The organism is Nocardia gamkensis NBRC 108242 (genome assembly GCF_001612985.1).
Lineage (GTDB): Bacteria > Actinomycetota > Actinomycetes > Mycobacteriales > Mycobacteriaceae > Nocardia > Nocardia gamkensis.
In genome coordinates this window covers 114,624-172,294 of the sequence record NZ_BDBM01000011.1, presented here as the reverse complement: position 1 = coordinate 172,294, position 57,671 = coordinate 114,624, and the positions used below count along the sequence as shown (strand labels likewise).

Genomic DNA, 57,671 nt, shown 5'->3' with positions numbered 1-57,671 from the left:
CGTCACCGGCAAGCACGTGCGCGAACTCGACGCGGACGTGGTGCTGGTCGGCGTCGGACGCCGTCCCAACACCGCCGATCTCGGCCTGGACGTCGCGGGAATCGCCACCGACGCTCGCGGTTTCATCCCCGTCGACGAGCAGCTGCGCACCGGCGTCGAGCACGTCTACGCCATCGGAGACGTCACCGGACGCGCCCTGCTCGCGCACGTCGCCTCGCATCAGGGCCTCACCGCCGCGGACGTGATCGCCGGCCACCCGGCGCACATCGACTACACCGCCATCCCGGCCGCCACCTTCACCCACCCGGAGATCGCGAGCGTCGGACTCACCGAGGCGAAGGCCCGCGCCGCCGGGCACGAGGTCGTCACGGCGCGCTTCCCCTTCGCCGCGCTGGGCCGGGCCCAGACCTTCGGCGAGACCGACGGATTCGTCAAAATCGTTGCCGGGCAGCGTCATCGAGAAGTGCTCGGCGTGCACATCATCGGCCCGTCGGCCAGCGACCTGATCACCGAGGGCGCGCTGGCCATCTCCATGGAGGCGACCCTCGACGAACTCGCCGACACCATCCACGCCCACCCCACTCTCGGCGAGATCGGCATGGAGGCTGCCCTGGCCGGCCTCGGACTGCCCGTGCACATCGCGCCCAGGAAGCGTTGAGGAGCCTGCCGTGACCACCAGCACACCCAGTCGCAAGACGACTCGGTCGGCGACACGTCCGTCCGCGTCGATCGCCGAGGATCGCGGCATCGACGATGCCTCCACGCAAACCCGCGCCACCGCCCCGGTCGACGCGCGCGTCACCGCGGAGGATCCCGACACGCTGCGCGGACTGTATCGCGACATGCTGTTCGTGCGCCGGTTCGAGGAGCGCACCGCACAGAGCTACCAGCAGGCCCAGATCGGCGGCTACTGCCACCTCAACCTGGGTGAAGAGGCCACCGTGGTCGGGCTCGGCGCGGCCATGCGCCCGACCGACTACCTGTTCACCAACTATCGCGAGCACGGCTACGCGCTGGCCAAAGGCATCGAGCCCGGCCGGGTCATGGCCGAGCTCTACGGCCGCTCCACCGGCACCTCCAAGGGCTGGGGCGGTTCCATGCACATGTACGACACCGCGACCCGCCTGCTGGGCGGTTACGCCATCGTGGGCGGCCAGGTGCCATTGGCCGTCGGCGCGGCGCTGGCCATCGACTATCGCGGCGAAGACGACGTGGTGGTGTGCCAGATGGGCGAAGGCACCACCAATATCGGCGCGTTCCACGAGTCGTTGAACATCGCGGCGCTGTGGAATCTGCCGGTGGTGTTCCTGGTGATCAACAATCAGACCGGGATGGGCACCACGGTCGAACGCTCCTCCGCCGAACCGGATCTGTGGAAGCGCGCGGCCGCCTACCGCATGCGCGGAGAGCGCGTGGACGGCACCGATGTGCTTGCCGTGCGCGATATGGCCGGTGAGCTGATCGAAACCGCCCGGCGCGAACGCAAACCCGCGCTGCTGGAGGCGGTCAGCTACCGCCTCAAGGGCCATTCGGTGGTCGACCCGGCGAAATACCGCACCGAAGAGGCCGTGTCGATCGCCCGGAGCAACGACCCCGTCGTCCGGTGGCGCGACGCGCTGCTCGCCGCCGGTGTATTGAACGATGGGTCCGTAGCCGCGCTGGAAACCGAGGTGAACGCCGAGGTCGCCGCGGCGGTCGAATTCGCCGCGAGCAGTCCGCACCCGCAGCCGTCGAGCCTGTTCGACTACAACTACGCGACGCCCGTGGCGGGCGACTCGCGCCGCCTGCCCGCCGATCCGCTCTTCACTAATTAAGGACATCACCGTGGCTGTCATGACCTATCGCGAGGCGCTGCGCGAAACCCTCCGCGAGGAGATGCGGCGCGACGACGATGTCTTCCTCATCGGGGAGGAGATCGGCATCTTCGAGGGCTCCTACAAGATCACCGCGGGTTTGCTGGCCGAATTCGGCGAGAAACGGGTGCGCGACACCCCCATCGCCGAAGAGGGTTTCGTCGGCGCCGCCATCGGCGCCGCCATGCTGGGCCTGCGCCCGGTGGTGGAGATCATGACGATCAACTTCTCGCTGCTGGCGCTCGATCAGATCGTCAACCACGCCGCCAAGATCTACGGCATGTTCGGAGGACAGACCAGCGTGCCCATGGTCATCCGCACCCCGGGTGGCGGCGGACAGCAACTGGGCGCGACACATTCGCAGAACATCGAGCTGTACTACGCCTTCGTGCCGGGCCTGAAGGTGGTCGCGCCCAGCACTCCGGCCGATGCGCGAGCGCTGCTCAAAGCCGCCATCGAAGACGACGACCCGGTGCTGTTCCTGGAGAACCTGTCGCTCTACAACACCAAAGGCGACGTGCCGGAGAACCTTCCGGCCGCCCGGATCGGAAAGGCCGCGATCACGAGGACCGGCTCCGATATCACGCTGATCGGCTATTCCCGCATGGCGACGGTCTGCACCGAGGTCGCCGAGCGACTCGCCGCCGACGGTTTCAGCGCCGAGGTCGTCGACCTGCGCAGCCTTCGTCCGCTCGACCGCGACACCCTCGTCGAGTCCGTGCGCAAGACCGGTTGCGCCGTGATCGGCGAGGACGACTGGCTCACCTACGGAATCGGCGCCGAGGTCGCCGCCTCCCTCTCCGACGGCGCCTTCGACTATCTGGACGCCCCGGTTCGCCGGGTGGCCATGGCCGAGGTACCGCTGCCCTACGCCAAGCCGCTCGAACGGCTCGCCCTGCCGTCGGCCGATTCGCTGTACACCGCCGCGATGGAAACCCTCGCGGCAGTCGGCAAACGACGCTGAGACCCGAGGACACATCCCATGCCCGAAATCACCATGCCCCGCCTCTCCGACACCATGGAGGAAGGCGTCATCGTCTCCTGGCTCAAACAGGTGGGCGATCCGGTCGAACGAGGTGAAATCCTCGCCGAGATCGAAACCGACAAAGCCCTCATGGAGCTCGAGGCCTACGACAACGGCGTGCTCGAGCAGATCCTCGCCGCCGAGGGCGCGCGAGTGCCGATCGGGACCCCGATCGGCCTCATCGGCGACGGCAGTGCCACAGCCGCGACGGGCGTGAGCGGCAACGCGCCGGTCCCGGCCGCCGCCGCGCCCGTCGAGCAAGCGCCCGCACCGCGTTCCAGCAACGGCCCCGAGCCGAGCAGCCGCGCGGTTGCGGCCACCACCGACGGCGCCCACACAACGCCGGAACGCAAGAAGACCTCGCCGCTGGCACGCAAGATCGCCGCCGAACTCGGTGTCGACATCTCCACCGTGGCGGGCACCGGCCCGGGCGGACGCGTCGTCCGGCAGGATATCGAATCCGCCCATCGCGCAGCCGAACTCGACCCGCCGACCGAAGTCGTCCCCGCTGCCTCGACCGGAACCTCTGCTGCGGCTCCGGGTGAGTACGAGGAGATCCCGCTGACGACCGTTCAACGGGTCTCGGCCACACGGCTGACGCAGAGCAAACAGCAGGCCCCGCACATCTATCTGACCTCCGCGATCGATGTCACCGAACTGTTCGACTTCCGCGCGCAGATCAACGCCACGCTGGCGCAGACCGGCGCGGGAAAGGTCAGTGTCAACGATCTGCTGGTCAAGGCCGTCGCCGTGACGTTGCGGACGAACCCTGCGGTCAACGTCTCCTTCGCGGGCGACAAGCTGTTGCGGCACCGCGGAGTGCACCTGGGCATCGCCGTCGCCACTCCCGCGGGCCTGCTCGTCCCGGTGCTGCGCGATGCCGATCGCAAGAGCGTGTCGGAGATCGCCGTCGAAAGCCGCGACAAGGCCGAACGCGCCCGCGAGCGCAAGCTGCGCACCGACGAGATGAACGGCGGCACCTTCACCATCTCCAACCTGGGGATGTTCGGAATCGAGCACTTCACCGCCGTGATCAACCCACCCGAGGCCGCCATCCTGGCCGTCGGCGCGGCCACCGACGAGCTGCGGCTGGACGACGATCGAGTGGTGACCAGGAAAATCCTGCGCGTCACCCTGTCCGCCGACCACCGCGCCATCGACGGAGCCGTGGCCGCCCAGTTCCTGCAACAGCTGAAAGGCCTACTCGAACATCCCCTCCGGATAGTGACCTGACGCTACGTCCATCATTCGAGCCCGGCACGACGCCGTCGCAGGAGAACACGTGTGCCCGGCCTGCCACTGTGGCGCGGTGGCAGGCCGGTTGTTCAGCCCACCGCCCTCTTCACCAGGTCACTGATCCGCGCCTCGTCGGCGGCGGTCAGCTTGGTGAGTGCGAAGGCGGTCGGCCACACGGTGCCGTCGTCGAGTGCGGCGACGTCGTTGAAACCGAATGTCGCGTACCGCGCTTTGAACTTCTCGGCGCTCTGGAAGAAGCACAGGACCTTGCCGTCCTTGGCGTAGGCGGGCATGCCGTACCACAGTTTCGGCGACAGCTGCGGAGCACAGGCTTTGACGATGGCGTGCAGTCGTTCGGCGATGACCCGATCGGATTCCTGCATCCCCGCGATCTTCGCGAGGACGTCGTTCTCCCCGTCCGCCTTGGCCGCTCGCGAGCCGCGGCGCGCGGCCGTCTTCAACTCCTGGGCGTGTTCTTTCATCGCGGCCCGTTCCTCGTCGGTGAATCCGACGGAAGCCTTGGTCGCGGTGGTACGGGTAGCGGACTGCTGCGTGGTCATGAGCTGGTTTCCTTCGTGGCGATCGTGGATGAGGGTGGTGTCGGGGGATTCGGCGCTCAGCGGTCCTGGATCAACCCGAGCACGTTGCCGTCGGTGTCGGTGACGGTGGCCACCAGGCGGCCGCCGCCCACGTCGTGCGCGTGCTCCGTCACGGTGGCGCCCGCGGTGGTCAACTCGGCCAGCTTCGCCTCGATGTCGAGCACGTGCCAGTAGGCCACCGGTGCGGTCATGCCCTGCGGGCCGCCGCCGGGCACCAGCCCGATGTGCTGGCCTTCGGCCTCGAAACCGACGTAGTAGGACGTGTCGGTTCGCGGCGCCACCCCGAGCAGGGCGGCATACACCGCCTTGGCCGCCGCCAGGTCGGACACCGGATGCAGCACGGTCTTGATTCCCTGGGTGGAAGAGCTGGTCATGATCACTCCTGAACTCGTCGGTCTGGTTGTTCCCGGTGCCCGCCTGTCGAGGCGAATCGAACGTGCTCACAGCATCTCCTCCGGCGCGGCCTGCGCACATCCGTGGCGACCACGGAACCGACCACGGAACGCGGCACGGATCGCCCACGGTGTGTGTGCTGGGGTGCCGCGCGGAAGTGGTCCGTGGTGAAGGGGTGCGGACAGGCCGGAATCAGCTCCCCACCACCGGAACCGACCGCGGAGTATGCGTACGGCAGAATCGGTGCCATGGCGGCGACGGTGGAGATCTCGGCTCGGGAGGCCGAGGTGCTGGCGCTGGTGGGGGAACATTTCAGCAACGCCGAGATCGGGGCACGGCTGTTCATCTCCGTGCGCACCGTGGAGAGCCATGTCTCCTCGCTCCTGCGCAAGCTGGAGGTGCCGGATCGGCGGGCACTCGCGCAGCGAGCGTCCGATCGGCCTCGCGCCGACCAGCAGCACCCGGCGCCGGTTCTGCCGACACCGCTGACCTCGTTCGTCGGCCGGGCGCGGGAGCGGGCCGAACTGACCGAGATGATCACGAAACATCGGCAGGTGACCGCCGTCGGCCCCGGCGGAGTGGGCAAAACCCGGCTGGCGCTGTCGGTGGCCGCGCAGATCGCAGGCGAGTTCTCCGACGGAGTGTGGTTCGTCGACCTCGTCCCGATCACCAGCGCGGATACCAGCGTGGTCGCCGGCACGGTCGCCCTCGCACTCGGCCTCGGCGAGCAACCCGGCCGTGCTATGGACGAGACCGTGCCCGCCACGCTGGCCGACCGTCGTGCCTTGCTGGTGCTCGACAACTGCGAGCACGTTCGGGATGGGGTGGCTCCGTTCATCGAGCGGCTGCTCGCGACGTGCCCCGGCGTGACGGTGCTCGCGACCAGCCGGGCCCGGCTGATGGTTCCGTTCGAACGGGTGTACGCCGTCCCGCCGATGTCACTGAGCGGCGAGGGTGCCTCGGATGCGGTCGAGTTGTTCATGGATCGCGCGGCCGCGGGCGGCTGGCCGCCGAATCATGCGCTGCGCGACGATGTCGCCGCGTTCTGTGCGCGGCTGGACGGAGTGGCGCTGGCGATCGAACTGGCCGCCGCCCGCTGGACCACCCTTGGGCTCGACGGCCTCGAAGCCGGACTGTCCGACCAGCTGCGGATGCTGGCGGGCGGCCCGCGCACCGAGGACCGGCACCGCTCGGTGCGGGCTGCGCTGGACTGGAGTCACGCCTTGCTCGAGCCGGACGATCGAGTGCTGCTGCGCCGAGTGTCGGTGTTCATGAAGTCGTTCACCGTCGCGGCCGCGGCACAGGTGGCCGCCTCCGAGCGGAGCGTTGTCGCCGACGGCCTGGCCCGGCTCGCCGAGCAGAGCCTGCTCGTGGTGACAGCATCCCCGAGCGGCACCGCATACCGTGCGCTGGAAACCATCCGCCAGTACGGGATGGAGCGGCTCACCGAAGCAGGTGAGCTGGACGACATCCGGTCCCGTCACCTGAGCTGGTGCCTGGCCGCGGCCGCCGAGCTGGCGGTGGTGGGAACGGACTGGCGGCCACGATTCGACGCGGTGGCCGACGACTTCCGCGCCGCGATGGCGTGGGCGGGCGACCGGCCGCAGCAGCGCGCGGATGCCGGCCTCTTCGCTCAGCACCTGGCGCAACTGTGCTTCACCCGCAATCTGATCGGCGAGTCCCAGATGCGCTACGAGCAGGCGGCCGCGCTCGCGGACAACCCGGCCACCGCCACCTCGATGCTGCGCCACGCCGCTTGCGCGGCCGGGTGCCAGATGCGGGGCGACGATATGCACCGCCTGCGCCGCGCGGCCGCCGACGCCGCCCTCCGGTCCGGTGACCGCGCCGGCGCCGCCCGCGACCTGGCGACCGCAGCCGCCGACGCGTACCGGTTCGCGAGCAAGTTCGTCCGGCCCCTGCCGTCGGGGGAGGCGGCCGCCCTCATCACCGAGGCGCAGCAGCTCGCGGGGGACGACCCTGCCGCCCAGGCCGCCGTGGCGCTGGCCGAGACCGGGCGGGCGCTAACCGATGCCCTCACCGGCCTGCACTCCCCCGAAGATGCTGCGGCGCACACCATCGAGCGTGCCGAACAGGCGGTCGAACTCGCCCACCGCACGGGCGACCCGCTGGCCGAGTCCGCCGCTCTCGACACTCTCGCCGGTGCCCACAGCCTGGCCGGTGACACTTTCGCCGCCGCGGACGTCACGCGGCGGCGGATGGCGCTGCTGGAGTCCACCACGAACACCCCAGCCGGCACCCACGAGCTGATCGACGCGCTCGGCGAGGCGGCCGAGGCCGAGCTCGGCACGGGGGACCTGCGCGGCGCGCGCCGATGGGCACGGCAGCTCGCCGATCACGCTCTGCTCGCCGAGGTCGGCCATCGTGCGACGAGCTGGCTACTGGTGACCGACGCGCTGGCGGGCAACGTCGATGAGGTACTCACCCACAGCGTCCGGTTCCTGGACGCGTGGCAGCGGGCCGGCAACCCCGCCAAATCGGTCCTGGGACCGGCGGTAGCCGGTGTGGCGATGATCCACAACCTGCGCGGCGACCACGACGCCTGGAGCGAATGGGACGCTGCGCTGCACCGGTTCGATACGCCGCCGGCACAGACCCACGGATACGGCGCGGTCTTCGACGCACTCGCCATGCTCCACCGCGGGCAGATAAGCGAGGCGCTGGGACGGCTGGCGGCCGAGCCCGGTGAGGTGTGGAGATGGGTCACGTGGATCTGGCTGCACTGGTATGTGGCGCTGCGGGCCGAGGCGGCCGTCCTCGCCGGGGTCACCGATGCCGGTGCCCGCTTGGCCGAGGCCCGGACCATCGTCGCCGGAAACCCCGTCGCAGGCGCCATCGTCGAGCGAGCCGAAGCACTGCACGCCGGTGACCGGCAGCGGTTGCTCGCGACGGCAGCCGCGTTCGACGCGGCCGGTTGCCGCTACCAGTCGGCGCGGACCGAGGTGCTCGCCGGCGGCGATCATGCCGCCCGCGGCGCGGCCGCGCTCGCCGATCTCGGCTTGGCCCCGATGGCTCCGCTCGTTCCGTAGGCCGTTGCGGCGCAGGGGCGGTGGATGCCCCGGCGGGCGGGGGAATCAGAGGTAACCTGTCTCGGAGGGAGGGAGGGCCCAATGCTGATCGACTTCGTTCCCGACGGGGATCTGTACCCCTTCGAGTCGCGGTGGTTCGACTCGTCCGTCGGCAGGGTTCACTACATCGACGAGGGGTCCGGACCGCCGCTGCTGTTCTGTCACGGCGCCCCCACGTGGAGTTTCCTCTACCGCCACATCGTGAAGGACCTGCGCGACCGGTATCGGTGTATCGCCGTCGACTATCCCGGTTTCGGATTATCCGAACGCCCCGCTGGTTTCGGCTACACGATCGGCGAGCACACCGCGGTCCTCGGCGAGCTGATCGATCACCTGCAGCTCGACGGGTTCGTTCTGATGGGACAGGATTGGGGCGGACCCATCGGGCTGGGCGCGGTCACCGCGCGTGCGGATCGGGTGAGAGGGATCGTGCTGGGCAACACCTCGTTCTGGCCCACCGAAGCGATGGCCAATCGGGTTTTCAGCATGATCATGAGCAGCACTCCGATGCAGCGGCGGATACTCGAGCAGAATTTTCTCGTCGAGCGCGTCCTGCTCGCCGAATTGGGGCACAAGCTCACCGCGGCCGAGGCCGACCACTATCGCAGGGTGCAGCCCACCGCGGAAGCCCGGGCCGCACTCGCCGTGACGCCCAGGGAAATTCGCGCCGCGGGCCCGCTGCTGGACCAACTGGCCCGAGACGTGCCCGTCCTGCTCGGCGACAAACCGACCCTGTTGGTCTGGGGCATGCGGGACATGGTGTTCCGCCCGAACGCCTGTATCCCGCGGATGCGCGCCGCCTTCCGCCATCTCGACGTAGTCGAGCTGCCGCGCGCGCGGCACTTCATCCAGGAACACGCACCGGACGTGATCGCGGCCGCGATCGCGCAGCGGTTCCCGTGAATACGATCGATGAGCGCCACATCGATCCGGTGCAGCTCGACTCGTGGCGCCCTAGCCGTCCTGCTCGGACCGGCGACGGAACCATCGTCGGATACGCCCGCCGATGCCGGTGACGCCCCGCGGTTGCGCGGCAGCGGTGCCGACGGTTTCCGGGACCGATGTCGCCTGGGCGAATCGCGCGTGCAGTTGTTCGCGAACCTGGTCGGGGGTATAGGCGCGGCGGCGGCGCTCGGCGCGCACCACCACGACACCGGTGGCAACCACACCGGCCGCACCCGCCAATCCCACTGCCTTCCACCACCTCATACCGCATAGGCTACGACCATGACGGGGACCGGCATCAGTCTCGACCGAGCGGTCGAGGTCACCAGAACGGGCGACATCTGGCTTTTCCGTGGGCATTCCACGGCCGACCGGGTGATCCGGATGACGACGAACAGCCCGGTGAACCATGTCGGGATGTCCGTCGTGATCGACGATCTGCCCGCGCTGATCTGGCACGCGGAACTGGGACGATCCCTGACCGACATGTGGTCGGGTGCCGCCCACCGTGGCGCTCAGCTGCACAACTTGCGTGATGCCGTGCTCGTGTGGGCGCACCGCTACGGTCAGCGGGCCTGGTTGCGCCAGTTGGACCCTTCGGTCAGCCGTGAGATGGAAGACGGCGCGCTGCGCGCCATCGCCCGCCTCGACGGCACCCCGTTCCCGACCACCGCGGGCATGGCGGGGCGCTGGCTACGCGGCCGTGCCCGCCTGCCCCGCCGCGCGCCGAGTCGATCGGCTGCCCGGGAACTGGAGAACGCGTATTGCGCCGAAATCGTCGCCGCCACATATCAAGCGATGGGACTGCTGCCCTCGCACCGTAGCCCCGACTGGTACGACCCGGGCCGATTCTGGAGCGGAGACGGACTGCGCCTGTCCGGCGACTACGCATTGAGCGGCGAGATAGCCGTCCGGACACCGGCTCAGCCGAGTTCCGGAAACACGCGAACGTGAATCGCCCGCCGACCTTCTGGCCTGTTCCCGATCTGGTCGCGCCGCGGACCTATCCGAGCCGAAGTCGCGTGTCGATCCCGATTCGATCGCGGTCGGCAACGCTCCGTTGGCCGGTGGCCGGAATCTGTTGGCGTTCCTACCTCGCACTTCATGACTGCTTCAGGAACTCGGGGGCCGGAAGACGTGGTTCATCGCCGAACTGCGCGAGTTGCATAACCTAATGCCCCTAGGATAGATACTAGGTATCGTAGGTTTCCGGAGGTGTGCACGATGGCTCGCGCAGGGTTGACCGCGGAGCGGATCACGCGCGCCGCAGCCGATCTCGCCGACGAAGTCGGATTGGACAACGTCACGATGTCGGCGGTGGCCAAGCGGTTCGGCGTCCAGGACGCGAGCCTGTATTCCCACGTCAGGAATCTCCGGGATCTCCGCGCGCGAGTAGCTGCCCTGGCGGCTACGGAGAAGACCGAGCTGATCGCCGCGGCGGTGGCCGGACGCGCCGGACGCGACGCACTGGCCGCATACGCCCACGCCTGGCGGGACTACGCCCTGCGCTTCCCCGGGCGCTACGCCGCGACCCAGCTCCCGTTCGATCCCGACGTGGCGCACACCACGACCGGCGCACTGCGCGCCATCGAACTGACCTACGGCATGCTGCGCGCCTACGGTTTGGCCGAACCCGACAGCACCGACGCGGTCCGATTGCTGCGCAGCACCTTTCACGGATACAGCCTTCTGGAGGCGACCGGCGACTTCGGGCACGCACGCTCCACCGCCGACTCCTGGGAACGCATCATCGACGCCCTGCACGTCACCCTCGAGCAGTGGTCGACCGACAACAAGGAGAAACCATGAGATCCGGCACTCTGCAGGTCCCGGGAGCGACGCTGTACTACGAGGTGAGCGGCGCCGGACCGGTGCTGCTGTTGCTGCCGGGCAGCGGAGGCGACGCGGCGGTCTTCGATCCCATTCTCGAGCCTCTCGCCCAGCACTTCACCGTGGTCACCATCGACCCGCGCGGCTACTCGCGCAGCGTGCTCGAGCCCGGCCCACCGGCCGATATCGAGGTCGAGGTGCAGAGCGAGGACGCTCACCTGCTCCTCGAGCACCTCACACCCGTGGGCGAAGACGCCTACGTCTTCGGCGGCAGCGGCGGCGCGGTGGTCGCGCTGGACCTGCTCGCCCGCCATCCTCAGCGATTGCGGCTGGTGATCGCGTACGAGCCGCCGTCTTTCGGCGTGCTGCCCGACGCCGCGGAGCACAAGGCGTTCGTCGACGAAGTGTACGAATTGTTCGAGACCGAGGGCCTCGCCGCCGCGGGCGCGCGTTTTCTCGAGGGGATCGGCGGAGGCGTGCGGATGCCCGATGCCGCCCAGCTCTCACCGCGCGCGGCGGCGATGATCGAACGTCTGCACGCCAACGCGCCGCGCAACATGAGACACGAATTGCGCACGATCACTTCCCACATCCCGGATGTGGCGGCTTTGGAACCGGTCACCGACCGCCTTGTACTGGGGGCGGGCCGGGAAAGCAGAGGCAAACTCCCGTACCGTCCCGCCCAGACCCTCGCCACACAACTGAACATCCCGCTGACCGAGTTCCCCGGCGGGCACAGCGGATTCACCGACGCGCCTGATGAATTCGTCCAGCTCATGCTCGAGTTGCTGCTGGCCGCCCGCGTGAACTGAGCGACAACCGGTCGGGCCCGGATACCCCGGGTCGGGGTGCCGGTAAGAATCGTGTCACCTGGTACATGAAGCTGTCGTAAAAGCGGCCCTGTGCTGGTTGGTGGGGGGTAGCTTGCCGGCCGTGATGAGGGAGCTGGACCAGGGCGAGCTGATCGACATGGTGAAGGAAACGGCGCTGCGGACCGGGTGCCTGCGGGCGGTCACCGCGGTCGCCCATCGCGGCGATCTGCCCGAAGACGTTCTGGCCGAACGGCTTCTGCTGGCGATCGTCGGCCTAACCGTTCAGTGGCCGAATCGCGACGTCGGACACGCCCCCGAGGCGGAGATGCGACCGTCGCAGACTCGAGCTGCTTCCGAACCCGTTGCGGCTGAAGCGGTGAGAGGGACGGCGAGTCGGCGGTCTCGAGACCGTTTGCAGCCGTCACATCGACTGCGCTTTTGCGATTGTCCGCGCGGGCCCTACGGGGCGGTTCCCACCGGTGGGTCAGCGGCTCGGCAGCATGTGGGCGAGAAATGCGGCTGTATCGTGGCGGGCGTGCGGCAAGAGTGTGAAGTGGTCGGCCGCGGGGTAGACAAGAAGGCGGCTGTCGGTGCCGCTTTGTTCGAGTCGTTGCTGGAGCAGGACGGTGGTCGGGATCGGTTGCACAGTGTCGGCTCCGCCCTGCAGAAGCAGCAGCGGCCGGTCGTAGCCGGTCGTGGGCGCGGCCATGTACTCGCGGAGTGCGGCTGTCAGGGCCGGATCGGACAGGGGTTCGGCGAACAGCTGACCGAAGGGACGACCGGTGAGGGCTTGTTCCGCTGACCTCAGGCAGTCTTCCCCGGACTCCGCGATGGCCACCACATGTTTGCCTCGTTCGCTCAGGTGGTCGGCGACGCCCAGCTCCGGATGCGCGTGGTCGAGGCCGGCCAGGATCATCAAGACCCTGAGCTGCAGTCCCGCGGGGAACGGCACAGCCAGGTCCGGTCCGGAGAGCGCGGAGATCAACTGCTCGTAGTTGCTCGTCGGAGCGAATGCGGCGGTGCCGCGCAGATCGAGTTCCGGTGCGTAGCTCGAAGACAACTGTGCCGCGTGCAACACCGCATGCCCGCCGATCGAATGTCCGGCCAGCGCATAGGAATCCGATAGTTCCGGCTCGACGAGGCGGCCGGCGCGGACGATATCGAGCACCGCGTGTCCTTCCGCGCGCCCGGAAAGATACTCGTAGCGCCCGGGTGCCCCGAGCCCGATGTAGTCGGTGGCCACCACGGCGTACCCCTGGGCCAGCAGGTCGGTCAGCTGCGGTGTTTCGTCGTGTGTATCCGCGATCCCGCCGAGGAGATTGGGTGCACACCCCTGTGCCATCCCGCTCGTGCCGTGCGCCCAGGACACCACCCGCCACCCGCCCGGCGGTGCAGCCCCGGCGGGCAGGTAGACGTTTCCGCCGCTGATCGCCGGCTCGCCGTCGCGGCCGGTGGTTCGATAGACGAGCCGATACCCCTCGCCCGCTGCGGGAATGAGTTCGGTCGCCTCCAGCGACCGGGACGACACGATTGTTCCGGGGCCGCTCGAAGCCACCGGGTCCGCCGCTGCCACTCCTGCGACCGGTACCGCGCATCCGGCGACCAACAGCGCCGAAATCGCGCGTCGTACGGCGATCCGCACGCCTGGACCGGTTGTCGTATTTCGCATAGAACGCCTCTCATGTAATGGGTTTAACCAAAGGAAGGTGCCGGGTATGGCCGCTTCGCCGACCGGCCGTATAGCCCTCAACCGGCGGCCGGAGTCGGCACACCGCACTCGCGGGCACGAGCGACTACGGATGTCGGCCCGCTCGCCCGAACGGGAACGGTGCCCTTTCACGAACCGCCGTGAGCCCGCCGGATCGCCGACGGGTTCGGCGACTGAGACGGGCACGTCTGCTCGTCGGGCCGTGCCAGCAGGTGGGCACGGAGGTAACCGAGGATCTCGGCGCGGGCCGGCCGGGCCGCGGGAACCAGTCCGGGCATGGAAAGGAAGGCGTGCACCGCCTCCGGATAGTGCGTCAACGTGGCGTCGACACCCGCCTGCCGCAGGCGGTCGGCGTAGGCCGGGGCCTGGTCCGCCAACGGGTCCAGCCCCGCGGCTTGGATGAGCGCCGGGGCCGTCCCCGCGAGGTCGTCACGCAGCAGGGGGGAGATCGTCGTGCGATCGAACGGTTCGGGAATCGCGAAACGCAGCATGGCACGGCAGAAGGCCGGCGTCGGGCTCGGTGCGTCCGCGTTCTCGGTGAACGAATGATAGTCGAATATACGGTCGGTCCAATCGAGTTGCGGATTTATCAGCACCTGCGCCCGTACCGCCAGCCCGAGTTCGCGGGCGTGGATCGCAGTGAGCGCCGCGAGCGTGGCTCCCGCGCTGGCGCCCAGCAGGGCGATTCGGGCGGGGTCGGCGCAGAACGCCGGGGCTGATTCGGCCAGCTGGGCCGCGGCGTCGTGGGCGTCTTCGACGAAGGCGCCGATCCGATGTTCGGGGGCCAGCCGGTAGTCGACGGAGGTGACCACGGCCGGAAGGTTCGCCGCCAAGTGCCCGAGCAGCCAATCGTCCTGATCCGGTGCACCGCCGAGGAATCCGCCGCCGTGGAACGCGATGATCAAAGGCAGCGCCGAGTCTTCCCGTTCGGGCCGGTAGACCCGCACGTCCACGCGTCGTTGCGGGAGATCGAGTGTGTGCGTGGTGATGCGTGCGCGCTGATCAGGCTTGCCGGTGACCAGTCTGCCCAGTGCCGAGCGGCGCTTGTGGGCCTGAGCCTCACGTACCTCGATGATCTGTTCGGGGGTGATCGAATCCCAGTCCGGCTCGGTGGTAAGCGCGGACAGAATGCGAACTCGCAGTGGAACTTTGCCTCTCACGCCATCGATTCTCGATCCGGTGGGCACGTCCCGCGTCCGTCAGCGGTCGGCACAGTCTACGTCGATCCGCGTACGCAGATCGCAAACGTCTGCGCGGGAGGTCGTAACCGCGCGGACGTCGACGAGGACCGAGCCGCGTGGCGGCTGTGCCGACCTATGCGCACACCGTCAACGGGCGCGGGCATCCCTCGATTCCGGATCAGCTCGTCGCCGAGGGCGATATCGTCGGTCTCACCGTGGTGAACCGGAGCCGCGAGACCCACCCCTGGCACCTGCACGGCCATGCGGTGCTGATCCTGTCGAGAGACAGACAGCCCGCGACGGGCAGCCCGCTGTGGGTCGACACCTTCGATGTTCGCCCCGGAGAAGTCTGGGAAGTCGTGTTTCGAGCCTCGAATCCGGGCACCTAAATGAATCACTGCCACAACCTGCCGCACGCACATCAGGGGATGATGCTGCACGTACGCTACGTACGGTGTCACCACTCCGTTCGGCGGTATGCGGGACGCAGGCTCCCGACGCCACCATTGACGAGCGCACCGGCCCGCAGCCCTGGCGCGGCGAGGTCCTGCTGCGTCCCGGCGTGCTCGCCTTCAGCGGATCGATCGGCCCGACCGGCACCCACGCCCACCACGCCGTCCAGGTGATAGTCGGGGCCGGCCCGATCACCGTTGCCGGCGACCACGCCGAGTACACCGGAACCCACATGATCATCCCCGCCGATGCATCGCATCGCATTCTGCGCGGCGCCCCCGCAGGTATCGCGGTGTTCCTCGATCCGGACAGCAGCGCCGGCCGTGCCGCCACGCACCGCGCCCACACCGCCGGCTGGTCCGGCGGACCGGCGCTGTCCCTGCCCGATCAGGATGCGCCGGTGGCCGCGGCCGTCACCGAACTGATGGCGATCTTGGCGCCGCACAGCACAGCCGTCTCCCACGCCGTCCGCCACCCGGCGGTGGCCTCCGCGCTGCACTGCCTGCCGGTCGTCGTCGCCTCCGGAACCATTCGCACCGCCGATCTCGCCGCTCGCGTCGGCATTTCGGCGAGCAGACTGACACATCTCTTCACCGCTCAGGTCGGGCTGCCGCTGCGCCGCTACGTGCTCTGGTTGCGGCTGATGATCGCGCGCGACGCGGTGGCCGGCGGCGCGGACCTCACCACCGCCGCGCACGCCGCCGGGTTCGCCGACAGCGCCCACCTGACTCGCACCTGCCGGGAGACCTTCGGCCTGCCGCCCTCGGCGCTGAGCCGGAACCTGTCCTGGCACAACGATTCGCGATAGCCGAATCGTTCAAGCCGGATGCGGTGTCGAGCCAGCACGCTCAACACATGCACACGACCATACTGTTGGCGGCACAACGAATCACGCGGTATGCCTATGTACCGTTCATGCTGCTCGGGCTCAACGGGCTCGGTATCGCCCTCTCGGCTGCGGGCGCCCCGAAATACTGGCTCCTCGCGATCCTGGTCTCGGCGATCGCAGCCTCGTTTCTGGCCGAACGGATCATCCCGTACGAGCAGGGCTGGAACCACGACCTCGGCGACAGTCGCCGCGACCGCATCCACGCGACGGTCAACGAAACCCTGATCCTGATCAGTGTCGCCGCCATTCCGCTGCTGGCCGCGATCGTCCCGAGCGCGCGGATCTGGCCCGGCGAGCTGCCCTTCGCCGGACAGGTCCTCCTTGCCGTACTGATCGCCGACTTCGGCATCACCACGGTGCATCTGGCCAGTCACAAGATCGGGCTGCTGTGGCGATTCCACGCCGTGCACCACAGCGTCACCCGGTTCTACGGACTCAACGGCCTGATGAAACATCCCGTCCACCAGACCGTCGAGATGGCCGCCGGCGTCGCGCCGCTGATCCTGCTCGGCCTGCCCGTCGACGTGGCCTCCGTCCTCGCCCTCGCCGTCGCGATCCAGCTGCTGCTACAGCACTCCAATGCCGACTACCGTGTCGGTCCCGCCGGATACGTCCTCGCGCTCAACGCGGGCCACCGCTTCCATCACCTCAAGTGGGCCGGTATCGGCGACGTGAACTTCGGGCTGTTCACCCTGCTCTGGGACCACCTCTACCGCACCTACTCCTACGATCCCGGCCGGCGCTTCACCTCCGAACAGCTCGGCATGGCGGCCGAACCCGATTACCCGGTCGACTACGCCCGCCAGCTGATCCACCCGTTCACCGCCGCGGGCGGCTGCGGGACTACCACCACGAACACATAGACGCAGATACCTCCTGACTTGCCGATCCTTGACCACGCCCAGCGCGCCGTGTCAGCTGTCTGGCAGCCAGCTGCTGGTTCCGGGCGTCCGGCCAGTGTTCCGTTAGACGATCGGTCACCGGAACACCAGGCGGCGCGGGCACGTCCCAGCTCACGGCTGTTCCGTAGAGGTGTTCCGTGAACCGTCCCGGTGAACCCCGCTATCTGGAACACTTTCGACATGGGTGAGCCGTTCCGCGTCGGATACTGCCGCTGCTCCACCGACGAACAAGACGTAGAGATCCAGACCGACCAGCTCCCTCGCGCTCATGTACCTGGTGACAAGGTTCTTACCAGCACCCTCGGTCGGCGGGCCGCAGCGGATTCCGGCGGGCGGTCACCCACCACTCGCCTGGGTCCGCGCTACTGATTCCATTCCAGGCAACTATGTTCTCAGTGAATTCCACCCAGCGGAATCAGCTCTCGCTGCGCGGGCGTTACAGGTGTTTCCGAGCGCCACCTCGACGGCTCACCTTGGCAGGATCATCGATTTCAGGTCCGGCAGGTTGCCGATACGCTGGGATACGGGCCGTTCCGGCGCATCGGTTTGCGGAGAGCCGGTTTCCCGCAGCCGCGTACGCACCTCGGCGGGCGTCTTGCGTCCGGCCGCGGCCGCGCTCATGCCTTGGAAGCTCGTGACGGCGCCGACCACGATCGGGGACGCGCTCGAGGTTCCGCTGAACACATCGGTGTACCAGAGGTCCTCGTCGGGACCGCCTTGCAGATCGCCGTACCCGGTGGTGGTGACCTCCAGACCCCACCCTTGCACGTCGATTCGTTCGCCGTAGTTGGAGAACGACAAGCGGGAGCGGGGCGGGCCGTACTCACGGCCGTGGAAGCCGGGCGGGGGTGCACCGGCTCCGACGATGATCGCCCCCGAGTCGGCCTCGCCACCGCGGAACGGATTGCGCCATGTACTCGGGAACTCCGCGGGACGGGTGTCGTAGAGCGCGGCGTCGAGGTCTTCGCCGCCGTTCCCGCCCGCCTCCACCACGACCACGCCCTTGCCGATCGCGTACCTGATCGCGGCGAAGTCGTCGGGCCACCACTCGATCGCGATGTAGCCGCGCTGGTCCGGCCGGTTGGCATAGGTGAAACGCGGTCCCGGCCGGTGCAGTTCGAGCAGCAGCACGTCGCCGGGGTTCAGTGTGTCCGCGGCCGAGCGGATCGCGGTCGCCGATCCGGTTCCGAAGATCGACACCGCGCGGATGTAGGCCTCGGGCACGATGCCGGTGATGCCGTAGGCATTCACGTCACCGCTGATCACACCGGCGACCGCGGTGCCGTGGTCGCGCCAGCCCTGCTCCGGCGAGGGGCTGCCTCCGATCACACCGCCCTGGTCGACCCGCAAATCCTCGTGGGTGAACCGCCACGCGCCCTCGACATCCACCACCCGCACGCCGGTCCCCCGGCCCCCGGGAACCGTCCAGGCCCACCGCGCGTCGACGCCCTGCGGCGCGGCGTCCAGATACCCCTGCCGCGCGACGAAGTCCGGCGTCACCGCCGGCGCCTCGGCAGCGGAGCGGCCCGTGATCGCTCGAACGCCCTCCGGTGCGATCGGCGGTTCGGCGGGCGGCTTCACATAGGCTGCCGCCACCTCCTCGGCGGCACGCAAACGCGCGGCCAGCTCGTCGAGCTCGCCGGTGACACCGGTGACGTAGAAGTAGTTCAGATATTCCGCACCGGTCTCCAGATGCGGGCCACCGGCGAGCCGGCGCTCCAAGCGGTTGGCCGGTCCGAAGATGCGCACCAGTTCGCCGCCGGGCGGCAGCAATTCCTCCAGACGTGCTTGCGCGCTGTGACTGTCGCGCACAGCGATCGGCGTGATCGCGGTGTCGGCGCCGCGGGTGACCACGATCAGCTCGGCGGGCGACCGGAGCTCGGAATGCTGGGATGCCATGCCGCCCAGTCAACCTGGATACTGCGCGCCTCGCCACCGGATGGGTGCCGGGTCAGCCGTCGAGGCGCATGGTCGCCACCACGCCCGGCATCGCGACACCGCCGCGCCGGGTACCCGCGGCGAACCATGCCTCCATTGTCCCGATCGCGAGCAGGCACGGGCCGGCTACCCAGCCGAGTGCGTCCGGTGAATCGAACGGCACCGCGGCCACCAGCACACCGAGCACCAGCGTGACCAGTCCGAACAGCTCTTGGCGTCCGCGTCCGGGCAGGTCGTCGACCCATACCGCCACGGTGGCGTGACAGATCCCGCGGATCGCCCACGCCAGTCCGATCCAGAACGACAGCAGCAGAGTCGAATTCCCACCCGCGAAGCACAGCATCGCCAGCAGGCCCGACAGCCCGCCGCTGACCAGCACCAGCACTCGCAGCGCGGTGAGGAAGCGGGCGCCGATCGTGACCACCAGCTGTAGGACACCGTTGAGCAGCAGGTAGCCGCCGGACAGCAGTTCCGCTGTCGGCAGCGACTTGTGTGGCCACACCGCCAGGGCCACACCCATGATCATCGAGCAGGCACCGGCCACCAGTACCGTCTGCCGGGCTGTGCCGACCAGTGGTTCCGCACGCCCTCCGATCTCGGTTTCGGGCATAGCTACATGATATGACCGAAGCGGCGGTTAGCGACTCGTTTGCTCCATCACGGCCGCATCGTCTCCCGCGCCGGTAGCACAGCCGAAGGTCGCCGTACCCGAATCACCTGATGAGCGAGAGCAATACGCCGGTGGCATTGGCACCGAGGCGCCATGGCGCACTGCCCCGACCGGCGTTCCCCGCCTCGGCAGGCGCGCCCCCGTCCCGCCAAGAGGCGATAGACCCGTACGACACGGTCATCTACCAGGATGTCCGTGTTGCACGCACCGTCCCGCGCCTGACCGAATACTTCTGCAAGAGATAGTGTTCCAGCGGTGCGCACGGAGCCGGAGGAGTCCGTCCATCAGGCATCGTCGCGTGGCGCAGGTTCGGTCGCGGGCGATTTGCGGCGCGTTTCGGCGAGGAGTTCGTCGAGTTGGGCTTCGGCGCGTTCGGCGCGGGCGAGGGTCTGCGCGCGGGCCTCGTCGAGCGCTTCCAGACGCTGGGCGGCTTCGGCGCGCACCTTGTCCAGAGCCGCGGCGGCTTCGGCCCGGGCGGCGGCGAGTTCGGCCGCCGCGGTGCGTCGGGTTTCGGCGAGCTCGGCGCGGGTGGCATCGAGTTCGGTACGCACTCTGCGCCATTCGGCTCGCGCCTCGTCAGCGGCTTCGGCTCGCTCGGCGGCGGCTCGCTCGGCTCGTTCGGCCGTTCGTTCGGCGTCCGCCGCGCGCTGTACCGCGAGGTCGCGTTCGGAGTGGGCGGCCGCGACCAGCGCCGACGCTTCGCGCCGGGTGTTCTCGATATCGGTCTGCGCACGACGTTCGGCGCGCTGAACTCGTTCTGCGGCTTCTTGTTCGACGCGTTCGGCGTGCGCGGTGGACTCGTGGCGCACGCCGCGGATCTCGGCTTCCGCGGCGCTGCGGGCGGCGAACACGTCGTCGGCCGCCTGCTTGGTGACGCGTTCGACTTCGCGCAGCGCGTCCTCCCGCGCCGCATTCGCCTCGGCGATCAGCGCTTCGGCGTGCTCGGCGGCGCTCGCGGCGTCGTCGGCGGCGGATTCGGCGAGTTCCCGAGCCTCCTGCGCCTCCCGTCGCGCCTGCTCGGCCGCCACGGCCGCGCCCTCCGCCTCGGCGATCCGCCGTGCCGCGTCCACCTGCACCGCCTGTACCTGCGCCTCGGCGATCGCCGGGTCGGCCAGCGTGGACAATTCCGCGACGGCGGCATGCAGCGTGGTGTTCAACTGTTCGGCCAGTCCCCGGAACTGGGTGAGCAGCTCGTCGGCTCGCAACCGCGCGACGGTCACCGGTCCCGGTTTCGTCACCGTGACGGTAGCGGCCGCGGCTTCGGATTCCTGTTGCTGCCGTTGCCGTTCCCGCCACGCGCGCCAGCGCGTGTGATCGGCCCGGTCGCAGTACTCCGAGGGACGACCAGGCCCTGCCGCGCTCGTGATGGGACGAGAACAACCCGGGTAGTTGCACACCTTCGACACCGCAGAATCGTAGCCCCGGTGGCGTCGCAACCCGACCCGCTGCCTGACGCCCCGGCGCTTCCCGTTTGTTCCAGATCCTAGGGCCGGAGTTGTCCTAGGTAGGTCATAGTGTGATTCTCATGAGCACAGAGATCACTCCCTTCCGGATCGACGTCCCCCAAGAGCAGCTCGACGACTTGAATCGGCGGCTGGACGCCACCCGCTGGACCGACGCGGATCCCGAGGCGGGGTGGGCGCAGGGCATCCCGCTCGACTACACCAGGGAACTGGCCGGCTATTGGCGCAACACCTACGATTGGCGCGCCCAAGAGGCCCGGCTCAACTCTTTCCCGCAGTTCCGTACCGAGATCGACGGCCACGACGTGCATTTCCTGCACGTCCGCTCGTCCGAACCCGACGCCCTGCCGCTGGTGCTCACACACGGATGGCCCGGGTCGATCGTGGAATTCCTCGAAGTGATCGGGCCGCTGACCGACCCGGTAGCGCACGGCGGCGACGCGCAGGACGCGTTCCACGTCGTCGTGCCGACCATCCCCGGGTACGGGTTCTCCGGCCCCGCCGTCGGCTGGTCGACCGCGCGCGCCGCGCGGGCATGGGCGGAACTGATGCGCCGCCTCGGCTACGACCGCTACGCCGCGCACGGCGAAGACACCGGTGCCGCGATCTCCCGGCAGCTGGCGGTGATCGACGCCGAGCACCTGGTCGCCGTACACCTGACGATGATCGCCTCCGCCACCGTCACCGCCGAGACCGCCGACCCCGACAACCCCGCCGAACAGCGTGCCGTCGAACTGGCTCGCCGTGCCCAGTACGAACTCGGCGCCTACGCGATGCTGCAGGCCAGTCGCCCTCAAACGCTGTCCTACGCGCTCGCCGATTCACCGGTGGGGCAATTGGCCTGGATCGTCGAACGATTCAAGGACTGGACCGATTCCACCGACGCACCCGAGGACGCCGTCGACCGTGACGCGATGCTGACCAACGTCATGATCTACTGGCTCAACGCCACCGCGGGCTCGTCGGCGCGCTACTACTACGAAGGCGCCGCCACCTGGGGAATGCCCGAACCCGAGACCGATGTGCCGGTCGCCGTGGCAGTGATGCCGCACGACCTGGGCATCCCGGTCCGCCGCATCGCCGAACGAAACCACAACATCGTGCGCTGGACCGAATTCGAGCGTGGCGGGCACTTCGCCGCCATGGAAGAACCGGCCCTCATCATCGACGACTTGCGCGCGACGTTCCGCGCGTACCGCAAATAGGACACCGGCTCTCCGCGATCCGCGGCAGCGCCTGTCTAGGTCGTGCGCGAAATCCTCGACAGATGCTGTCCGGTCGGCCCGATCACTGGCGCGGATGGCTTTGTCAGCGCTCAAGTCTGACCTCCGATAAGTGAACCTTATCGGAGGTCAGATCGCGTGCGTCAATCCGATCACTCTGAATCAAATACGTTTCGTAGCGTTTGTCGCGACCAAACGAAATATCAACGTAATGCACCAAAAACTGTGCACCCCCGGATGGCGCAGATTTCAGCGGATGAGGATTGACCCGGCCGACGAGAGGCTTGGCAAACGGACAAGGCTCGGCATGGGGCCGCGTCGGCCGGAAACGAAAGCGACGCGGTCCCCCGCCGCCCGGGCATCGGAGATGCAGTCGCGGCGAATCTGCGCTAAGCGACGGCGGTGACGGGATCGAGGGACAGTCGCCCGAGATCCGGCGCTGAGCAGAGTTCCGGCGCTCCGTCGAACCGACAGAACCTTGGTGAGAAATTCGTACGGAATTCGGCGCTGAGGAGTTATCGCGGTTCGCGGCCTCGCCAAGTACGCGCGGGTGTCCGATGAAGGTCTCATGCACTTCCAGACCGACACAGACCCCGCCGCGCGTTTCGCCAATGGTCGGGCGAATAGCCGGTGGCCGGGAGGGAACGTGGATGAGTGTTGAGACATCTATCCCATTGCACGGCGCGACATTCCCATGCCCTGCGCTCATGGAGTTGGCCCGCCGCCGACGCTGTGACCTGGGGTGGGACGTCCTCAATGGCAGAACGAGCGTGTGACTTCACCGGTGCGGGTGGTCGGTTCGACTTTCCGTTGCGCGAAGCGGCATTTTATGTCCTCTCCGGCAGGCCAATAGCGTCGGATTTCATGGATTGGAATTTTCAGTCGGCGCAAGAACTCGCGGCTGCGCTGCATGCCGGTGAAGTGACATCGGTGGAACTGACCGATGAGGCGATCGCGCGTATCGAGCGGGACGACAAGGCGATCAACGCGATCTGCGTACCGGATTTCGACCGTGCGCGGGCCGCCGCGCGCCGTGCCGATGAGGCGCGCGCCCGCGGCGAGGATCGGCCGTTGCTCGGTATTCCGGTGACGGTCAAGGAGTGCTACAACATGGCCGGGCTGCCCACGACCTGGGGCATGCCGCACTACGCGAACCATGTGCCTGCCGAGGACGCGGTACAGGTGTCGCGGTTGAAGGCGGCCGGCGCGGTGCTGCTCGGTAAGACCAATGTGCCGGTGATGCTGCGAGATCTCCAGAGCTTCAACGAGATCTACGGCACCACCAACAATCCGTGGGATCGCGGCCGCACGCCGGGTGGGTCGTCCGGCGGTTCGGCGGCGGCCCTGGCGGCCGGGTTCGGCGCGCTGTCCATCGGCTCCGACCTCGCCGGTTCGTTGCGCACCCCCGCGCATTTCTGCGGTGTCTACGGACACAAGCCGACACTCGGGCTGGTGCCGACCCGCGGCATGGTCGCGCCGCCTGCCCCGGCCTTGCCGATCGACCTCGACCTCGCCGTGGTCGGCCCGATGGCGCGCGCCGCTGGCGACCTCGCACTGCTGCTCGACGTGATGGCCGGACCGGACCCGCTGACCCACGGCGTCGCCTACGACGTCGCACTGCCGCCCGCGCGCCACGAGCGGCTGTCGGACTTCCGTGTCCTGATCATCGAGGACCATCCGCTCATCGCGACCGGATCGGCGGTGCGGGCGGGCGTGAACCGGGTCACCGAGGCGCTCGTCGGCGAGGGCGCCCGCGTCGAACGGCGCAGTCCGCTGGTGCCCGATCCGACCGAAGCGGCGACGCTCTACATGCTGTTGATGTTGTCGAACGCCGCCACGAGCCTTCCGGTCGACGTGTACGAACAGCTGCGGACCCGCGCCGCCGCCCTGAGTGCGCACGACCGGAGTCTCGATGCGGCGCGGCTGCGCGGCATGGTGCTCAGCCACCGCGACTGGGTCGAGGCGAACAATCGTCGCGAACTCCACCGCCAGGGCTGGCGGCGGCTCTTCGCCGAGTTCGATGCCGTAGTGTGCCCGATCACGCCCACTCCCGCCTTCCCGCACGACCACAACGGAGATCTGCAGGACCGGCACATCGACATCGACGGCGTCGAGTACCCGTACTTCGACCAGCTCGTCTGGGCCGGGGTGGCCACGATGCCCGGCCTGCCTGCCACCGCCATACCCGCGGGCCGGTCCCCCGAGGGACTGCCGGTGGGAGTGCAGCTCATCGGTCCGATGTTCGAGGACCGCACCCCGCTGCGGCTGGCCGAACTGCTCGAGCAGAAGATCGGCGGCTTCCAGCCACCAGAATAGGGCGCACGACCGGGGCGCCTTTCTGATCGCCGGCGTACGCCCGTGGTGTCGTAGGCTGATTCCTCGCGCCGGACGTTCCGGCGCGGACAGCCGAACACCGAAATGAACGCGGGAGCCGAGCCATGGACGATCGTTCCAGCGTGGTCGCGGTTCCCGAGTCGGTGCGCAGCGAGTTGCGCCGTGGGGTGCGCAGCGTATTGGTGGATGCCGCGGCATTGCGGTTGGTGCGTGATCGCTTCGACGACGGCCAAGCCGGTTCGCTGCGCCGCTATCTGGAAGCGTCCCAATCGGCGAACACGCTGCGCGCCTACCGGTCCGACTGGGTGGCGTGGTCGGCGTGGTGCGCCACCGAGGGCCGCCAGGCATTGCCCGCCGACGCGCTGGATGTCGCCGTCTATCTGGCCGCGGCCGCCGACGCACGCCGCGACACCGGCGAATGGGCCTTCGGTCCGGCGACGCTGGAACGCAAGTCGGCCGCCATCGCGGCGGTGCACGCGGCCAATGGCCTGCCGTCACCGACGCGATCGGATGTGGTGCGCTTGACGCTGCGCGGTATCCGCCGTACCCGCCGCACGCAACCCAAACGCAAACGCCCCGTCCTGCTGCACACCCTCGACCAACTGCTCGGCGGGCTCCCCGAACCGGGCTGGCCCACCGAACCCGCCCGCCGCAGGGACGCGCTCGCACTGCTCGTCGGTTTCGCCGGCGCGTTGCGCCGCAGCGAACTGGCCGGTTTGCGCATCGGGGACGTCGAGGTGGGCCTCGACCACACGACCGGCGAACCGATCCTGCTGATCCGGCTGCCCGCGACGAAGACCGACCCGACCGGCGCCGCGGAACAGCGCGTGGCCCTTCCGCGGGGCCGCCGCCCCGCCACCTGCCCGGTCTGCGCCTTCGCCGATTGGTTGCGGCTGCGCGAAGTGCACGCCGCCGCAAGCACTTCGGGCGTTCGCGCCTGGCTCGCCGATCTTCCGGCGAGATCCGCCGACATCCACCGGTGCCACGGCTTCACCGGCACGACGCTCACCGATGCGGACCTTCCGCTCTTTCCCACCATCACCCGCCACGGCGCGATCGGCGCGCACGCGATGTCCGGGCGCGCGGTCGCCGAACTGGTCAAGCGCTATGCGGCCCGGGCCGGGCTCGACCCCGCCTTGTTCTCCGGCCATTCGCTGCGTGCCGGATTCGCCACCCAGGCCGCGCTCGGCGGCGCCAGCGACCGCGAGATCATGCGCCAAGGCCGCTGGTCCAACCCGCGCACCGTCCACGGCTACATCCGCACCGCCAACCCGCTGGAAGACAACGCGGTCACCAAGCTCGGATTGTGACCGCAGAAAGTTTGCCGCCCGAGAGATCGAGCAGACAATCCTCACGGATATTCCGCTGTAAGTGCAGTTGGATAGCGTGCCGACGGGCAAATTGCGGTGAATCTGAAGATATGCTGGTTGTGTGCTGTCAGCGCCGACGCCGATGCTGGCCGTCTCCGGACGGCCACCGCGGGAACACGGCCGATGGGCATTCGAGATGAAATGGGACGGCATTCGCGCCATCGCGCGCTGCCGCGACGGGGAATGCCGTTTCTACAGTCGCAACAATCGTGATCTGAGTGGGTCGTTTCCCGAGCTCACAGCGGTGCTGGCGGATCTGGGCGAGCTGATCCTGGACGGGGAGATCGTCGCGCCCGACCCGAGGACGGGGGCGCCGTCGTTCGGTCGCCTTCAGCGGCGGATGCATGTGGTCTCGCCCAGCGCGGAGTTGCTGCGCGGATTCCCGGCCCAGTATCTCGCCTTCGATGTGCTGGCCGCCGACGACGAGGTCCTCCTGAATCTGCCCTATACCCAGCGCCGCGAGCGCTTGGCCGGACTCGCGCTCGACCGGCCGCTGGCCCGCACCCCACCGCATTACACCGATGTCGATCCCGACCTGCTGATGGAGGTCGCCCGCGAGCACGGCCTGGAGGGCATCGTCGCCAAGCGTCTGGATTCCGCCTACTACCCCGGCCGCCGCTCCCCGCTGTGGATCAAGACGCCGCTGCGTAGGACGACGGAGGTCGTCGTCGCGGGCTGGCTGCCCGGCACGGGACGTTTCTCCACGACGTTCGGTTCGCTCGCGCTCGGCGCCTACGACGACCACGACCAGTTGGTGCATATCGGCAACGTCGGCACCGGGTGGACCATGCACGATCGTCGCGCCCTGCAAGGGCGTCTGAACGAATTGTCCCGCCCGGACACTCCTTTCGACGTCCCCCCGCCGCGCGTGGTCGCCGCATCCGCGCACTGGGTGGAACCCGTCCTCGTCGCCGACATCGAATATCGCGAAGCCACCCCCGAAGGCCTGCGCCACCCCAGCTGGCGCGGATTGCGCCCGGACAAGACCCCCCATGAGGCGAAAGTGCCGCTACCGCAGTGATCGCACCCGGCTCACTCCCCCAAACCCGGTCCGCTGGCGCGAACGGCGCCGCCGTCCTCGAAGACCAGCCGATAGATCGCGGGCATCGGCATCGAGCTGTGGAATGCCCAGCCCACCTCGCGGCGACCGAACCCGATCAGTGCCCGGGAGATGAAGGTTCCGTGGCTGCCGATGACGACGGTCCGGCCGCGGTGCCGCTGCGCCAATTCCGTCAGGATCGCGGTGGCACGGTCGGTGAGCTGCCGCAAACTCTCACCTCCGGGCCTGGCGAAGGATGGGTCGGCCCAGCTCTGGGCGTAGTAGCGGGCATAGTCGGGAGTCGGACCGATCCCGGAATCCCACTCGCGTAATCGGTTGTGGGTGAGGACCGGAAGGCCGGTGAAACGGGCCAGGGGTTCGACGGTTTGGACGGCTCGCAGGTAGGGGCTGGAGACGATCGCGGCGGGTTGTTCGGTGGCCAGTTCGGTGGCCAGTCGCTCGGCCTGCCCTCTACCCGCGCCGGTCAACGACCGCTCGTGGTCACCCGGTCCGCCCGGTCGCGGGATGAAGGGCTGCGCATGGCGAACCAGGACGAGCAGTGATCGCGTGGCCACTTGCCGCACTACCCGTCGCTCCTTCCGGGTTGTCTCATCAGCACGGGGGTCGATCCGAATCCGGTGCGCCGATGACGAACTCGGCCGGTTCGCCGTGGGCGGCGGTTCCGCTCGCACGCACCGAAGGGAACGCCGACCGGTCGTGGGCGAGGCGCCGCACCAGCTCGGGGAGCAAGGTGTGTTCGGCGTCGAGGACCCGTGCGCCGAGCGTGTCGGCGGTGTCGCCGGGCAGGACCGGCACCTCGGCCTGGGCGAGGACCGCACCGGAGTCGTATTCGCCGGAGACGAGATGAACGGACGCGCCGCTGACGGCGTCTCCGGCGTCGAGGACGGCTCGGTGCACGAGCCTGCCGTACATGCCGGGGCCGCCGTGGCGGGGCAGCAAGCCGGGGTGCACGTTGATGATCCGGTCGGCGAATTCCGCTTCGGTGCGCGGCCCGATCTTCTTCAGGTATCCAGCGGTCACCACGAGGTCGGCCGAGTGCTCGACGAGTGCGGCGCGGATGGCTTCGTCCGGGTCCTGGTGGGTGCGCCCGGACAGGTGCCGGGCGGGTATCCGGTGGTCGCGGGCGTAGCGCAGCGCACCGGAGTCGCTGTTGTTGCTGATGACGAGCACGATCCGGAACTGTGCGCCCGGGTCGAGGGAAGAGCGGTGCAGCGCACGCAGACCGCGGCGGCGTAGTGGTCAGCGGTCGGCGTGCGGCCGGTGGGCGTGGTCTTCGAGGGGAGCGGGCCACTGGTCGATGTGGGTGAGGGGGGTGCGGCGGCGGGCCGGGAGCAGGTCGAGGAAGCCGCGGTCGGCGCGGAGTCTCGAACGGGCTCGGCCGACGTAGTATCCGACGTGCTGGGCGCCGGGATGCCTGCGGCGGGCTTCGGCGAGCCATCCGGTGGCCTGGCGCACGGCGTCGGTGCGGGTGAGGGGTGGGTCGGTGGGCAGCAGCAGGGTGGCGTGATCGGGGTCGGCGACGATCGCGGAGCCGAGGTGTTGCAGGCAGCGGCCGATGCCGGGGTCGTCGTCGAGCGCGCGGTAGCCGGTCAGGGCGAGTTGCCAGCAGCGCAGGGCTCGGCGGGGTTCGCCGCGGGCCCACCACAGAGCGCCCATGGTCTCGTGGGTCTGCGCGCGTCCGTCGGGATCGAGACCCGCGCGGGTGAGGGATTCGGCGAGTTCGAGACGATCCTGCGCGGCGTCGAGGCGTCCTTGCCGGATGTGCACGACGGCGAGGTTGATCAGGGCGCACACCTCACCGGCGACGTCGTCGCGCGGCAGCAACCACCACGCGGTCTCCAACTGGTCGGCCACCTTGTCGAGATCCGGCGCCGCGGTGGCCAGCGCGCCCAGCGCCGTCTGGTGTTCCCAGCGGGCGGCCAGGCTCGTGGACAACCGCCGCGGCCGATAGCCCCGCGGTCGCGCGTTGAGCAGGCCTGCCCGCAGCATCACCAGGTCGCGGTTCAGCTCGTCGACGCCGGGAAGTGAGCGCAGGTCGTCGGCCAGCCCGTTCTCGTTCTCCCCCAAGCCCTTTCGGGCGTACCACACGTCCAAGGCGTGGCCGAGACGGATGAGATGCCCGACCGCTACCCGGGGGAATTCCACGCCCGGCTCGGTTTCGGTGTCCGCTGCCGCCGCGCACGCGGCGACCAGGGCGCGCAGGTAGGGTTCCTCGGTCTCGAACCAGCGGCGAGCGCCTACGGCGAAGCGCCGTGACTCCAGCGCGATCGCCCAGCGGCCTGCTCGATCGGCGTAGTGGTGCAGTAGCGCGGTGAGCGCCGCGGCCCACTGCGGTCCGGCGGTCACCGTCGCGCGATCCGGCAACGACGGCACCAGACGCACGCAGAACCGCTGCGCGCCATCGGGGGCGAGAACCCCGCGGCGGCGCAGCCCCTCCAGCAGTTTCGCCGCGGTGCGCGCCGAGGGTTCCCGGGCCAGCGGCAACCGCCCCGGCGTGTCCCGAATGGCGTTGAGCACCGCCAGCAACGCGACGGTTTCGTAGTCGTGCACCGGCAGGTCCCGCAGCACCGCGGCGATGAGATGCCCGTTCAGCGTCGCGACTTGCCGTGGGGACGGCGCGGCCACCCGCGGTCCGGCGTCGGCCAGCGCGGGGCCCGGTTCGACGAGGCCGGCGATCAGGTCCATTTCACGGGCAGTGCGCACCTTGGTGCGATAACCGCGGGCGAACCGGGACAGCGCATAGGTCGCGGCCGCGGCGATGAACAACACCGACAACCAGCGCAGCGGTCCGTTGAAGAACTGCACGAGGGCGTTCTCACCGAACGAGTTCACCACCAGGGTGCGCACCAGCTCGAACAGCACGGTGTAGGCCACCAGCGACGCGGTGCCCAGAAAACCGATCCAGATGGACGATCGCGGCGTCGCGGTCTGCCCGACCGGTTCGGTGGGTTCGGTCGATGTACTCACCCGGTTCCTCCCTTGCCACACCCGGTGGCGACCGGTGGGTTCCGCTTCATCGCAGCACTCCACCGGTCAGCCCGGGCACGACCCAGCGCCGCCAGGTCACCAGCAACAGCGCCACCGGCAGCACGGCCGATACCAGCGCTCCCGCGGCCAGTTGCGCGATGTTCTCACCGAATTGCCGTGCTTCGCCCCACAGCAGCAGCGACCACGGGCTCGCTCCCGCTCCGCTGACCACGAGGCCGATGAAGAAGTCGTTCCACACCTGGACGAATTCGAGCACCGCCACCGCCCCCAGCGCGGGCCCGGAGGAGGCCAGCACGCGCTGGGCGATGGTGCCCGGACTGGCCAGGCCGTGCAGGGCGTCGGAAGCCGTGCTGCCCGGTGGGGCGAGCATCGCGCCGCGCAGCACGAGGATGGCGACCGGCAGTCCGGCGGCGGCGTGCACGAGGATCAGCGGGATCCGCGTTCCCGACAACTCGTAGGCGTCGACGAGACCGTCGAGCGGCCCGAGGTAGGTCTGCGCCGGGATCACCGCGAGCACCACCAGTGCCACGACCGCCAGCCGGGCGGCGGTGCCGTTGGGTCGCAGTGCGGCCAGCCGGTAGGCCACCGGAACGGCCGCGGTCACCACGACCACCGTCGCGATCCCCGCGACCCAGGCGGTGGTCTGCAGTGAGCGCCACAGTCCGTCGTCGCCCAATACCAGCGCGACGGCGGAGAATCCGAAGCCCTCGTGTCCGCGCACACCGGTGTAGGCGAGTACGCCGATCGGGTACAGCACCAGCAGCGAGACCAGCACGATGCCCGCCGCGCGCCCGGGACCGATGCGCCGCCGTCCCGCCACCGAGATCGCGCGCACCGCCGACCAGCTCGCGCGGTGCCTGCGCACGTCCACTTGCAGCAGCCAGGCGACCGCACCCACCAGCACCGCCAACGGCAGCGTGTAGGCCGCGGCCACGCCGGGGTCGGCATCGGCGGCCAGCCGCCACCAATGCACGGTCGCGCTGTCGACCTGGTACTCGAGCGCCCCGGGCACCCCGATCAGCACCACGTCGAACACGCGCGCGGCCGCGACCCCCACGGCCAGTCCGGCGATCAGCAGCACCGGGCGCAGCAGCTCGTACAGGCGTATCGCCAGCGGCCTGCCGTCGTCGCGGTAGAGGTACCCGGCGCGCGCCGGATCGGCTTCTATCGCATGGATTCCCGCGCGGAACAGCGCGGTGAGGAAGCCCAGCCAGGTCCACAGGAACGCCGACCCGAGCATCGCCGCCAGCCACCACCGGTAGAGCCCGACGTCCTGGATGTCCAGCCATCGGGCGCCGTTGCCGAAGATCACTCGGAACGCCACCCCGGATACGAACGCCGACACGCCGAACGGCACGATCAGCGGCAGCCACAGCCATCGCGCCGCCCGCCCCCACCAGGCGATCGCCAGCGCCAGGATCAGCAGCCCGATCCCGAAGGCCACCCACAGCAGCGTGCGCAGGTAGGCGCCCCGGCCGTCGGCGGTCATCGTGCCGCCCAGCAGCCACAACCCGCCGACGGTGCCGCCGATCGCGAAGACCCACGCCAGGATTCGTCTCCGCGGCGCCTTCAGCCGTCTGCGCAGCGCCGCGGGCAGCAGCGCACTCGCGGCGACGATCGCGCACGCGAGGACCTCCACCGGGCGTGCCCGTGCGGCGATGAGGACGGTCCATCCGGCGGGCAGCGCCAACAGCGCGACCGTCAGTACCGTCGCGGGCAGTCCCGCCAGCCAACCCAGCCACCGCCGTGGCCTGCCGCCGGGAACCAGCGGTCCGCGCATGCGGCGGGTGGCCAGCTCGATGCGCAGACCGTTGATGTCGAACTGCGGGGGCGAGGTCATCGGCGCTCGACGTCGTCCAGCGCGGCGATCGCGCGTTCGGTGGCGTCGGTGACCCGCGTCTGCGCACCGTCACCGATCGCGATGAGGAATTCCGTCAGCACCCGCCACAGCCCTTCCCGGCCGCCGACCGGCCCGATCCGGTCGGACAGATCGAAGGTGCTACGGGCGGCGAGTTCCCGCGCCGAGGGTGCCAGCAGCGGCGAGTAGTCCGCCTCGGTGCGCAGGTTCGGCGCGAGGAAACCGCCGTAGCGCTGTATCCACGGCAGCGGGGCGCGGTCCCCGGCCAGTTTCTCGACCAGCTCGCCCGCACGCGGGTTCGCCTGCTGCGTCACCACGATCACGTCGCCGCCGACGATCTTCGGCCGCGCCGACGCGGCGGTCACCGCTGGGAACGGCACGACCCCTACGGCGTCTTCGACCTTGCGCCCGGAGGCGCGGACCGCGCTGCGCACGATGGGTTCGGCGAAGTCGGGGGCGACGACCGCCGCGGCGCGGCGGTGCTGGAACACATCCCGGACGGCGTCGGAGAATTGCCTGGTCAGTGCGACGCCGACGCCACCGGGGAAGGCGTGGCGTTGCCCCCACAACACCCCCAGATGCCCGAACGCGGCCCGCACCGCCGGGTTGTCCCACTCGCGGCTGTGCTTGGTGGCCAATTCGTCGTAGATGCGCGGGGATTCGGCGAGCAGCACGTTCTCGAAGAAGTCGGTCAGCACCCATCCGTCGGCGGCGGCCAACGCGAGCAGGCGGATCGGTGTCTGGGCGAGCACCTCCATCCGGTCGACCCAGTCCCCGAGCATCCAGGCGGCCGGTTCACCCAGGCCGTGGGTGGTGAACTGCTGCCGGTCGAACCACACCAGCGACTTGTCCGCGGCCTTGAACGGCACACCGTAGAGCCGATCGTCGTAGCGCAGCAACTGCTGCCAGGGCTGGGCGTAGCGGGTGCCGCGTTCGTCGGCCCACACCGTCTCGTCGACAGGCCGCAGTTCGTGGCGTTCGGCGAGTTCACGCACCCGTCCCGCCTGCGGAAGCAACACCACGTCCGGCGCGGACCGGCCGCCCGCGGTGAACGCGGTGTCGGTGTTGTCGCCGAGGGGGATCACTTCGACCGCGAAGCCGAGGTCCAGTCCGGCCAGCACGGTGTGGAAGGCCGCCAGCTCCTGTCCGCTCCAGGACACCCCTACGCGAACCGCGTCGGAGCTGCCCAACAGCAGGTCCGGCGCGCACGCAACGGCCAGCGGGACAACCACTCCCGCTTGCAGCACCGCTCTGCGCGTGCTCATCGACCCCCGATGTCATTGCGTGCCAATCGAACCCGATTATGCGGCAAAGCCGTCACGCCCGGTGGGCACTTCGCGATCTTCGTCCGCCGAGAAACTCCCGTGCGCGTCGACGGCTGCCGCTGCTACCGTCACCGGTGTGAAGCGCGCTGCTGTGACGACGACGCCGGAATCCGTCCCGGCGCGCTGATCCACGTTTGTCCGAGCCCCGGGGCGAGTGCCCTGGGGCTTCGTCTCGTGGTCACTCGCCCCCTGTCGACGAGGAGACCACCATGCCCGACCATCGCACCCTCGGCCGCGCGCTGAATCTGTTCGACACCGACCCGCTGATCGGCGCGGGCCTGCCGTTCTGGCTGCCGGACGGCGCTGCCGTGCGCCAAGCCTTGGAGAACTACATCCGCGCCGCCGAACACCGCGCGGGCTACCGCCACGTGTATTCGCCGGTGCTCGGCAAACGCGAACTCTTCGAGATCTCCGGGCACTGGCGGCATTACCGCGACGACATGTTCCCTCCGATGGACCTCGGCGGCGAAGAAGTGGTGCTGCGCCCGAGCCTGTGCCCGCACCACGCGCTGCTGTTCCGCTCCCGAGCCCACAGCTATCGCGAACTGCCGTTGCGGATCGCCGAACTCGGTGGCATGTACCGCTCCGAACTGTCCGGCGTGCTGGGCGGATTGACCCGGGTACGCGGCATCCAGCTCAACGACGCGCATATCTTCTGCACCCACGAGCAAGCCGCCACCGAGGTCGCCGCGGCGCTGGCGCTGATCGGGAACGCCTACGCCGCGCTGGACATCCGTCCCGCCCGCTACCGGTTGTCGCTGCCCCGGCGCGGCGGGAAATACGTAGCGGCACCGCGGATGTGGGAACGTTCGATCGCGTTGCTCACCGGTGTCCTGGAGGACTCCGGGCTGAGCTACGACGCGGTGGAAGGCGAAGCAGCGTTCTACGGCCCGAAAATCGACATCCAGGTGCGCGACAGCGCGGGACGGGAGTCCACCCTGTCGACCGTGCAGGTCGATTTCCATCAACCCGAGCAGTTCGATCTGCATTACACCGGCGCCGACGGCGCGGCACATCGGCCGGTCATGGTGCACCGCAGCATCATCGGCAGCGTCGAGCGGGCCGTGGCGCATCTGATCGAGTGTCACGGCGGGCGGTTTCCCGCCTGGCTGGCGCCGACCCAGCTGGTGGTGTTGCCGGTGAGCCAGGACCAGCTGGCGGTGGCCGCGCGCTTCGAGCGCCGCTGCCGTGACCGTGGGTTGCGCGTGGTGGTCTCGCCGCCGGATCGCGGCAGTCTCGGGGCTCGCATCCGCGATCACCGCCTCGTGCCGTATCAGGCGATCATCGGCGCCGAGGAGGCCGCCGCGGGTGAGGTGGCGCTGCGCCTGCGCGACGGGCGCCGACTCGCCCGGAGGTCCGCCGCCGAGGCGCTCGGCCGCATCGGTGCCCTGCTCGCGGTGCACAGCGCCGAACTGTGGGATGTGGGGTGAGCGGGCCGCTCGCTGCGATCGTTTCGGTGTAAGCCTTGTCACAGCCTGGTACACGAGCGTACCGTACGACTGGTACATCGGAGTACCACGCGAGGAGGTGGGCGTATGCCCGCTGTGCGACTGCCAGAAGGACCAACTACCCCACCGATCGTGCAGAGCCTGCAAATCCTGACCGGACGCACCCGCACATGGCGGCGCATGCACGAGCGCTACGGGTCGGCCTTCACCATTCAGATGCCCAGGTTCGGGCGATCGGTGGTGCTCGCCGACCCCGCCGAGATCAAAGCGCTGTTCACCGCGAGCACCGACGTCGTCGACAACGTCGACGTCAACCTCGGCGAATTCCTCGGGCCCGGATCGTTGTTCGCGCTGACCGGCACCGAACACCGCAAACAGCGCAAACTGCTGACCCCGCCCTTCCACGGCCGCCGACTCGCCGTGTACGACTCGCTGATCGAAGCCGAAGCCGTCCGCGAGATGCGGTCGTGGCCCGTCGGCCGCGAATTCGCGACGATGGACTCGATGATGCGGATCACGCTGAACGTGATCCTGCGGGCGGTCTTCGGCGCCGAGGGAGCCGAGTTCGAGCAACTACGCCAGTTGCTGCCCAAACTCGTTTTCATCGGATCCGCCCTTGCCGCGTTACCGGTGCCCAAGGGGGCGCTGGGCAGATTCGGCCCCTGGTCCCGGTTCGCGGCCTACCGCCGCCGCTACGACGAAATCGTCGGCCTACTCATCGACCGCGCGCTCCGCGACGGAATCGACGACCGCGACGACGTGCTGGCGATGATGCTGCAAGCGCGCTACGACGACGGCTCCGCCATGTCACGCCGTGAGATCGCCGACGAATTGCTGACCCTGCTCACCGCTGGGCACGAGACGACGGCGACGACCTTGTCGTGGACGATCGAGCGGCTGCGCAGGCACCCGGAGGTCCTGCGCCGCTTGGTCGCCGAAGCCGATGCCGGCGGCTCGCAACTGCGCGAGGCGACACTGCTCGAGGTACAGCGCGTGCGCCCGGTCATCGACGCCACCATTCGCCAGGTCCGGGCCGAGACGTTGCCGCTGGGCCGGTGGACGTTGCCGAAAGGACAGAAGGTCCTGGTCAGCATCCGGCTGATGCACGACAACGAGCAGCTGTTCCCGAATGCCCGCGCCTTCGACCCCGATCGTTTCCTCGGCGTGCGGCCCGGAACATTCAGCTGGATCCCGTTCGGCGGCGGCAGCCGCCGGTGCATCGGCGCCGCGTTCGCCATGATGGAGATGAACGTCGTGCTGCGCACCCTGCTGCGAGATTTCACGCTGGAGCCGACCGACGCCCGCGACGAACGCCCGCACTTCCGCGGCGTCGCCCTCGCCCCGGCCAAGAAGGGCCGCGCCGTGGTGCACCGCCGCACCCCGAGCCCCGGTGTCCCGGCGCTCGACCACGCCGCCGGGGCAACGGCATGAGCGAGCGACTCGCCGACGTCGGCGGCGGCGTCACCCTGGCCTACGAGCAGTACGGCGCGGGCGGGATCCCGCTTGTGCTGGTCGCCGGGCTCGGCCAGCAATTCCACGACTGGCCCGACGGGTTGTGCGAGCTCCTGGTGGCGCGCGGCTACCACGTCATCCGCTTCGACAATCGCGACGCGGGCCACTCCACGCACGGCGACTTCCCGCCACCGGGCCCGGTCGATCTGCTGGCCCGGCGCTGGCACCGCGATCAATACACGCTCGCCGAGCCGGCCGCCGACACCGTGGGCCTGCTCGACGCGCTCGAGCTGCCCCGAGCGCATCTGGTCGGCATGTCGATGGGCGGCATGATCGCCCAGACCGTCGCCGCCCGCCATCGCGCCCGGGTCGGTTCCTTGACCTCGATCATGTCCACCACCGGCGCCGCGCGCGTCGGGCGCCCGGCGTGGTCGACCTGGCGATTGATGCTCGGCAGGCCCGCCCGCACCCGCGACGAGCACATCGACCGGGCCGTGCGCATGTACCGGCACATCCGCTCGGCCGCATACCCGTTCGACGAGTCCGCGGTGCGCGCGACGGCGGCCAGGACCTGGGACCGGGATCCCGCCCCCGCCGCGGGCGTCGGCCGTCAACTGGCGGGCATCCTGAAATCCGGCGACCGGACCGGTGAACTGCGCGCGGTCACCGCCCCGACACTGGTCGTGCACGGTGACCGCGACCTGATGGTCGCACCCACCGGCGCCACCGCCACCGCTCGCGCCATCTCCGGCGCTCGCCTGCGCACCCTGGCGGGCATGGGCCACGACCTGCCCGCCGCGATGTGGCCGACTCTCGCCGACCTCATCCACGAACACATCCGCACCTCCGAAACCAGGAGCATCGATGCCCCGCACCCGTAGGCCACTGTCGGGCCGCCCGGTGATGATCACCGGCGCGGCCTCCGGCATCGGCCGCAGCCTCGCCCGATCGCTGTCGGCCACAGGCTCTCCCGTAGCGATCGCCGATATCGACCGAGCCGGGCTGAAGGAAACCGCCGCCGCGCTCACCGGCCCGGTACTGACCCGCGTCCTGGACGTGCGCGACGCCGCCGACCAGCTCGCCTTCGCCGACGAAGTCCGCGACTGGCTGACCGCGCCGCTCGCCGCGGTGTTCAACAACGCCGGCGTCGCGGTCTCCTCCTCGGTGCTCGACGCCGTCCCCGAGGACGACGAATGGCTGCGGCGGATCAACTTCGACGGAGTCGTCAACGGCACGCGCGCCTTCCTGCCCATCCTCGTCGAGCAGGATCACGGCGTCATCGTCAACACCTCGAGCGTGTTCGGGCTGCTCGGCATGCCCAACCAAAGCGCCTACTGCGCGGCGAAATTCGCGGTGCGCGGGTTCACCGACGCCCTGCGCCAGGAACTGCGCGGCACCGGCGTGTCCGCGGTGAACGTCCACCCCGGCGGCATCAGCACCAACATCGCGCGCAACGCCCGGGTCCGCAAGGACCCCGAGGGCCGCGGCCGCACGCACGAGCAGATGGCGGCGGAATTCGAGGCGCTGACCCTCACCACGCCGGAGAAAGCGGCCGAAATCATCCGCCGCGGCGTCGAACACGGCAAGTCCCGCATCCTCGTCGGACCCGACGCCTATCTGTTCGACCTCTTGGCGCGGGTGACACCCACCCACTACTACGGTGCGGTCGCGTTGCTCGAGCGCCGCCTGCGCACCCGCGACACCACGGGAGCACCGGCATGAGCGAACACCTCGACGTCCTGATCGTCGGCGCGGGCCTGTCCGGCATCGGCGCGGCCCACCACCTGCAGGCGGCGTTCCCCGCCCGCAGCTACGCGATCCTCGAGGCACGCGACGACCTCGGCGGCACCTGGGATCTGTTCCGCTACCCCGGCGTGCGCTCGGACTCCGACATGCACACCCTCGGATACCGATTCCGCCCGTGGACGCAAGCCGAGGCCATCGCCGACGGTCCCGCCATCCTGCGCTACATCCGCGACGCCGCCACCGACGCCGGCATCGACCGATTCATCCGCTACGGGCATCGGGTAACCGAAGCGTCCTGGTCCAGCGCCGAGTCCCGCTGGACCGTGCTGGCCGAACACGACGGCGCCACAAGCGTGATCACCTGCGATTTCCTGCTCGTATGCAGCGGTTACTACCGTTACGACGAGGGCTACACACCGCAGTTCGCCGGCGTCGAGGATTTCGGCGGCCGACTGGTGCATCCGCAGCACTGGCCCGAGGACCTGGACTGTGCGGGCAAGCGGGTGGTCGTCATCGGCAGCGGCGCCACCGCCGTGACCCTGGTCCCGGCCCTGGCCCGGACCGCCGCACAGGTGACGATGCTGCAACGGTCACCGACCTACATCCTGCCCGTCCCCGCCCGCGACACCGTCGCCGACCGGCTGCGGCGACTGCTGGGCCCGCGGCGCGCATACACGGTCGTCCGCTGGAAGAACGTGCTGATCAGCACGCTGATCTACCAGTTCAGCAGGCGGCGGCCGCGGCAGATGCGCAAGTTCATCCGCGATCTGACCATCAAGCAACTGCCCGACGGTTACGACGTCGACACCCACTTCAAACCGTCCTACCAGCCGTGGGATCAGCGGCTGTGCCTGGTGCCGGACGGGGATCTGTTCCGCGCCATCCGCGACGGCCGCGCCACGGTGGTCACCGATCGCATCGACACGTTCACCGCGACCGGACTGCGCCTGGCCTCCGGGCGCGAACTCGACGCCGACGTGGTGGTGACCGCGACCGGCCTGCGACTGCTCGCACTCGGCGGCATCCGGCTCGCGGTGGACGGACACAAGGTCGCGCTGCACCAGACCATGGCCTACAAGGGGATGATGCTCAGCGGAGTGCCGAACTTCGCCTTCACCATCGGCTACACCAACGCGTCCTGGACACTGAAAGCCGATCTGGTCAGCGAGTTCGTCTGCCGGTTGCTGCGCCACATGGACGAGGGCGGCTATCGGCAGACCACCCCGTGGCCGGACCCCGCCGTGGCCCCCGAGCCACTGCTGGACTTCCCGGCCGGCTACGTGCTGCGCGACATCGACCGCTTCCCCAAGGCGGGCTCCCGAGCCCCGTGGCGGCTGGGGATGAGCTACGGCCACGATGTGCTCACCCTGCGCTACGGCCGCATCGACGACGGCACCATCCGCTTCACCGGCGCGGACGCACCGGCCCACGATGCCCATGCCGTGACGCAGGGGCACGATTCCGGGCAGGTGACGGCCTGACCGCGCGCCGGTGCGCGACACCCGCCCGCCGTGCGGCTCGGGCCGGGCGCGGTGACCCGAGCGGAGAAACTAACCTGATTCTCGTGACCCGCGCCGAGCCCGTACCCCGCACCTCCGCCGACAACGGCTCGGATTCCGGGTTTCGCCGCCGCCTGCTCGACGCCATGGCCGTCGCCGTGCGCGAACGCGGGTACCAGGACTCCACCGTCGCCGACGTGGTCCGCCACGCCCGCACCTCGCGCCGCACCTTCTACGAGCACTTCACCAGCAAACAGGACTGTTTCATCACCCTGCTGACCGAGCGCAACAAGGAGACGATCCAGCAGATCGAGGCCGCGGTCGACCCGCACATGCCATGGCGCACGCAGGTGCGCCACGCCATCGAGGCGTGGATACGCACCGCACAGGACGATCCCTCCATCACCCTCAGCTGGATCCGGGTCGTCCCCGCCCTCGGCGAGGACGCCCGTCACCTGCAACGCGAGGTCGGCGAAACGTTCATCGCCCTGATCCAGAAACTCACCGACACACCGGAATTCGCAGCCGCCGGACTGCGGCCGCCGTCCCGGCAGGTGGCGACCATCCTGTTCGGCGGCTTCCGGGAACTCATCGCCACCACCGTGGAAGACGGCGGCGACATCGGCGGCATGGTCGAGGTGGCGGTCGAGACCGCGATCGCGCTGATCGGACCGCACCCCTAACGCTCGGCCGCGGTCACCGCTTCACCGGGCGACGTCGACGAATGCTCCGCCGGTCGGCCCCGCAGCCGGTGACGGCCGGCAACAGCGCCGACACCAGAGCGGTCACGATCAGCGTGAATACGCGCATGATTCGCCTTCGTCGTTCAGAGTTCGGACAGCCGCGGCGGCGGAGCGCCGTGCGGCAGACGCGGCCCCACCGCGACGAGACTGCCGGGTGTGCGGCCGCGGCCCCATCCCAGCTCCCTGCGGTAGCGGCCGATGTGGTCCTCGCCGACCGCGCCGGGATCGGCCAGCGGAGTCGCCTCCGGGTCGACGTACAGCGCGTCCGTGGGGCAGTACGCCTCGCACATGAAGCAGGTCTGGCAATCGGATTGCCGCGCGATGACCGGGATTCCGCCCTCCGTGCGATCGAAGACGTTCGTGGGGCACACGTCCACACATTTGTCACAGGCGATGCAGTCACCCGCGCGCAGGATCTCGATCATGACGCCACCGCCGAGGCGCCGGTCGCCGCGGCCGTCGCCGTCCACACCTCGTCCAAACCGCCGGACAGGATGTGGTGATGCTGGCGCGGATCCAGATCCGGGTGATCGGCGCGTTTGCTCATCCCGCGCGTCTCCGTGCGCGCCAGCGTCGACCGGTACATCAACCGTCCCACAGCGGTGATCGCGGCGGCCTGCCGCGCCCGCACTCGCTCGTCTCCGGTCCCGCCGCCCAAACCGCGCGCCGCGTGCTCCCACACACCGTCCAGCTCCGCGAGCGCGGGCCGGATCCGGTCACCGTGGCGCAGGTAATTCTTTTCGAACGGGATCAGCTCCTGCTGCGCGGCCTCGACCACATCCGCGGCCCGGACCGATCCACCGTGCTCCGGCCGCAACCCGGTGCGCCCGGCGCCACGCAGATCGACACTCCGAGGGCCGCCCGATCGCAACGCGAACGTCGCCGCTCCGCGCCCTGCCCAACTGCCCGACGACATCGCCCACGCCGAATTGTGGCTGCCGCCACCGGTGAATCCGCCACAGATCCGTTCCCTGGTCGCCGCGTCACCCGCGGCGTACAGGCCCGGCACCGTGGTGGCGCAGTCGTCGTCGACGACGTCGATTCCGCCGGTGCCGCGGACGGTGCCCTCGGCGAGCAGGTCCACCTCGAACCGGTCGGTGAACGGGTCGATGCCGCGCCGATCGAACTGCAGGAAGAAATTCGGCTGCCCCAGTCGCATCTGCGCCTGAACCGTCGCATCGGCACGATCGAGCTGGGCGAACACCTTCTCCCGCAGCAGCGTCCGCGCGATCACCGAACGGCCCTTGGTCGAGCCCGCGCCCTCGAGCACTCGCCCGTCCTCGTGGAAGAACGTCGCATACCCGTAGTAGGCGGTCTTGGTGATCGTCGACCCCTTCGGCACGATCGCGTACGCGTTGGAGAATTCCATGCCCGAGAACCGGGCGCCCACCTCGGCCGCCATCAGCGCGCCGTCACCGGTGTCGACGTTGGTGCCGAGCGCCCGGGACAGGAACGCGCAGCCCCCGCTCGCGAGCACCACCGCACCGGCCACCACGCGATAGTCCCGATCGGCTTGGCGCTGGTAGCCCGCCGCGCCGCGCACCACACCCTCGGCGTCCACCAGCAATTCCAGCGTCGGCGAGTGGTCGAGGATGCGCACCCCGATCCGTTTCACCCACGCCCGCATCCGGCGCATGTACTCCGGGCCCTGCACGCCGGTACGGATCTGCGCCCCGGTACCGGGGTCCACGGGGAACGGGTACCGGCCCTCCACCGCGAGCCGATCCATGTTCGCGTAGGTCTGATCGAGCACCCGGTCCATCCAGTAGTGATCGGCCAGATGCCCGCCCAGCGCCTCCCGGCCGGCTTTCGCGTTGGCCCGGGCGTTCGCCTCCGGCGCCACGTACCACACGCCGGTGCCGGCGGGGGCGGTAGCGCCGCTGGTCCCGCAGTAGCCCTTGTCCACCAACGTCACCTCGGCGCCCGCTTCCCTGGCGTGGATCGCGGCCCAGCAGGCCGCGGGCCCGCCGCCGATCACCAAGACATCCGTGCTGATCTGCAACGGTTCACTCATGCGTCTGCTCCTGTCGGTGCCTCGGGATTACGCGCGCCCCACTGCCAGATGACCACCGCCAGAATCAATCCGGAGGACGCCCGGACCAGGCCGAGCAGCCTGCGGGTGAACGGAGCCGGGCTTTCGCCGGTCGCCTCGGCGGGGGAAGAAGGTGGCGCCGATGTGGTCGGATCCAACTGCAATGTCATCGGACACGGTCCTCACACGAGAAGTACTGTCCGGAACAGTAAGGGCCGCCGCCGGTTCACAGAATGGTTGCGATCAGCGCGATCCTGAACCCGAGCCCGGCGCGGCCACCTCGCTCAGCAGGAAAGACGCGTGTTCGCCTCAGCGGCTGGATGCTCGGACCCGGATTTGCCCGGGACGGTCGTCCGGTCGAGTCATCGCTGGACGGATTCGTCCGGCCCGGCTGAGTGGTGCGCAGCCATCACCCGAACACCCGTTTCGCTCAAGCGCTCGGCGAGAGCGGAAAGCACGGTCGAGCACCCGCCATCCAGCGTGAGCGCCGCCAACTCGTCACCGCGCGTGCGGCCCCGATTGACGATGACGACGGGACAACCCCGCCTCGCGGCGTAGCGCACGAAACGCAGCCCGGACATCACCGTCAGCGACGACCCGGCCACCAGCACCGCGTCCGCGGCGTCGACCAGCTCATACGCCGCCGCGACCCGCTCCTTGGGCACGTTCTCCCCGAAATAGACGATATCGGGCTTCAGCATGCCGCCACAGCGCGCGCAATCCACCATCCGGAAGCTTCCGGTGTCGCCGACCACCGCGTCCGCGTCGGGCGCGACCTCGAGGCCATCGGTCATCGCGGCCTCCGCGAAGCCCGGATTGGCCGCCTCCAGCCGGTCGGCCAGCGACATCCGCGAGACCAGGGACGCGCAGCTCAGGCAACGAACCCGCGCGTAGGTGCCGTGCAGATCGATCACCCGCCGATGCCCCGCCTTGGTGTGCAGCAGATCCACGTTCTGGGTGATCAGCCCGGTGACCACGCCCATGCGTTCCAGCCGGGCCAGCGCACGATGGCCGGGATTGGGGCGCGACCCGTCCATACGCCGCCAACCGACGTGATTGCGCGCCCAGTACCGCTGCCGGAACACCGGATCACCGACGAACTGCTGGTAGGTCATCGGGTTGCGCGGCGGCGAGGACGGACCACGATAGTCCGGGATCCCACTGTCGGTCGAGATCCCGGCGCCGGTCAACGCGACGACCCGGCGCCCGTCGAGCAACCGCACCAGCTGCTCGAACCCGGCGCCCAGAGGCGTCCGCGCAAACTCCGACATGCCGTTCAGAGTACGGCGACCGCCACGGCAACGGCCGAACGGCCACACCGCGCGGGGAAGAGTCGGCCGAGGTCAGACGCGCCGCATCACCGACACGACCTTACCGAGCACGACCGCTTCGTCGCCATCGATCACCTCGTAGGCCGGGTTGCGCGGCTCCAAGTACACATGACCGTTGCGCCGCCGGTACACCTTCACCGTCGCCTCTCCATCGATCATCGCCGCCACGATCTCGCCGGAATGCGCCTCGTGCTGCTTACGCACAACCACGAGGTCGCCATCGCAGATGGCCGCATCGATCATCGAATCGCCGCGCACTCGCAGCCCGAACACCGTGCCGCGCCCGACCAGCTCACGCGGCAACGTCATCGTGTCCTCGCCGTGCTCCTCGGCCAGGATCGGAGCGCCCGCCGCGATGTCACCGACCACCGGTACCGCCACCGAATCCTCCGCGATCTCCCGCCGCGCGGGCGCGTGCAGAAACATCCGCACGTCGATCGGCCGCGACACCGTCCGGCTGCGGCGCAGGAAACCGCGCTCCTCCAGGCTCTTCAGATGCTTCGACACCGACGACGACGACCGCAGACCCACCGCGTCACCGATCTCACGCGTGTTCGGCGGATACCCGTGCCGGCCAACCCAGTCCCGAATCGTGGCGAGAATCCGCTGCTGTCGCGGCGGTAGCGTCGAGGTGTCGAGATGCTCGAACGCGTCGAGCGGGTCGTATCCGGTCACCAGGGGAATGGTAGAGGCACGAGCGGACACTACCGCCGGGCCACCGCACCGGGCACGCCGAACAGCGCCCGATCGGAATCGGGAACCCAGCAGGCGGCGGCGGTATCCCGGTTGTAGTTGTCCGCGACGTGCTCGGCCAAATGCCGCAGTCCCGGATGCCGGTTGCCCGCCGACCACAACAACGCCAGCGGATAGGCGGGGGTCGGATCGACGATCGTCAGGCGCCGCACGTTCGGATGCCACGGCGTCTGGCCCCCGTCGCCGCTGAACGTCGTCAACGACGACGAGTCCGCGATACGTTCGACGATCTCGGCCATACCCACCAGCGGACCCCTGGTGTCGACCGGAATCCCGCTGAACGCGCTGAGATCTCGATAGAAGTCGGCCCACTCCGACGGCACGGCCGCGCCGGGCACCCACACCGGCTGCCCGGCGAGTTCCCGCAACGCGATCGTCGACCGGCCCGCGAACAGATGATCCTTACCCACCAGCAGATACAACGGCTCCAAATACGCGGGAGCGGCCACGATATCGTCGGACAGAGCCACCGGGCCGCCGTACGCGCGAGCGAGAGCCGCGTCGACGACGCCACCGCGCAACGCTTCCCGCGAGGTCGTGATCATATTCGAGATGACGATCTCGGTGTCGCGGTGCGGATGACGCGCGAGATAGAACTCCATCAAATCGGTCGCGGCCACCCGTTTCCCCAGCACCGCGACCCGCAACGGCCGCACTACCTCGCGCACCGCCCGCACCGCGGCCTCGGAGCCGACGAGCAAGGAACGCGCGTACGGCAGCAATCGAGTACCGGCCGCCGTCGGCACACTGCCGCCGTGCCCGCGGTCGAACAGTTCGGCTCCCAGCTGCGACTCGAGCTTCGCGATGCGCTTGGACACCGCCTGCTGGCTGATCCCCAGCACCGAGGCCGCATGACCGAACTGCTGCTCCTCGACCACCACGACGAACGCGCGCACCGCCGCGAGATCCAGCTCCACCCAACACCTCCAGCGACAACCTTACGTTGTCACCCACGCCGTATCCCAAATCCGACATCGACCGTCATCCCTGCTCACATGGATGCGTAACCCCGATCGACCGGCGTAGCCTACAACCATTCGACGTTTATATGATCGTTCCCGCATCGCCGAGGACCCGGATGAGTACAGCCTCCCCACCGGCCCGACCACCCGCTTTCCGAACGCTCGACAGCACGACGGAATCGGCCCCATCCGCCCCGAAGCCGAGCGACTCGGCATGCCCGCCATCGGCGACCTCAAAGCGCGCCCGGAACCACCGTGTGCGGCGGCCGCATCACCTCCACCTCCGTGATCGGGCCCGCATAACGCTCCACCTCCACCAGCGTGAGCTGCCCGGCGCACCCCTGGCTGAGCGTCGAAGAAGGACGATCGGCGATGAGCACGTTCGGATTACCGTGCCGGCAGAACGTCGGGTCCGCCGGGTCGGGGTCGTACCACGCTCCGGTGGACAACTGCGCGACACCGGCCCGCACCCCGTCGTCGACCACCAGACCGGCCAGGCAACTGCCCCGCTCGTTGAACACCCGCACGATCTCACCGGCACGCAGACCACGCGCGTCGGCGTCCGAGGGATGCATCCGGATCGGTTCACGCCCGGAGATCTTCACCGACCGGCTGTAGGCACCCACGTCGAGCTGGCTGTGCAGCTTGGTCCGCGGCTGATTCGCCACCAACTGCAAGGGGAACCGCGCCGCCGCCGCACCACCGAGCCACTCCTCCGGCTCCAACCACACCGGATGCCCCGGGCAATCGGCGTACCCGAAGCCATCGATGGTCGCGGAGAAGATCTCGATCTTCCCGCTGGGCGTGCTCAGCGGGTGCCGATCCGGGTCGGCGCGAAAGTCCGCGGCCAACACCTGATTCGGGTCCGGAACCGGAAGCTCGAGGACCTCACCGGCCCAGAACGCGTCGAAATCCGGCAGCTCGTGCCCCGCGAGCGACTGCTCGACACGCCATGGCTCATACAGATGCCGCAGCCACTCGACCGCCGAACGCCCCTCGGTGAATTCCCTGCCGACACCGAGCCGATCGGCCGTCTCGGCGAAGATCGAATAGTCGTCGCGCGCCTGCCCATACGGGCGAGTCAGCGCCTTCATCGGGAAGAACGAACGGTCGCCTTCCCCCACGCCGTAGTCGTCGCGCTCGATCGACATCGTCGCCGGGAGCACGATGTCGGCGTGCCGCGCGGTGGCCGTCCAGAACGCATCGTGCACAACCACCGTGTCCGAACGACCGAACGCCGTACGCAGCCGAGCCAGGTCCTGATGGTGATGGAACGGATTGCCGCCACACCAGTACACCAACCGCACTTCCGGATACACCAGCTCCCGGCCGTTGTAGCGGAAGGGTGCGCCCGGCTCGAGCAGCATGTCCGCGATCCGCGCGACCGGAATGAAGGCGTCCACGCCATTGCGCCCCTGCGGAAGTCGCGGCGCGGGCACGCGCGCGGGCTCCCCGACACCGGCGGCCGAGCCGTACCCGTGTCCGAACCCGCCTCCGGGAAGCCCGATCTGCCCCAGCATCGCCGCGAGCGCCACACCCGCCCACAGCGGCTGCTCACCATGGTGCGCCCGCTGCAACGACCAACTCACCGTCACCAGGGTTCGCGCGGCAGCCATTTCGCGAGCCAGCGTCCGGATACGGTCGGCAGGCACACCGGTGATGGCCGCAGCCCACTCCGGATCCTTGACCACTCCGTCCACCGCACCGCGCAGGTACTCCGCGAAGCGGTCGAAGCCCACCGTGTACTCACGCAGGAACTGTTCGTCCGCCAAACCCTCCGCGTCCAGCACCTGGGCGAGCGCCAGCATCATCGCCACGTCGGTACCCGGCCGCGGCGCGATCCACTCTGCTTCGCTCTCCCGCGGGGTGTCGTCGCGCAGCGGACTGATCGACACGAAACGGCAACCCCGCGCCCGCGCCGCCACGATCCAGGCGCGCATGTTGTGGCGCGAGACCCCGCCCGGCGACACGGCCGCGTTCTTCGGCGACAAACCACCGAAAGCCACCACGAGCTCGGAATGTTCGGCCAAGACCGTCTTCGCCGTCGCCTGCTGCGTCACCCAGCCGATATCACCGATGACATACGGCAGGAACACCGTCGAGGTACCCAGGCTGTAGCTGTTCACGTGCCGGACGTAGCCGCCGAGACAGTTCAAGAAGCGGTGCAATTGACTCTGCGCGTGATGGAATCGCCCGGCGCTGGCCCAGCCGTACGAGCCGCCGTACACCGCCTGCGCTCCATGCTCCTGGTACACCCGGCCGAGCTCGCCGGCCAGCAGGTCCAGCGCGCGCTCCCACGAGACCGGGACGAAAGACTCCGAGCCCCGCGCACCTGGGCCCGGGCCGTTCTCCAGCCAGCCCCGACGAACATACGGCCGATCGATACGCGTCGGATGATGCTGTGCCGAAGCGACATTGCCGATCAGCGGCACCGGCTCCGGGTCACCGTGCCACGGCCGGACCGCTGTGAGCCGCTCGCCGTCGCTGTCCGCCTCGAACGCGCCCCAGTGGGTCAGATGCGTGGTCACCGTCCCACCGTAACCGGCCACCGAACACCTGGCCGCCACTCGTTTCCGATGCCACCGTCAGTCGGATACGCGGCGTAGCTCGAAGATGCGGAACACCCGGCCGCCGGACAGTTCGTACTCCATGGCGTAGCCGGGCCAGAACTCGACCGCCAGATCCCAGACGCGTTTACGCTCCACGCCGGTGATCTCGCGCACCGTGGCCGGGAACTGCTCGCCCTTGTGCCGGACCGAGGCGGTTTGCGCCGCACGCAGATTCGCCGACCAGGCCGGATGCTTCGGACCGCCCCAATTCGAACCGAGGACGACGAAGTCCGCACCGTGCGGCACGTAGAGCAACGATGTGGTGCGCGGGATTCCCGTCTTCCGCCCCGGCACGGTGACCTCGACGGACGGCAGCCCCGCCAGATCCAGGACCCCTTTTCGTCCGCCGCTCGCCCGCCGGATCAAGCGTTCGACCCGCAGCACGACCGGCGCCGATCGCATGACCCAGCGCCGCTGGGCCAGCCGTCGAGCCAAGGCCGGCACCGGATTCGAGACCATATCGGGACACCTTTCCGTAGCGAACTCGCGACTTGGCAGGCGCTCTAGATCTAACACCTCGCACCGAGGTCTGCGCATGGTCGGGTGCAGTCATAAATTACGAAACTCATATTGATCCGCGCAGCGCAGCATGTAGTATCTAACTCATACGATATGAGTTAGATAGGAGTTGACATGTACCTGATCACCGGCGCCACCGGCACCATCGGCCGCCCCCTCGTCAGCGCTTTGCTATCCACCGGAACGAGAATCCGCGCCGTCTCTCGACAGCCCGTCGCCGGCATTCCCGAAGATGTGGAAGTCGTGGCGTTCGAAGAGGTGAACGATGCCCTCCAGGGGGTCGAGGCCCTGTTCGTCCACCCGCGGGCAAGCAAGGATCATGTCGCCGAACTGGTCCGGCGCGCCGCGACATGCGGTGTCGGCCGGGTCGTCGTCATGTCGGCCTGCAACGCCGACGACGAACCCGCCCACCAGCCCTCCCGATACAACGGTGACCGCAACACGGAGGTCGAGCGGGCGGTCGTCGCGAGCGGACTGCCGTGGGTGAGCGTACGACCGAGTTCGTTCGCCATGAACACCTTGGCGATGTGGCGAAAGCAAGTGGCCGCTGGTGACACCGTCTTCGGCCCGTATGCGTCTTTCGCCGAGGCGGTCATCCACGAACAGGATGTCGCGGACGTCATCGCACGTGCCATGTGGGACGACAGTCTCCTCGGCCGCCGCATAACCATCACCGGTCCCGAGGCCGTGAGCCTGGAGCGGATGGTCGCCGTCATCGGCGACACGATCGGCAGACCCCTTCGCTTTCAACAGGTTCCGGTTGAAGCAGCCACGTGCGCGATGATCGGGCAAGGTCTCGACGAGCGCTTCGTGCTCGCACTCATGGACCGCTACGCTCGTGAACTCGACCGAACGCCCACCGTCACTGACGAGGTGGACGCGATTCTCGGCCGTCCGGCACGCTCGTTCGCGACATGGGCCGCCGATCACCGGGCGGAGTGGTCGTGACGCCGTCCCTTCCGGTGCCGCTTTCCCGGGCCCGTACCAACTCAGAAGGAACAACAATGCGTCTCATCGTCTTCGGGGCGAACGGTCCCACCGGCCGCTTGCTGACCACTCAGGCCCTCGCGGCCGGTCATGACGTCGTCGCGGTCACTCGCAAGCCACGCGACTTCCCGCTCGAACACGACCGGCTCACAACGTTCGAGGGCGACGTCCATGCGGCGGACTCCGTCGAGAGCGCGATCGCGGGCGGCGACGCGGTGCTGTCGACACTCGGTGTGCCCTACAGCAAGCAACCGATCACGACGTATTCGGCCGGGGTCGCCAATATCGTCGCCGCCATGCGCAAGCACGCGGTACGCCGTATCGCGGTCGTCTCGTCCAGTGCCGTGGACCCCAAACCACATGCGGACGCGGGCTTTCTGTTCAATCGCGTCTTGCAGCCCTACCTCACGCAGGTCATGGGCAAAACGCTCTACGACGATATGCGTGCGATGGAATCCCTGCTCACGGAAACCGAACTCGACTGGACGGTCGTGCGCCCGAGTGGCCTGTACACCTCCGCGCTCGTCACCGACTACACAGTCGCGGAAGGCCACGCCGAGGGCCGGTTCACCTCCCGAGCGGACCTGGCCGCCTGCCTACTCCGGCTCGTCGACGACGACCGATATGTCCAGAAGATCGTCAGCGTCGTCACCACCTCGAACAATCCCAGCCTGCTACGACTGATTCGCACCGAGGCGCTCGGCAAGCACTGAGCGCACGGCGGCGCCTCTTCCAGTTGGCGATGCGTATAATACGGAATCCATACAAAGAATCGCGAAGGTGACTTGGATGAGTTCCGTAGCCGATCCGGCCGCGACCCGGCGACACCGGCGGTTGGTCACGTCCGTCAAAGAGGCGCTACGCGATCTGAACACCCAGCTGTCCGTACTCAACCGCCGCTTCGGCAACAAGGTGGAACTGAAGGACGTCGACTGGACCTGCCTGGATCTGATCAACCGACACGGGCCGCTGACGCCGACCGCGTTGGCGGCACGCGCCGGTCTGCACCCGGCGACGTTGACCGGCATTCTGGACCGCCTCCAGCGTGGCGGCTGGGTGATCCGCGAGCGTGATCCCGAGGGCGCCGACCGACGTGCCGTCACCGTGCGTGCACTGCACGACCGAAACCCTGAGCTCTACCGGATTTTCAGCGGAATGAACGGCCGGATGGACGCCATCTGCGATGGCTACACCGATGCCGAACTCGAGCTGATCGCGGAATTCCTCCGACGTAGCGCAGCCGCCGGCCACGCCTCGGCCGACGAGCTCGCCTGACCGGAATCCCCGGCCCCAGCACGGACCCCTCCTCCTCTTTGCTGGTTTTTTTGATGTGGACGTCAGCTGAATTGCTGATTGTGATCATATAGTTAGATGCGAATATCTACGTATCTATATTTTTTGGGCGCAAGTGGCTGCGCCACCACCCCTACGTAGCTGTCCGAGCAAGTCAGAGTGTGTCGTCTCGCCCGCCGCCCCTCGCATCTTCCTGAAAACGGACAAGCGACCAGTTACCCTGTCCCCCGTGGCCCCTACCCCATCCGCGCGCCGGAGGTCCATGAGCGCCCGTCGCCCCTTTCGGAACAGGAGTTCGATGCGTTCCCACCCCCGCCGCGTCTCGGCCGCCCTCGCGGCTGTCGCCGTCGCCTTGCTCGGAGTCGCCGCTCCGGCGGCGGCGCGGCCCGCGCCACCCGACGTGGTCACGCCGATGGGCCCGGACTTCCTCTGGGGCGTCGCCGCGTCGGGGTACCAGTCGGAAGGCCATGCCCCGGACAGCAACTGGTCCCGTTACGTCGCGTCTGGCAAGACATCGGACCCGTATCAGGATTCAATCGACTTCTATTCGCGCTACCGCTCGGACATCGCTCTCGCCGCGGGCCTGGGCGTGAAGGTGTATCGCATCGGCATCGAGTGGGCTCGGCTCCAGCCCGAGCCTGGCAAGTGGGACCCCGAGGGATTGCGGTTCTACGACAACGTGGTCGCCGCGATCACAGCCGCGGGCATGCGCCCCATGATCACCCTCGACCACTGGGTCTATCCGGGTTGGGCAGTCGACCGCGGGGGCTGGAACAACGCGGGAATCGTCGAGGACTGGCTTGCCAACGCACGCGCGGTGGTCGATCGCTACGCCCCGTACAAGCCGTTGTGGGTCACATTCAACGAGCCGACCTTCTACGTGGTGAACGAACTGCGCAACGGCGGATTGCCGCCCGCCGCCGCGCCCGCGATGCAGGACCGGATCGCCGAGGCGCACAACAGCATCTACGACTTCATTCACCGAGTTCAGCCGGATGCGATGGTGACCAGCAATGTCGCCTACATCCCGGCCGCCGAGGACGTGGTGAACAAGCCACTGGTGGACAGGATCGCCGCGAAGCTCGACTACATCGGCATCGACTACTACTACGGCCTCTCCCCCGACAGCCTCACTACCACGGGGAATCTCACCGAATTGTGGAAGAATCCATTGCAGCCGGAAGGCATCTACTACGCGCTGCAGCACTACGCGCGCCAGTTCCCCGGCAAGCCGCTCTACATCGTGGAGAACGGAATGCCCACCGAGAACGGCCTGCCACGGGCGGACGGATACGGCCGCGCCGATTCCCTCCGCGACACCGTCTACTGGCTACAGCGCGCCAAGGCCGACGGCATCGATCTGATCGGCTACAACTACTGGAGTCTCACCGACAACTACGAGTGGGGTTCCTACACACCACGTTTCGGCCTGTACACGGTCGACGTCCGCACCGATCCGGCCCTGACGCGCAAGCCAACGGACGCGGTGGCCGCCTATACGGACATCACCCGAACCGGCGGCGTCGCGCCCGGGTACCGGCCGACCCGCGCGCCGAAGGATTGCTCTTTCGTGGACGGACCGGCAAGCTGCTCCGACCCGGTCACCGTGCCACGGTGAGATCGACGCCGCATGCCGGCGAGTGGAGGTAGGCGGTGACCGACGATCCCGTCGCGGTACTCCGGCGCTGGACCGACGCGGGCGGGGTGTGGCGGGTCGCCGGGCGCCGATCCGGTTCGGTCACCGTCGCGCTCTACCAATGCACCGGCGGTGAGGAAGTCGATCGGCTGACCTCCTCCGATCCCGAGCTGCTCCGCTATCTCGGCGAGCGGACCAGCAGCGAGGACTGAAACGCTCAGCCCGCGACCGATCCCGTCGCCCCTGACCACAGCCGCTCCAGCACTCGAGCGGCCGGTTCCACTGAGGTCACCAGGTCGACGCGTGAGCCCGCGTCGATCGGCGCGACGGCCGGATCGTTCGCGGCGAGCGCGGCGGTGAGCGCGTGCTTGGCCACCGGATCCATGGCGAGTTCCTCCTCCCGTCCGGTCCATCGGTCGGTGAATCCGGTGCGCAGCACTCGCGCGGGAAACCTCACCGGCCACGGCAATTCCATCCCCACGTCGTAGGCGCGGGTGAGCACGGTGTCGGTACCGCGCGCGTCGAGCAGGGCTCGGCGGCCCGCATCCGACAGCAACGATTCCGAGCACGCCGCCAGACAAGTACCGAGCCATGCGCCACTGGCCCCCGCTCGGAGTACGGCGGCGAGATCCCGCGGTGCCCCGATGCCGCCCGCCGCGAGCACCGGGACCGTCGCCACGGCCAGCACCTCGTCCAGCAGCGGCAGCAGCGGCGCGTTCACGGCGCCGTGTCCGCCGCCCTCCACGCCGCGGGCCACGAGGACGCCGATGCCCGCGTCTTGCGCACGCCGCGCGTCCTGCCCGCTGTAGACCTGGGTGGCCGGGACGATTCCCGCGTCCGCGACGCGAGCCGCCCAATCCAGGTCCGCGCCGAAGCTCACCGAGATCAGGGCGGGACGAGCCTCGATCGCGACCTCCAGCAGCCGCGGCTCGCGCGCGACGACCCAATCGACGAGACCGATGCCGAACGGCCCGTCCAAGCCCCGGATGTGCGGAAGTTCCCGCTCCAGCGCCGCGACCGATCCGGCGCTGCCCATCCCGATCATGCCCAGTCCACCGGCCGCGGTCACCGCCGCGGCGAGCCGTCCGCCCGCTACGCCACCCATCGGCGCGTTGACCAGTGGCATCCGCACACCGATCCGGCGCGCCCATGCCGTCGCCGCACTGATATCGGGTGCCGGGGGCTGTTCGGAGGAAGTCACGCCTCCCATCGCAACACACGCCGCCACGACCGATCGCGGACTCCCCCGTCCGGGGGCGGAATCACGGCCGGTGACCGAGCATGTCCAACAGCCCGTCGAGTTGCAGTTCGAACAATTCCTCCCGGTCGGCGAAGGTGTCGGCGCCGTACATGTCGAAGACGTCCGCGCTCACCGCCCCGAACAGACCGACCCAGAACGTCACGCCGCGGACGATCAGCCAATCGGGCACCTCCAGCTGGAACTGGTCGCGGATCCGCGTGAAACTGCCCGCGAGAGCGGTGGATATCCGGGGCTCCCCCGCCGGGGCCACGAGTTCGCCTGCTTCGTATGCCCGAGCGAAGAGGGTCAGCATCGTGGCGATCACGCGGGTGCCCGGCGCGATGGTCTCGGCAGCCGGTGCCTCGTAACCGGGGACCGGCGTGCCGAACAGCAACCCGTAGCGGGCGGGTTCGGCCAGCGCCCAGCGCCGTACCGTTCGCCCGAGCGCCCGCAACCCGTCGATCGGATCGGCCTCGGCCGCCACCGTGGCGTCGACCGCGTCGCCGAGCGCGTTGTAACCGTCCACGACGAGCAGGGTCAGCAACTCGTCGCGACTGCGGACATATCGGTACACCGCCGAGGAGACCACGCCGAGGTCACGCGCCACCGCACGCAGCGACAGGGCGGCGGCGCCGTCGGTCGCCAGGTGTTCGCGCCCGATCCGGACGATGTCGTTCATGGTCTGGGCCCTGGCCCGGGCACGCGGTGTCGTCGGCATGACAAAACCATGCGCCATTCAGAGAGCGTTGTCAACTAATGAGAGCATCGCTCTGAAAACGGTCCGGGTAACTCCTGGCAAACCGCATTACCGCAGCGATCCGCCGTTTCCAGCCGAGTTGCGGACCGCTACTTACCGGAGAGTAGTGTAAGCCGAGTCACTGGCGACACGATCGAGGAGTTCCACATGGACCAGCGGACGACGGATTTCGACGTGCTGATCGTCGGTTCGGGGTTCGGCGGCAGCGTCACCGCGCTCCGGCTGGTGGAGAAGGGTTACAAGGTCGGCGTACTGGAGGCGGGCAGGCGCTTCGCCGACGACGAGTTGCCCGAGACCAGCTGGGAGCTGAAGAAGTTCCTGTGGGCGCCCGCCCTCGGCTGCTATGGAATCCAGCGCATCCATCCGCTCCGCAATGTCCTCATCCTCGGCGGCGCGGGCGTGGGGGGCGGTTCGTTGAATTACGCGAACACCCTGTACGTGCCGCCGGAGCCGTTCTTCCGCGACGCGCAGTGGCGTGACATCACCGATTGGCGCGACGAGCTGACCCCCTACTACGAGCGCGCGCAGCAGATGCTCGGCGTGGTCCGCAATCCGCACCTGACGCCCGCCGACGAGGTCTTCAAGGCCGTCGCCGACGACATGGGCGTCGGCGACACGTTCGTGCAGACTCCCGTCGGCGTGTTCTTCGGCGAGCCGGGCAAGACGGTGCCCGATCCGTACTTCGGCGGCGTCGGCCCCGAGCGCACCGGGTGCGTCGAATGCGGCGACTGCATGGTGGGCTGCAAGTACGGCGCCAAGAACACCTTGGTGAAGAACTACCTCTACCTGGCGGAAAAGGCAGGCGCCGAGATCATTCCGATGACGACGGTCACCGAGCTACGTCCGCATCCCGACGGCACCTGGGACGTGTCCACCGCCCGCACCGGCGCGTGGCTTCGCAAGCAGCCCAGGACGCTCACCGCTTCGCACGTCGTGCTCGCCGCGGGCACGCGCGGCACGCAGAAGCTGCTGTTCGCCATGCGCGACAAAAAGGTATTGCCGGACCTGTCCGATCGGCTCGGCATGCTCACGCGCACCAACTCGGAATCGATCGTCGGCGCGGCCACCAAGAAGGTGCGCCCCGGCGTCGACTTCACCAAGGGCGTCGCGATCACCTCGTCCATCCACCCCACCCCGGACACGCACATCGAGCCGGTCCGCTACGGCAAGGGCTCCAATGCCATGGGCCTGCTCCAGACGCTCATGGTGGACGGCGGTGGGCGCATCCCGCGCTGGCTGCGCTTCCTGGGCTTGGTGCTGCGGCATCCGATGAACCTGCTCAGCTTCCTGAGCACCAGGAACTGGAGCGAACGGACCATCATCTCGCTGGTCATGCAGCACCTGGACAATTCGATCACCACCTACACCAAGCGCGGCCTGTTCGGCCGCAAGCTCACCAGCAGACAGGGCCACGGCGAGCCCAATCCCACCTGGATCCCGGTGGGCAACGACGTCACCAGGCGGGTCGCGGAGAAGATCGGCGGCATCGCGGGCGGCAGCTGGGGCGAGATCTTCAACATCCCGCTCACGGCCCATTTCCTGGGCGGAGCCGTGATCGGAGCCGACGCCGAGCACGGCGTGATCGACGCCTACCACCGCGTCTACGGCTACCCCACGCTCAGCGTGGTCGACGGCGCGGCGGTCTCGGCCAATCTGGGCGTCAACCCGTCGCTGACGATCACCGCGCAGGCCGAACGCGCGGCGGCGTACTGGCCCAACAAGGGTGAGGTGGACACCCGCCCCCCGGTGGGCACGGGATACCGTCGTATCGCTCCCGTCGCACCGGTGAACCCGGTCGTTCCGGCGAGTTCGCCTGCGGCTCTGGTGCTTCCGATCGTGCAGATCCGGGAGACGCCCGCCGCCGGGTAGGTCAGCGGCCGGACCCATGGGGCGAGCTCAGCAGGAGCCCGGCCGCCGCTGACGCCAGAACATGCCACGCAGCTATCTCTGCTCAACTAGCCTTTATCTGGTCTTTTGTCACTACGACAGCCAGGAGGCGACCCGTGAGCACACGGCGGCGCGGATGGTTCGCTCCCATGGCGATGGCGGCGGCCGTCCTTCTCGCCCTCACCGGGTGCGGCGGCGACGAAGCGGACTCCACCGAGGCGGCAGTACCGTCCGGTTCCACGGTGCTGCCCGACCGGTTCGCCGGTGTGCCGATACCGGACGGACGGATCGATGATGCCGTGGGCGAACTGGACGACCTCGCCGAGAGCCTGCTCACCGCTTCGGGTATTCCCGGCATGGCGGTCGCCGTCGTGCACGGTGGAAAGGTGGTGTACAGCAGGGGCTTCGGCGTCCGCGACGTCGTGACCGAGGAGAAGGTGGACCCGGATACGGTCTTCCAGCTCGCGTCGCTGTCCAAGCCGGTCGGAGCGACGGTCGTGGCTCGCCGGATCGCCGCGGGGGGTGTCGAATGGGACACTCCGGTACACCGGCTGCTGCCGTCCTTCGCGCTCGCCGATCCCTACGTCACCGAGCACGTCACGGTCGGCGACCTGTACGCGCACCGCTCCGGACTGCCCGATCACGCGGGTGACCTGCTGGAGGACCTCGGCTACGACCGCGGACAGATTCTCGACCGGCTCCGGCTGCTGCCGCTGGGCGCCTTCCGGGACTCCTACGAATACACCAATTTCGGGCTGACCGCGGCCGCTGTCGCCGTGGCCACGGCGGCGGGAACCGACTGGGAGACGTTGTCCGAACAGACGATCTACCGCCCGCTCGGCATGACATCGACCAGTTCCCGCTACGCCGACTTCGCGGCTCGCGCGAACCGGGCCGAGGGGCACGTTCTGGTCGACGGCAAGTACGAGCCGGCCAATCCCCAGCGTCGACCGGACGCCCAGTCTCCGGCGGGAGGGGTCAGTTCCTCGGTCGCCGACCTGGCCAAATGGATGACGATGGTGCTCGCGAACGGCTCTGCGGGTGGCTCCGTCCTGGTGCTACCGGAGGATCTGCTGCCCGCCATCTCCCCCCAGGCGGTGTCGGCGCCGCCGAAGACGCCCGACGCGCGCGCCGGGTTCTACGGATTCGGTTTCAACGTCGGCGATTCCGCCTCGGGCCGGGTCGTACTCGGTCACTCGGGGGCGTTCGGCCTCGGTGCGGGCACGGCGTTCACCTTGATTCCCTCCGCCGACGTCGGCATCGTGACACTCACCAACGCGGCACCGATCGGCGTGCCGGAAACGCTGAACGCGGAGTTCGCCGACCTGGTCCAGTTCGGGAAGATCCAGCAGGACTGGCGCTCGCGCTATCGAACAGCATTCCAGCCGCTGGGCGCCCCGGCAGGGGCGCTTGCGGGCAAGCAGCCGCCCGCCGACCCCGCTCCCGCTCGACCGCGCGCCTCGTATACCGGCACCTACGACAATCCCTACTACGGCCCGGCGACGGTCGCCGCCACCGGCAATTCCCTGACCCTCAGCCTGGGCCCGAACAAGATGACCTTCCCACTGGAGCACTGGGATGGTGACACTTTCGTCTTCACACCGGCCGGTGAAAACGCCAACCACGGCTCGGTCTCC

52 protein-coding genes (2 of these 52 cut by a window edge) are annotated in these 57,671 nt (G+C 68.9%); 29 read left to right on the top strand and 23 right to left on the bottom strand.

The genetic code is table 11. The features are described 5' to 3' along the window. The 4 genes in view from lpdA to NG1_RS12735 are tightly spaced (at most 19 nt apart) and all read left to right on the top strand, a layout consistent with a single transcriptional unit that may run on beyond the window. On the top strand, positions 1–658 hold the end of the coding sequence (lpdA, locus tag NG1_RS12750; protein ID WP_062970366.1) for a dihydrolipoyl dehydrogenase. Its footprint begins 794 nt before the window's first position; the window shows 658 of its 1,452 coding nt (coding positions 795–1,452); its start codon lies beyond the left edge, outside the window; the stop codon is at positions 656–658. Positions 659–668: 10 nt separating this feature from the next. Further along, positions 669–1,814 carry a pyruvate dehydrogenase (acetyl-transferring) E1 component subunit alpha gene (gene pdhA / locus NG1_RS12745; protein ID WP_084498878.1) on the top strand — a complete coding sequence of 382 codons (1,146 nt, stop codon included), beginning with the start codon at positions 669–671 and terminating at the stop codon, positions 1,812–1,814. Between the two features lie 19 nt (positions 1,815–1,833). After that, positions 1,834–2,817, top strand: coding sequence for an alpha-ketoacid dehydrogenase subunit beta (locus NG1_RS12740; RefSeq protein WP_210750120.1), 984 nt, complete (start codon positions 1,834–1,836; stop codon positions 2,815–2,817). A gap of 18 nt (positions 2,818–2,835) precedes the next feature. After that, positions 2,836–4,110: a dihydrolipoamide acetyltransferase family protein gene (locus tag NG1_RS12735; protein WP_174315443.1), complete on the top strand. Its 1,275-nt coding sequence runs from the start codon at positions 2,836–2,838 to the stop codon at positions 4,108–4,110. Positions 4,111–4,202: 92 nt separating this feature from the next. Here the strand turns inward: NG1_RS12735 and NG1_RS12730 are convergent, their stop codons facing one another. Together NG1_RS12730 and NG1_RS12725 are read right to left on the bottom strand one after the other, a co-directional pair. Beyond that, complete coding sequence (locus tag NG1_RS12730) at positions 4,203–4,673, bottom strand: iron chaperone (RefSeq protein WP_062970362.1); 471 nt, start codon at positions 4,671–4,673, stop codon at positions 4,203–4,205. Between the two features lie 56 nt (positions 4,674–4,729). Next, on the bottom strand, positions 4,730–5,086 hold the full coding sequence (locus NG1_RS12725) for a VOC family protein (RefSeq protein ID WP_062970425.1): 357 nt from the start codon (positions 5,084–5,086) through the stop codon (positions 4,730–4,732). A 267-nt stretch (positions 5,087–5,353) separates the two neighbouring features. Here NG1_RS12725 and NG1_RS12720 point away from each other — a divergent pair, with 267 nt between their 5' ends. Beyond that, positions 5,354–8,152 (top strand): ATP-binding protein, encoded by a 2,799-nt coding sequence (locus NG1_RS12720; RefSeq protein WP_062970360.1) that lies wholly within the window; start codon positions 5,354–5,356, stop codon positions 8,150–8,152. Positions 8,153–8,233: 81 nt separating this feature from the next. Next, positions 8,234–9,094: a haloalkane dehalogenase gene (locus NG1_RS12715; RefSeq protein ID WP_062970357.1), complete on the top strand. Its 861-nt coding sequence runs from the start codon at positions 8,234–8,236 to the stop codon at positions 9,092–9,094. A 51-nt stretch (positions 9,095–9,145) separates the two neighbouring features. Here the strand turns inward: NG1_RS12715 and NG1_RS12710 are convergent, their stop codons facing one another. Next, positions 9,146–9,400 carry a hypothetical protein gene (locus tag NG1_RS12710; RefSeq protein ID WP_062970355.1) on the bottom strand — a complete coding sequence of 85 codons (255 nt, stop codon included), beginning with the start codon at positions 9,398–9,400 and terminating at the stop codon, positions 9,146–9,148. An 18-nt stretch (positions 9,401–9,418) separates the two neighbouring features. Between NG1_RS12710 and NG1_RS12705 the strand changes: the two genes are divergently transcribed. From NG1_RS12705 to NG1_RS12695, 3 genes are all read left to right on the top strand, one after another. After that, entirely contained in the window at positions 9,419–10,090 is a 672-nt protein-coding gene (locus NG1_RS12705; RefSeq protein WP_062970353.1) for a hypothetical protein, read from the top strand. A 270-nt stretch (positions 10,091–10,360) separates the two neighbouring features. Then, entirely contained in the window at positions 10,361–10,945 is a 585-nt protein-coding gene (locus tag NG1_RS12700) for a TetR/AcrR family transcriptional regulator (protein ID WP_062970351.1), read from the top strand. Continuing rightward, positions 10,942–11,778: an alpha/beta fold hydrolase gene (locus NG1_RS12695; RefSeq protein ID WP_062970349.1), complete on the top strand. Its 837-nt coding sequence runs from the start codon at positions 10,942–10,944 to the stop codon at positions 11,776–11,778. Before NG1_RS12700 ends, NG1_RS12695 begins: the two co-directional genes overlap by 4 nt. A gap of 484 nt (positions 11,779–12,262) precedes the next feature. Here NG1_RS12695 and NG1_RS12690 read toward each other — a convergent pair whose 3' ends face one another. Both NG1_RS12690 and NG1_RS12685 read right to left on the bottom strand, forming a co-directional pair. Continuing rightward, a complete protein-coding gene (locus NG1_RS12690) occupies positions 12,263–13,672 on the bottom strand; it encodes a lipase family protein (protein WP_245659878.1) in 1,410 nt (469 codons plus the stop codon). Then, positions 13,615–14,646 carry an alpha/beta hydrolase gene (locus tag NG1_RS12685; RefSeq protein ID WP_062970346.1) on the bottom strand — a complete coding sequence of 344 codons (1,032 nt, stop codon included), beginning with the start codon at positions 14,644–14,646 and terminating at the stop codon, positions 13,615–13,617. The genes NG1_RS12690 and NG1_RS12685 overlap by 58 nt, the downstream gene beginning before the upstream one ends. Positions 14,647–14,783: 137 nt before the next feature. Here NG1_RS12685 and NG1_RS38230 point away from each other — a divergent pair, with 137 nt between their 5' ends. From NG1_RS38230 to NG1_RS12670, 3 genes are all read left to right on the top strand, one after another. Beyond that, positions 14,784–15,056 (top strand): multicopper oxidase domain-containing protein, encoded by a 273-nt coding sequence (locus NG1_RS38230; RefSeq protein WP_062970344.1) that lies wholly within the window; start codon positions 14,784–14,786, stop codon positions 15,054–15,056. Positions 15,057–15,121: 65 nt separating this feature from the next. Continuing rightward, positions 15,122–15,928, top strand: a complete 807-nt coding sequence (locus tag NG1_RS38225; protein ID WP_309247312.1) for an AraC family transcriptional regulator — start codon at positions 15,122–15,124, stop codon at positions 15,926–15,928. A gap of 47 nt (positions 15,929–15,975) precedes the next feature. Beyond that, positions 15,976–16,872, top strand: coding sequence for a sterol desaturase family protein (locus NG1_RS12670; RefSeq protein WP_062970342.1), 897 nt, complete (start codon positions 15,976–15,978; stop codon positions 16,870–16,872). 507 nt (positions 16,873–17,379) lie between these two features. Here the strand turns inward: NG1_RS12670 and NG1_RS12665 are convergent. The 3 genes from NG1_RS12665 to NG1_RS12655 form a co-directional block, all read right to left on the bottom strand. Beyond that, positions 17,380–18,810 (bottom strand): S8 family peptidase, encoded by a 1,431-nt coding sequence (locus NG1_RS12665; RefSeq protein ID WP_062970340.1) that lies wholly within the window; start codon positions 18,808–18,810, stop codon positions 17,380–17,382. Between the two features lie 52 nt (positions 18,811–18,862). Further along, positions 18,863–19,459: a DUF308 domain-containing protein gene (locus NG1_RS12660; RefSeq protein ID WP_062970338.1), complete on the bottom strand. Its 597-nt coding sequence runs from the start codon at positions 19,457–19,459 to the stop codon at positions 18,863–18,865. A 344-nt stretch (positions 19,460–19,803) separates the two neighbouring features. Further along, positions 19,804–20,925, bottom strand: coding sequence for a coiled-coil domain-containing protein (locus NG1_RS12655; RefSeq protein ID WP_245659877.1), 1,122 nt, complete (start codon positions 20,923–20,925; stop codon positions 19,804–19,806). 119 nt (positions 20,926–21,044) lie between these two features. On the opposite strand from NG1_RS12655, the gene NG1_RS12650 reads away from it, so the two are divergent. The 4 genes from NG1_RS12650 (at position 21,045) to ligD (ending at position 26,930) form a co-directional block, all read left to right on the top strand. Further along, on the top strand, positions 21,045–22,187 hold the full coding sequence (locus tag NG1_RS12650; protein ID WP_174315442.1) for an epoxide hydrolase family protein: 1,143 nt from the start codon (positions 21,045–21,047) through the stop codon (positions 22,185–22,187). 882 nt (positions 22,188–23,069) lie between these two features. After that, positions 23,070–24,521: an amidase gene (locus NG1_RS12645; RefSeq protein WP_062970334.1), complete on the top strand. Its 1,452-nt coding sequence runs from the start codon at positions 23,070–23,072 to the stop codon at positions 24,519–24,521. A gap of 122 nt (positions 24,522–24,643) precedes the next feature. Continuing rightward, positions 24,644–25,849: a site-specific integrase gene (locus NG1_RS12640; protein ID WP_062970332.1), complete on the top strand. Its 1,206-nt coding sequence runs from the start codon at positions 24,644–24,646 to the stop codon at positions 25,847–25,849. Positions 25,850–25,991: 142 nt separating this feature from the next. Further along, a complete protein-coding gene (ligD, locus tag NG1_RS12635; protein ID WP_062970330.1) occupies positions 25,992–26,930 on the top strand; it encodes a non-homologous end-joining DNA ligase in 939 nt (312 codons plus the stop codon). Positions 26,931–26,941: 11 nt separating this feature from the next. Here the strand turns inward: ligD and NG1_RS12630 are convergent, their stop codons facing one another. From NG1_RS12630 to NG1_RS12610, 5 genes are read right to left on the bottom strand one after another with little or no spacing between them, the layout of a single operon-like run. Continuing rightward, complete coding sequence (locus NG1_RS12630; protein ID WP_210750087.1) at positions 26,942–27,532, bottom strand: histidine phosphatase family protein; 591 nt, start codon at positions 27,530–27,532, stop codon at positions 26,942–26,944. A gap of 28 nt (positions 27,533–27,560) precedes the next feature. Then, on the bottom strand, positions 27,561–28,181 hold the full coding sequence (locus NG1_RS12625; protein ID WP_247611097.1) for a formyltransferase family protein: 621 nt from the start codon (positions 28,179–28,181) through the stop codon (positions 27,561–27,563). A gap of 27 nt (positions 28,182–28,208) precedes the next feature. Beyond that, positions 28,209–29,936, bottom strand: a complete 1,728-nt coding sequence (locus NG1_RS12620; protein ID WP_062970326.1) for a tetratricopeptide repeat protein — start codon at positions 29,934–29,936, stop codon at positions 28,209–28,211. A gap of 46 nt (positions 29,937–29,982) precedes the next feature. Continuing rightward, on the bottom strand, positions 29,983–31,797 hold the full coding sequence (locus NG1_RS12615; protein ID WP_062970325.1) for a hypothetical protein: 1,815 nt from the start codon (positions 31,795–31,797) through the stop codon (positions 29,983–29,985). Next, positions 31,794–33,080, bottom strand: a complete 1,287-nt coding sequence (locus NG1_RS12610; RefSeq protein WP_062970322.1) for an ABC transporter substrate-binding protein — start codon at positions 33,078–33,080, stop codon at positions 31,794–31,796. The genes NG1_RS12615 and NG1_RS12610 overlap by 4 nt, the downstream gene beginning before the upstream one ends. Before the next feature lie 269 nt (positions 33,081–33,349). Here NG1_RS12610 and thrS point away from each other — a divergent pair, with 269 nt between their 5' ends. The 6 genes from thrS to NG1_RS12580 all read left to right on the top strand — a co-directional run bounded on the left by thrS (position 33,350) and on the right by NG1_RS12580 (position 39,968). Then, positions 33,350–34,570 (top strand): threonine--tRNA ligase, encoded by a 1,221-nt coding sequence (gene thrS / locus NG1_RS12605; protein WP_062970319.1) that lies wholly within the window; start codon positions 33,350–33,352, stop codon positions 34,568–34,570. 105 nt (positions 34,571–34,675) lie between these two features. Next, entirely contained in the window at positions 34,676–36,019 is a 1,344-nt protein-coding gene (locus NG1_RS12600) for a cytochrome P450 (protein ID WP_062970317.1), read from the top strand. Further along, entirely contained in the window at positions 36,016–36,921 is a 906-nt protein-coding gene (locus NG1_RS12595) for an alpha/beta fold hydrolase (RefSeq protein WP_062970315.1), read from the top strand. Before NG1_RS12600 ends, NG1_RS12595 begins: the two co-directional genes overlap by 4 nt. Then, positions 36,905–37,762 carry an SDR family NAD(P)-dependent oxidoreductase gene (locus NG1_RS12590; RefSeq protein ID WP_062970314.1) on the top strand — a complete coding sequence of 286 codons (858 nt, stop codon included), beginning with the start codon at positions 36,905–36,907 and terminating at the stop codon, positions 37,760–37,762. The genes NG1_RS12595 and NG1_RS12590 overlap by 17 nt, the downstream gene beginning before the upstream one ends. Further along, on the top strand, positions 37,759–39,267 hold the full coding sequence (locus NG1_RS12585) for a flavin-containing monooxygenase (protein ID WP_062970312.1): 1,509 nt from the start codon (positions 37,759–37,761) through the stop codon (positions 39,265–39,267). Before NG1_RS12590 ends, NG1_RS12585 begins: the two co-directional genes overlap by 4 nt. An 83-nt stretch (positions 39,268–39,350) precedes the next feature. Then, positions 39,351–39,968, top strand: coding sequence for a TetR/AcrR family transcriptional regulator (locus tag NG1_RS12580; protein WP_245659875.1), 618 nt, complete (start codon positions 39,351–39,353; stop codon positions 39,966–39,968). Positions 39,969–40,111: 143 nt separating this feature from the next. Here the strand turns inward: NG1_RS12580 and NG1_RS12575 are convergent, their stop codons facing one another. The 8 genes from NG1_RS12575 to NG1_RS12545 form a co-directional block, all read right to left on the bottom strand. Beyond that, the gene (locus NG1_RS12575; protein ID WP_062970415.1) at positions 40,112–40,453 is read right to left on the bottom strand and encodes a 4Fe-4S dicluster domain-containing protein; all 342 of its coding nucleotides are present in this window, start codon (positions 40,451–40,453) and stop codon (positions 40,112–40,114) included. Beyond that, a complete protein-coding gene (locus tag NG1_RS12570; RefSeq protein ID WP_062970310.1) occupies positions 40,450–42,042 on the bottom strand; it encodes an FAD-dependent oxidoreductase in 1,593 nt (530 codons plus the stop codon). Before NG1_RS12570 ends, NG1_RS12575 begins: the two co-directional genes overlap by 4 nt. After that, positions 42,039–42,230, bottom strand: coding sequence for a hypothetical protein (locus tag NG1_RS36650; RefSeq protein WP_157114020.1), 192 nt, complete (start codon positions 42,228–42,230; stop codon positions 42,039–42,041). Before NG1_RS36650 ends, NG1_RS12570 begins: the two co-directional genes overlap by 4 nt. Positions 42,231–42,422: 192 nt before the next feature. Further along, a complete protein-coding gene (locus NG1_RS12565; RefSeq protein WP_062970308.1) occupies positions 42,423–43,331 on the bottom strand; it encodes an NAD-dependent protein deacetylase in 909 nt (302 codons plus the stop codon). A gap of 72 nt (positions 43,332–43,403) precedes the next feature. Continuing rightward, positions 43,404–44,066: a transcriptional repressor LexA gene (gene lexA, locus NG1_RS12560; protein ID WP_062970306.1), complete on the bottom strand. Its 663-nt coding sequence runs from the start codon at positions 44,064–44,066 to the stop codon at positions 43,404–43,406. Between the two features lie 29 nt (positions 44,067–44,095). Beyond that, complete coding sequence (locus NG1_RS12555) at positions 44,096–45,061, bottom strand: LysR family transcriptional regulator (protein WP_062970304.1); 966 nt, start codon at positions 45,059–45,061, stop codon at positions 44,096–44,098. 278 nt (positions 45,062–45,339) lie between these two features. Further along, complete coding sequence (locus tag NG1_RS12550) at positions 45,340–47,634, bottom strand: molybdopterin guanine dinucleotide-containing S/N-oxide reductase (RefSeq protein WP_062970413.1); 2,295 nt, start codon at positions 47,632–47,634, stop codon at positions 45,340–45,342. 57 nt (positions 47,635–47,691) lie between these two features. Further along, entirely contained in the window at positions 47,692–48,174 is a 483-nt protein-coding gene (locus NG1_RS12545; RefSeq protein WP_062970302.1) for a nitroreductase family deazaflavin-dependent oxidoreductase, read from the bottom strand. Positions 48,175–48,348: 174 nt separating this feature from the next. Between NG1_RS12545 and NG1_RS12540 the strand changes: the two genes are divergently transcribed. The 5 genes from NG1_RS12540 (at position 48,349) to NG1_RS12520 (ending at position 52,362) form a co-directional block, all read left to right on the top strand. Next, on the top strand, positions 48,349–49,182 hold the full coding sequence (locus NG1_RS12540; protein ID WP_062970300.1) for an NAD(P)H-binding protein: 834 nt from the start codon (positions 48,349–48,351) through the stop codon (positions 49,180–49,182). A gap of 56 nt (positions 49,183–49,238) precedes the next feature. Next, complete coding sequence (locus tag NG1_RS12535; RefSeq protein ID WP_062970298.1) at positions 49,239–49,934, top strand: NAD(P)-dependent oxidoreductase; 696 nt, start codon at positions 49,239–49,241, stop codon at positions 49,932–49,934. A 76-nt stretch (positions 49,935–50,010) separates the two neighbouring features. After that, a complete protein-coding gene (locus NG1_RS12530) occupies positions 50,011–50,496 on the top strand; it encodes a MarR family winged helix-turn-helix transcriptional regulator (RefSeq protein WP_062970296.1) in 486 nt (161 codons plus the stop codon). Positions 50,497–50,812: 316 nt separating this feature from the next. Next, positions 50,813–52,132 carry a glycoside hydrolase family 1 protein gene (locus NG1_RS12525; protein WP_062970294.1) on the top strand — a complete coding sequence of 440 codons (1,320 nt, stop codon included), beginning with the start codon at positions 50,813–50,815 and terminating at the stop codon, positions 52,130–52,132. 35 nt (positions 52,133–52,167) lie between these two features. Further along, the gene (locus tag NG1_RS12520) at positions 52,168–52,362 is read left to right on the top strand and encodes a hypothetical protein (RefSeq protein WP_062970292.1); all 195 of its coding nucleotides are present in this window, start codon (positions 52,168–52,170) and stop codon (positions 52,360–52,362) included. A gap of 5 nt (positions 52,363–52,367) precedes the next feature. On the opposite strand, the gene NG1_RS12515 is transcribed toward NG1_RS12520, so the two are convergent. Beyond that, positions 52,368–53,276, bottom strand: a complete 909-nt coding sequence (locus NG1_RS12515; protein ID WP_084498885.1) for an NAD(P)H-dependent flavin oxidoreductase — start codon at positions 53,274–53,276, stop codon at positions 52,368–52,370. A gap of 136 nt (positions 53,277–53,412) precedes the next feature. Beyond that, a complete protein-coding gene (locus NG1_RS12510) occupies positions 53,413–54,108 on the bottom strand; it encodes a TetR/AcrR family transcriptional regulator (RefSeq protein ID WP_062970287.1) in 696 nt (231 codons plus the stop codon). A 186-nt stretch (positions 54,109–54,294) separates the two neighbouring features. Between NG1_RS12510 and NG1_RS12505 the strand changes: the two genes are divergently transcribed. Both NG1_RS12505 and NG1_RS12500 read left to right on the top strand, forming a co-directional pair. Then, complete coding sequence (locus tag NG1_RS12505; RefSeq protein WP_062970285.1) at positions 54,295–56,016, top strand: FAD-dependent oxidoreductase; 1,722 nt, start codon at positions 54,295–54,297, stop codon at positions 56,014–56,016. 167 nt (positions 56,017–56,183) lie between these two features. Beyond that, positions 56,184–57,671 carry the 5' portion of a serine hydrolase gene (locus tag NG1_RS12500; RefSeq protein WP_062970283.1) on the top strand. The gene runs 78 nt beyond the window's last position, so 1,488 of the gene's 1,566 nt are visible here — the first part of the coding sequence; the start codon lies at positions 56,184–56,186; its stop codon lies beyond the right edge, outside the window.

Bases quoted from the DNA above. Each gene is read 5' to 3' on its own strand.
- NG1_RS12740 (WP_210750120.1), top strand. From the start codon at position 1,834: ATGACCTATCGCGAGGCGCTGCGCGAAACCCTCCGCGAGGAGATGCGG.
- NG1_RS12735 (WP_174315443.1), top strand. From the start codon at position 2,836: ATGCCCGAAATCACCATGCCCCGCCTCTCCGACACCATGGAGGAAGGC.
- NG1_RS12730 (WP_062970362.1), bottom strand. From the start codon at position 4,673: ATGACCACGCAGCAGTCCGCTACCCGTACCACCGCGACCAAGGCTTCC.
- NG1_RS12725 (WP_062970425.1), bottom strand. From the start codon at position 5,086: ATGACCAGCTCTTCCACCCAGGGAATCAAGACCGTGCTGCATCCGGTG.
- NG1_RS12720 (WP_062970360.1), top strand. From the start codon at position 5,354: ATGGCGGCGACGGTGGAGATCTCGGCTCGGGAGGCCGAGGTGCTGGCG.
- NG1_RS12715 (WP_062970357.1), top strand. From the start codon at position 8,234: ATGCTGATCGACTTCGTTCCCGACGGGGATCTGTACCCCTTCGAGTCG.
- NG1_RS12710 (WP_062970355.1), bottom strand. From the start codon at position 9,400: ATGAGGTGGTGGAAGGCAGTGGGATTGGCGGGTGCGGCCGGTGTGGTT.
- NG1_RS12705 (WP_062970353.1), top strand. From the start codon at position 9,419: ATGACGGGGACCGGCATCAGTCTCGACCGAGCGGTCGAGGTCACCAGA.
- NG1_RS12700 (WP_062970351.1), top strand. From the start codon at position 10,361: ATGGCTCGCGCAGGGTTGACCGCGGAGCGGATCACGCGCGCCGCAGCC.
- NG1_RS12695 (WP_062970349.1), top strand. From the start codon at position 10,942: ATGAGATCCGGCACTCTGCAGGTCCCGGGAGCGACGCTGTACTACGAG.
- NG1_RS12670 (WP_062970342.1), top strand. From the start codon at position 15,976: ATGCACACGACCATACTGTTGGCGGCACAACGAATCACGCGGTATGCC.
- NG1_RS12665 (WP_062970340.1), bottom strand. From the start codon at position 18,810: ATGGCATCCCAGCATTCCGAGCTCCGGTCGCCCGCCGAGCTGATCGTG.
- NG1_RS12660 (WP_062970338.1), bottom strand. From the start codon at position 19,459: ATGCCCGAAACCGAGATCGGAGGGCGTGCGGAACCACTGGTCGGCACA.
- NG1_RS12650 (WP_174315442.1), top strand. From the start codon at position 21,045: ATGAGCACAGAGATCACTCCCTTCCGGATCGACGTCCCCCAAGAGCAG.
- NG1_RS12645 (WP_062970334.1), top strand. From the start codon at position 23,070: ATGGATTGGAATTTTCAGTCGGCGCAAGAACTCGCGGCTGCGCTGCAT.
- NG1_RS12640 (WP_062970332.1), top strand. From the start codon at position 24,644: ATGGACGATCGTTCCAGCGTGGTCGCGGTTCCCGAGTCGGTGCGCAGC.
- ligD (WP_062970330.1), top strand. From the start codon at position 25,992: ATGCTGGCCGTCTCCGGACGGCCACCGCGGGAACACGGCCGATGGGCA.
- NG1_RS12615 (WP_062970325.1), bottom strand. From the start codon at position 31,797: ATGACCTCGCCCCCGCAGTTCGACATCAACGGTCTGCGCATCGAGCTG.
- NG1_RS12610 (WP_062970322.1), bottom strand. From the start codon at position 33,080: ATGAGCACGCGCAGAGCGGTGCTGCAAGCGGGAGTGGTTGTCCCGCTG.
- thrS (WP_062970319.1), top strand. From the start codon at position 33,350: ATGCCCGACCATCGCACCCTCGGCCGCGCGCTGAATCTGTTCGACACC.
- NG1_RS12600 (WP_062970317.1), top strand. From the start codon at position 34,676: ATGCCCGCTGTGCGACTGCCAGAAGGACCAACTACCCCACCGATCGTG.
- NG1_RS12595 (WP_062970315.1), top strand. From the start codon at position 36,016: ATGAGCGAGCGACTCGCCGACGTCGGCGGCGGCGTCACCCTGGCCTAC.
- NG1_RS12590 (WP_062970314.1), top strand. From the start codon at position 36,905: ATGCCCCGCACCCGTAGGCCACTGTCGGGCCGCCCGGTGATGATCACC.
- NG1_RS12585 (WP_062970312.1), top strand. From the start codon at position 37,759: ATGAGCGAACACCTCGACGTCCTGATCGTCGGCGCGGGCCTGTCCGGC.
- NG1_RS12575 (WP_062970415.1), bottom strand. From the start codon at position 40,453: ATGATCGAGATCCTGCGCGCGGGTGACTGCATCGCCTGTGACAAATGT.
- NG1_RS12570 (WP_062970310.1), bottom strand. From the start codon at position 42,042: ATGAGTGAACCGTTGCAGATCAGCACGGATGTCTTGGTGATCGGCGGC.
- NG1_RS36650 (WP_157114020.1), bottom strand. From the start codon at position 42,230: ATGACATTGCAGTTGGATCCGACCACATCGGCGCCACCTTCTTCCCCC.
- NG1_RS12565 (WP_062970308.1), bottom strand. From the start codon at position 43,331: ATGTCGGAGTTTGCGCGGACGCCTCTGGGCGCCGGGTTCGAGCAGCTG.
- NG1_RS12545 (WP_062970302.1), bottom strand. From the start codon at position 48,174: ATGGTCTCGAATCCGGTGCCGGCCTTGGCTCGACGGCTGGCCCAGCGG.
- NG1_RS12540 (WP_062970300.1), top strand. From the start codon at position 48,349: ATGTACCTGATCACCGGCGCCACCGGCACCATCGGCCGCCCCCTCGTC.
- NG1_RS12535 (WP_062970298.1), top strand. From the start codon at position 49,239: ATGCGTCTCATCGTCTTCGGGGCGAACGGTCCCACCGGCCGCTTGCTG.
- NG1_RS12530 (WP_062970296.1), top strand. From the start codon at position 50,011: ATGAGTTCCGTAGCCGATCCGGCCGCGACCCGGCGACACCGGCGGTTG.
- NG1_RS12525 (WP_062970294.1), top strand. From the start codon at position 50,813: ATGCGTTCCCACCCCCGCCGCGTCTCGGCCGCCCTCGCGGCTGTCGCC.
- NG1_RS12515 (WP_084498885.1), bottom strand. From the start codon at position 53,276: ATGCCACTGGTCAACGCGCCGATGGGTGGCGTAGCGGGCGGACGGCTC.
- NG1_RS12510 (WP_062970287.1), bottom strand. From the start codon at position 54,108: ATGCCGACGACACCGCGTGCCCGGGCCAGGGCCCAGACCATGAACGAC.
- NG1_RS12505 (WP_062970285.1), top strand. From the start codon at position 54,295: ATGGACCAGCGGACGACGGATTTCGACGTGCTGATCGTCGGTTCGGGG.